At 63.8% G+C, this 55827-nt stretch carries 50 protein-coding genes, 4 tRNA genes and 1 pseudogene (2 of these 55 running past the window's edge); 31 read left to right on the forward strand and 24 right to left on the reverse strand.

The genetic code is table 11. The annotated features are described in order from the left end of the window. The 3 genes in view from E8F12_RS21580 to E8F12_RS21590 are tightly spaced (at most 16 nt apart) and all read left to right on the forward strand, a layout consistent with a single transcriptional unit that may run on beyond the window. A protein-coding gene (locus tag E8F12_RS21580; RefSeq protein WP_280327225.1) for a PilX N-terminal domain-containing pilus assembly protein crosses the window boundary here: on the forward strand, positions 1 to 237 show its 3' end. It extends 276 nt beyond the left edge of the window; only the last 237 of its 513 coding nucleotides appear in the window; its start codon lies off the left edge, out of view; its stop codon occupies positions 235 to 237. Between the two features lie 16 nt (positions 238 to 253). Next, positions 254 to 3709 carry a PilC/PilY family type IV pilus protein gene (locus tag E8F12_RS21585; protein WP_280327226.1) on the forward strand — a complete coding sequence of 1152 codons (3456 nt, stop codon included), beginning with the start codon at positions 254 to 256 and terminating at the stop codon, positions 3707 to 3709. Further along, positions 3706 to 4122: a type IV pilin protein gene (locus E8F12_RS21590; protein ID WP_280327227.1), complete on the forward strand. Its 417-nt coding sequence runs from the start codon at positions 3706 to 3708 to the stop codon at positions 4120 to 4122. The genes E8F12_RS21585 and E8F12_RS21590 overlap by 4 nt, the downstream gene beginning before the upstream one ends. Before the next feature lie 168 nt (positions 4123 to 4290). On the opposite strand, the gene E8F12_RS21595 is transcribed toward E8F12_RS21590, so the two are convergent. Genes E8F12_RS21595 through E8F12_RS21605 form a run of 3 tightly spaced genes read right to left on the reverse strand, consistent with a single transcriptional unit; the run spans position 4291 to position 7458 of the window. Continuing rightward, entirely contained in the window at positions 4291 to 5628 is a 1338-nt protein-coding gene (locus E8F12_RS21595; RefSeq protein WP_280327229.1) for a sigma-54 dependent transcriptional regulator, read from the reverse strand. Between the two features lie 2 nt (positions 5629 to 5630). After that, on the reverse strand, positions 5631 to 7232 hold the full coding sequence (locus tag E8F12_RS21600; RefSeq protein ID WP_280327230.1) for an ATP-binding protein: 1602 nt from the start codon (positions 7230 to 7232) through the stop codon (positions 5631 to 5633). Next, on the reverse strand, positions 7222 to 7458 hold the full coding sequence (locus E8F12_RS21605) for a PP0621 family protein (RefSeq protein WP_280327231.1): 237 nt from the start codon (positions 7456 to 7458) through the stop codon (positions 7222 to 7224). Before E8F12_RS21605 ends, E8F12_RS21600 begins: the two co-directional genes overlap by 11 nt. Before the next feature lie 172 nt (positions 7459 to 7630). Here E8F12_RS21605 and E8F12_RS21610 point away from each other — a divergent pair, with 172 nt between their 5' ends. Further along, entirely contained in the window at positions 7631 to 9262 is a 1632-nt protein-coding gene (locus tag E8F12_RS21610; RefSeq protein WP_280327232.1) for an NAD+ synthase, read from the forward strand. Between the two features lie 121 nt (positions 9263 to 9383). Here E8F12_RS21610 and E8F12_RS21615 read toward each other — a convergent pair whose 3' ends face one another. Together E8F12_RS21615 and E8F12_RS21620 are read right to left on the reverse strand one after the other, a co-directional pair. Then, a complete protein-coding gene (locus E8F12_RS21615) occupies positions 9384 to 10202 on the reverse strand; it encodes an inositol monophosphatase family protein (RefSeq protein ID WP_280327233.1) in 819 nt (272 codons plus the stop codon). Further along, on the reverse strand, positions 10199 to 10930 hold the full coding sequence (locus E8F12_RS21620) for a GntR family transcriptional regulator (protein WP_280327234.1): 732 nt from the start codon (positions 10928 to 10930) through the stop codon (positions 10199 to 10201). The genes E8F12_RS21615 and E8F12_RS21620 overlap by 4 nt, the downstream gene beginning before the upstream one ends. Before the next feature lie 147 nt (positions 10931 to 11077). On the opposite strand from E8F12_RS21620, the gene E8F12_RS21625 reads away from it, so the two are divergent. From E8F12_RS21625 to E8F12_RS21645, 5 genes are all read left to right on the forward strand, one after another. Then, on the forward strand, positions 11078 to 12625 hold the full coding sequence (locus E8F12_RS21625; protein WP_280327235.1) for an ABC transporter substrate-binding protein: 1548 nt from the start codon (positions 11078 to 11080) through the stop codon (positions 12623 to 12625). A 63-nt stretch (positions 12626 to 12688) separates the two neighbouring features. Beyond that, complete coding sequence (locus E8F12_RS21630; protein WP_280327236.1) at positions 12689 to 13684, forward strand: ABC transporter ATP-binding protein; 996 nt, start codon at positions 12689 to 12691, stop codon at positions 13682 to 13684. Between the two features lie 77 nt (positions 13685 to 13761). Continuing rightward, on the forward strand, positions 13762 to 14688 hold the full coding sequence (locus E8F12_RS21635) for an oligopeptide/dipeptide ABC transporter ATP-binding protein (RefSeq protein WP_280327237.1): 927 nt from the start codon (positions 13762 to 13764) through the stop codon (positions 14686 to 14688). After that, positions 14688 to 15620 (forward strand): ABC transporter permease, encoded by a 933-nt coding sequence (locus tag E8F12_RS21640; protein ID WP_280327238.1) that lies wholly within the window; start codon positions 14688 to 14690, stop codon positions 15618 to 15620. Before E8F12_RS21635 ends, E8F12_RS21640 begins: the two co-directional genes overlap by 1 nt. 10 nt (positions 15621 to 15630) lie before the next feature. Then, the gene (locus E8F12_RS21645; RefSeq protein WP_280327239.1) at positions 15631 to 16512 is read left to right on the forward strand and encodes an ABC transporter permease; all 882 of its coding nucleotides are present in this window, start codon (positions 15631 to 15633) and stop codon (positions 16510 to 16512) included. An 81-nt stretch (positions 16513 to 16593) separates the two neighbouring features. On the opposite strand, the gene E8F12_RS21650 is transcribed toward E8F12_RS21645, so the two are convergent. Beyond that, positions 16594 to 17613 carry an outer membrane protein assembly factor BamD gene (locus E8F12_RS21650; RefSeq protein WP_280327240.1) on the reverse strand — a complete coding sequence of 340 codons (1020 nt, stop codon included), beginning with the start codon at positions 17611 to 17613 and terminating at the stop codon, positions 16594 to 16596. Positions 17614 to 17760: 147 nt separating this feature from the next. On the opposite strand from E8F12_RS21650, the gene rluD reads away from it, so the two are divergent. From rluD to clpB, 3 genes are all read left to right on the forward strand, one after another. Then, entirely contained in the window at positions 17761 to 18735 is a 975-nt protein-coding gene (gene rluD / locus E8F12_RS21655; protein ID WP_280327241.1) for a 23S rRNA pseudouridine(1911/1915/1917) synthase RluD, read from the forward strand. Then, positions 18732 to 19457: a peptidoglycan editing factor PgeF gene (gene pgeF / locus E8F12_RS21660; protein ID WP_280327242.1), complete on the forward strand. Its 726-nt coding sequence runs from the start codon at positions 18732 to 18734 to the stop codon at positions 19455 to 19457. Before rluD ends, pgeF begins: the two co-directional genes overlap by 4 nt. A 202-nt stretch (positions 19458 to 19659) precedes the next feature. After that, positions 19660 to 22224 carry an ATP-dependent chaperone ClpB gene (gene clpB / locus E8F12_RS21665; RefSeq protein WP_280327243.1) on the forward strand — a complete coding sequence of 855 codons (2565 nt, stop codon included), beginning with the start codon at positions 19660 to 19662 and terminating at the stop codon, positions 22222 to 22224. Positions 22225 to 22445: 221 nt separating this feature from the next. Here the strand turns inward: clpB and E8F12_RS21670 are convergent, their stop codons facing one another. Continuing rightward, entirely contained in the window at positions 22446 to 22787 is a 342-nt protein-coding gene (locus E8F12_RS21670) for a PilZ domain-containing protein (RefSeq protein ID WP_280327244.1), read from the reverse strand. A gap of 18 nt (positions 22788 to 22805) precedes the next feature. Further along, positions 22806 to 25115 (reverse strand): DUF1631 domain-containing protein, encoded by a 2310-nt coding sequence (locus tag E8F12_RS21675; protein WP_280327245.1) that lies wholly within the window; start codon positions 25113 to 25115, stop codon positions 22806 to 22808. A 205-nt stretch (positions 25116 to 25320) separates the two neighbouring features. Here E8F12_RS21675 and E8F12_RS21680 point away from each other — a divergent pair. From E8F12_RS21680 to E8F12_RS21690, 3 genes are all read left to right on the forward strand, one after another. Beyond that, a tRNA-Asn gene (locus E8F12_RS21680) sits at positions 25321 to 25396 on the forward strand. A gap of 9 nt (positions 25397 to 25405) precedes the next feature. Continuing rightward, positions 25406 to 25482 (forward strand) — tRNA-Pro (locus E8F12_RS21685). Positions 25483 to 25492: 10 nt separating this feature from the next. Further along, positions 25493 to 25568: transfer RNA gene (locus E8F12_RS21690), tRNA-Lys, on the forward strand. Positions 25569 to 25756: 188 nt separating this feature from the next. On the opposite strand, the gene E8F12_RS21695 is transcribed toward E8F12_RS21690, so the two are convergent. The 3 genes from E8F12_RS21695 to E8F12_RS21705 form a co-directional block, all read right to left on the reverse strand. Next, the gene (locus E8F12_RS21695) at positions 25757 to 27055 is read right to left on the reverse strand and encodes an NAD(P)/FAD-dependent oxidoreductase (protein ID WP_280327246.1); all 1299 of its coding nucleotides are present in this window, start codon (positions 27053 to 27055) and stop codon (positions 25757 to 25759) included. Positions 27056 to 27115: 60 nt separating this feature from the next. After that, entirely contained in the window at positions 27116 to 27289 is a 174-nt protein-coding gene (locus E8F12_RS21700) for a DUF3094 family protein (RefSeq protein ID WP_280289711.1), read from the reverse strand. A gap of 95 nt (positions 27290 to 27384) precedes the next feature. Further along, on the reverse strand, positions 27385 to 28011 hold the full coding sequence (locus E8F12_RS21705; RefSeq protein ID WP_280327247.1) for a DUF1780 domain-containing protein: 627 nt from the start codon (positions 28009 to 28011) through the stop codon (positions 27385 to 27387). A gap of 136 nt (positions 28012 to 28147) precedes the next feature. Here E8F12_RS21705 and E8F12_RS21710 point away from each other — a divergent pair, with 136 nt between their 5' ends. The 4 genes from E8F12_RS21710 (at position 28148) to E8F12_RS21725 (ending at position 30192) form a co-directional block, all read left to right on the forward strand. Then, the gene (locus E8F12_RS21710; RefSeq protein WP_280289713.1) at positions 28148 to 28570 is read left to right on the forward strand and encodes a GNAT family N-acetyltransferase; all 423 of its coding nucleotides are present in this window, start codon (positions 28148 to 28150) and stop codon (positions 28568 to 28570) included. A 4-nt stretch (positions 28571 to 28574) separates the two neighbouring features. After that, positions 28575 to 29042, forward strand: a complete 468-nt coding sequence (locus E8F12_RS21715) for an FAD/FMN-containing dehydrogenase (protein ID WP_280327248.1) — start codon at positions 28575 to 28577, stop codon at positions 29040 to 29042. Then, positions 29039 to 29725 carry an energy-coupling factor ABC transporter permease gene (locus E8F12_RS21720; RefSeq protein WP_280327249.1) on the forward strand — a complete coding sequence of 229 codons (687 nt, stop codon included), beginning with the start codon at positions 29039 to 29041 and terminating at the stop codon, positions 29723 to 29725. Before E8F12_RS21715 ends, E8F12_RS21720 begins: the two co-directional genes overlap by 4 nt. A gap of 251 nt (positions 29726 to 29976) precedes the next feature. Then, on the forward strand, positions 29977 to 30192 hold the full coding sequence (locus E8F12_RS21725; RefSeq protein WP_280327250.1) for a hypothetical protein: 216 nt from the start codon (positions 29977 to 29979) through the stop codon (positions 30190 to 30192). Positions 30193 to 30201: 9 nt separating this feature from the next. Here E8F12_RS21725 and yacG read toward each other — a convergent pair whose 3' ends face one another. From yacG to pilB, 5 genes are read right to left on the reverse strand one after another with little or no spacing between them, the layout of a single operon-like run. Further along, on the reverse strand, positions 30202 to 30402 hold the full coding sequence (gene yacG / locus E8F12_RS21730) for a DNA gyrase inhibitor YacG (protein WP_280327251.1): 201 nt from the start codon (positions 30400 to 30402) through the stop codon (positions 30202 to 30204). Further along, complete coding sequence (gene coaE, locus E8F12_RS21735) at positions 30399 to 31010, reverse strand: dephospho-CoA kinase (protein ID WP_280327252.1); 612 nt, start codon at positions 31008 to 31010, stop codon at positions 30399 to 30401. The genes yacG and coaE overlap by 4 nt, the downstream gene beginning before the upstream one ends. Beyond that, positions 31007 to 31879, reverse strand: a complete 873-nt coding sequence (locus E8F12_RS21740) for an A24 family peptidase (protein WP_280327253.1) — start codon at positions 31877 to 31879, stop codon at positions 31007 to 31009. Before E8F12_RS21740 ends, coaE begins: the two co-directional genes overlap by 4 nt. A gap of 3 nt (positions 31880 to 31882) precedes the next feature. Further along, a complete protein-coding gene (locus tag E8F12_RS21745; RefSeq protein ID WP_280327254.1) occupies positions 31883 to 33100 on the reverse strand; it encodes a type II secretion system F family protein in 1218 nt (405 codons plus the stop codon). Between the two features lie 2 nt (positions 33101 to 33102). After that, on the reverse strand, positions 33103 to 34809 hold the full coding sequence (gene pilB / locus E8F12_RS21750) for a type IV-A pilus assembly ATPase PilB (RefSeq protein WP_280327255.1): 1707 nt from the start codon (positions 34807 to 34809) through the stop codon (positions 33103 to 33105). Between the two features lie 266 nt (positions 34810 to 35075). Between pilB and E8F12_RS21755 the strand changes: the two genes are divergently transcribed. Both E8F12_RS21755 and E8F12_RS21760 read left to right on the forward strand, forming a co-directional pair. Next, positions 35076 to 35513, forward strand: a complete 438-nt coding sequence (locus E8F12_RS21755) for a prepilin-type N-terminal cleavage/methylation domain-containing protein (protein ID WP_280327256.1) — start codon at positions 35076 to 35078, stop codon at positions 35511 to 35513. Positions 35514 to 35698: 185 nt separating this feature from the next. Then, positions 35699 to 35774, forward strand: a tRNA-Thr gene (locus E8F12_RS21760). Positions 35775 to 35862: 88 nt separating this feature from the next. Here the strand turns inward: E8F12_RS21760 and E8F12_RS21765 are convergent. The 5 genes and pseudogenes from E8F12_RS21765 to E8F12_RS21785 all read right to left on the reverse strand — a co-directional run bounded on the left by E8F12_RS21765 (position 35863) and on the right by E8F12_RS21785 (position 40864). Next, positions 35863 to 36090, reverse strand: a complete 228-nt coding sequence (locus E8F12_RS21765; RefSeq protein ID WP_280327257.1) for a hypothetical protein — start codon at positions 36088 to 36090, stop codon at positions 35863 to 35865. A 377-nt stretch (positions 36091 to 36467) separates the two neighbouring features. Continuing rightward, positions 36468 to 36628 (reverse strand): annotated as a pseudogene (locus tag E8F12_RS21770) (nicotinate-nucleotide diphosphorylase (carboxylating)); the annotation flags it as partial. 22 nt (positions 36629 to 36650) lie between these two features. Continuing rightward, the gene (locus E8F12_RS21775) at positions 36651 to 37268 is read right to left on the reverse strand and encodes an SCO family protein (RefSeq protein ID WP_280327258.1); all 618 of its coding nucleotides are present in this window, start codon (positions 37266 to 37268) and stop codon (positions 36651 to 36653) included. Positions 37269 to 37307: 39 nt separating this feature from the next. Continuing rightward, entirely contained in the window at positions 37308 to 39104 is a 1797-nt protein-coding gene (locus E8F12_RS21780) for a multicopper oxidase domain-containing protein (protein WP_280327259.1), read from the reverse strand. A gap of 833 nt (positions 39105 to 39937) precedes the next feature. Then, a complete protein-coding gene (locus tag E8F12_RS21785) occupies positions 39938 to 40864 on the reverse strand; it encodes a universal stress protein (protein WP_280327260.1) in 927 nt (308 codons plus the stop codon). A 185-nt stretch (positions 40865 to 41049) separates the two neighbouring features. Between E8F12_RS21785 and E8F12_RS21790 the strand changes: the two genes are divergently transcribed. Further along, entirely contained in the window at positions 41050 to 41295 is a 246-nt protein-coding gene (locus E8F12_RS21790) for a hypothetical protein (protein ID WP_280327261.1), read from the forward strand. Between the two features lie 439 nt (positions 41296 to 41734). Here E8F12_RS21790 and nadC read toward each other — a convergent pair whose 3' ends face one another. Further along, positions 41735 to 42583 (reverse strand): carboxylating nicotinate-nucleotide diphosphorylase, encoded by an 849-nt coding sequence (gene nadC, locus E8F12_RS21795; protein WP_280327262.1) that lies wholly within the window; start codon positions 42581 to 42583, stop codon positions 41735 to 41737. Between the two features lie 320 nt (positions 42584 to 42903). Here nadC and E8F12_RS21800 point away from each other — a divergent pair, with 320 nt between their 5' ends. The 4 genes from E8F12_RS21800 to E8F12_RS21815 all read left to right on the forward strand — a co-directional run bounded on the left by E8F12_RS21800 (position 42904) and on the right by E8F12_RS21815 (position 49122). After that, complete coding sequence (locus E8F12_RS21800; RefSeq protein WP_280327263.1) at positions 42904 to 45186, forward strand: DUF1631 domain-containing protein; 2283 nt, start codon at positions 42904 to 42906, stop codon at positions 45184 to 45186. 254 nt (positions 45187 to 45440) lie between these two features. Next, positions 45441 to 45989 (forward strand): 1,6-anhydro-N-acetylmuramyl-L-alanine amidase AmpD, encoded by a 549-nt coding sequence (gene ampD / locus E8F12_RS21805; RefSeq protein ID WP_280327264.1) that lies wholly within the window; start codon positions 45441 to 45443, stop codon positions 45987 to 45989. Positions 45990 to 46004: 15 nt separating this feature from the next. Next, positions 46005 to 46841, forward strand: coding sequence for a regulatory signaling modulator protein AmpE (gene ampE / locus E8F12_RS21810; protein ID WP_280327265.1), 837 nt, complete (start codon positions 46005 to 46007; stop codon positions 46839 to 46841). A 250-nt stretch (positions 46842 to 47091) separates the two neighbouring features. Further along, positions 47092 to 49122 (forward strand): methyl-accepting chemotaxis protein, encoded by a 2031-nt coding sequence (locus tag E8F12_RS21815; protein ID WP_280327266.1) that lies wholly within the window; start codon positions 47092 to 47094, stop codon positions 49120 to 49122. A 198-nt stretch (positions 49123 to 49320) separates the two neighbouring features. Here E8F12_RS21815 and E8F12_RS21820 read toward each other — a convergent pair whose 3' ends face one another. Continuing rightward, entirely contained in the window at positions 49321 to 50094 is a 774-nt protein-coding gene (locus E8F12_RS21820) for a TatD family hydrolase (RefSeq protein WP_280327267.1), read from the reverse strand. Between the two features lie 228 nt (positions 50095 to 50322). Between E8F12_RS21820 and E8F12_RS21825 the strand changes: the two genes are divergently transcribed. The 4 genes from E8F12_RS21825 to E8F12_RS21840 all read left to right on the forward strand — a co-directional run bounded on the left by E8F12_RS21825 (position 50323) and on the right by E8F12_RS21840 (position 54663). Then, positions 50323 to 52326, forward strand: coding sequence for an aminotransferase class I/II-fold pyridoxal phosphate-dependent enzyme (locus E8F12_RS21825; RefSeq protein WP_280327268.1), 2004 nt, complete (start codon positions 50323 to 50325; stop codon positions 52324 to 52326). Positions 52327 to 52397: 71 nt separating this feature from the next. Beyond that, complete coding sequence (locus E8F12_RS21830) at positions 52398 to 53183, forward strand: transporter substrate-binding domain-containing protein (RefSeq protein ID WP_280327269.1); 786 nt, start codon at positions 52398 to 52400, stop codon at positions 53181 to 53183. A 60-nt stretch (positions 53184 to 53243) separates the two neighbouring features. After that, on the forward strand, positions 53244 to 53954 hold the full coding sequence (locus E8F12_RS21835; RefSeq protein ID WP_280327270.1) for an ABC transporter permease subunit: 711 nt from the start codon (positions 53244 to 53246) through the stop codon (positions 53952 to 53954). Positions 53955 to 53967: 13 nt separating this feature from the next. Next, positions 53968 to 54663: an ABC transporter permease subunit gene (locus E8F12_RS21840; RefSeq protein ID WP_280327271.1), complete on the forward strand. Its 696-nt coding sequence runs from the start codon at positions 53968 to 53970 to the stop codon at positions 54661 to 54663. Between the two features lie 149 nt (positions 54664 to 54812). On the opposite strand, the gene E8F12_RS21845 is transcribed toward E8F12_RS21840, so the two are convergent. Next, entirely contained in the window at positions 54813 to 55436 is a 624-nt protein-coding gene (locus E8F12_RS21845; RefSeq protein ID WP_280327272.1) for a TetR family transcriptional regulator C-terminal domain-containing protein, read from the reverse strand. Between the two features lie 98 nt (positions 55437 to 55534). Here E8F12_RS21845 and E8F12_RS21850 point away from each other — a divergent pair, with 98 nt between their 5' ends. Beyond that, positions 55535 to 55827, forward strand: the start of a protein-coding gene (locus E8F12_RS21850) for a succinylglutamate desuccinylase/aspartoacylase family protein (RefSeq protein ID WP_280327273.1). The gene runs 721 nt beyond the window's last position; the window shows 293 of its 1014 coding nt (coding positions 1–293); it begins with the start codon at positions 55535 to 55537; its stop codon lies beyond the right edge, outside the window.

Raw genomic sequence — 55827 nt, forward strand, 5'->3', positions numbered from 1 at the left:
GCCGAACTCAACAGCAATCCGCGTAAGCCGGTCTGCAAGGTGCGCAATTTCTACGGTGCGTCGGGCGGCGCGACCACCTTCGTGTGCGAAACCGACGGCTCGATCGCCGAGAACCGCGCGTTCGACTGCCTGAGCCGGACCTATCTGTTCAACGTCGAAGCCACCGGTTACGCCGGCGGGGATGCCGAAGTGCACCTGCGCTCCACCGTGGCCATTGCCATCCGCAGCCAGAACTGATCGAAGGGAGACACGGATGATCGGCTCGAAATACTTCTTTGCGGTACGGGCATTGCTGGCCGGCCTGCTGACCGCCGCAGTCAGCCACAGCGCCCTGGCGGCATTCGTGCCCGGGCAGGTGCCGTTGAACCTGGGGGGGCAGGTCGAGCCGAACCTCGCCTTCATCCTGGACGACTCGGGTTCCATGCGCTGGGGCTTCCTGCCTGACGATCTGAAACCCTCCTATCTGGAGCGGACGGGCGATTGGTACGAGCGCAAAGAGTGTGCCGACAGGGGCAGCTATGCGGGCAGCAACCTGCATTTTTGCCCAAAGTCCGGTCATCGCTACCTGGCCTCCAGTCACTTGAACAAGTCCTACTACAACCCGACCGTGCAGTACCTGCCGCCCATCAAGAGCGACGGGCAACGCTACGCCAATGCCAGCTTCACGGCCGCCTACCTTAATGGCTATACCGGAGGGCAGACGGTCAACCTCGCCAGTAGCTATATGGCAATCATGGATGACTTCTTCTCGCCCAACAGCTACGAGTGCTTGAACAAGCGTTGCAGCGACGTCGCGTATTACAACGGCTTTGCCATAGGCTCGGCGAACGGGGGCGGCGCGGCCTTCTACTACGAGTTCACCGGAGGGGGCAGCTGTGTCAGCAATCCCCGCCAGGATGCCTGCTATGCCGAACGTAGCGTGGGCGCCGCTGAGCAACAGAACTTCGCCAACTGGTTCTCCTACTATCGGACCCGCATGATGTCGGCCAAGGCCGGGGTCAGTCAGGCATTTTCCGCGCTGCCCGGAGACATCCGGGTTGGCTACGGTGCGATCAACCTGACCGAGAACACCGTCGATTCGCGCAAGACCGATACGCTGGTGCGCGGCGTGCGTCGATTCGAGGGGACCGGGCGCTCCGAGTTCTATGACTGGCTGTTCGCGGCCAACGCCTCGGGAGGCACCCCCCTGCGCAAGGCGCTGGGTGATGCGGGTGAGTATTACGCCCGCCAGGACGCGGTGGGGCCCTGGAGTTCGACGCCAGGTCAGGCCGGAGGGAAGGACTACGCCTGTCGGCAGAGCTATACCATCCTCACCACCGATGGTTACTGGAACGGTGATGCAGCGTCCAAGGAAGCCGCCCGCGCCAACGTGGATAACAGCAACGGCCCGGTGATCAGCGGGCCGGATGGGCAGACCTATCGTTATGTGCCCAAGGCGCCATTCAGCGACAGCGAGAAAAGTACCCTGGCGGACGTCGCCATGTACTACTGGAGCCGCGACCTGCATGACACCCTGGCCAACCGCGTGCCGACCGATCCGGCGGACCCCGCATTCTGGCAGCACATGGTGACCTTCGGCGTCGGTCTGGGCATGAGCGGCACCATTGACCCGCAGACTGCGTTCGCCGCAGTCAAGAATGGCGCCGCGGTGACCTGGCCCAGCCCGACCAGCAGCGCCCCGGCCAAGCTGGATGACCTGCTGCACGCGGCGGTCAATGGTCGTGGTGGTTTCTTCAGCGCCCAGGACCCACAGCAGTTCGCCACCGCCCTAGGCGAGACCCTGGCGTCGATCAGCGATCGTACCGGCTCGAACACCTCGGCCGTGCCCAATGCACGCCGCCTGGACAGCAACACTCAGGTCTACGAGGCCTTCTATACCAGCTCGGACTGGTCCGGAAAATTGCTGGCGAAAAAGCCCAAGCAAACCAGCGCCGGCATCGTTTTCGAGGAAGTCTGGGAGGCGGGACAGAAACTGGGGCGCACCTCGCGCAGCCTGCTCACCCACGACGGCGTCGCGGGCGCCAATCATGGCCAGGCGTTGAACTGGAGCGGCCTCAGCGCGGAACTCAAGGCGCACTTCAATGACGATGAGGCGCTGTTCAACTACCTGATGGGCGATCGCACGAACGAGGCGCCGGCCGGCAGGAAATTCCGCAAGCGCTCCACCCTGCTCGGCGATATCGTCAACTCCACCCTGGTGTTGGCCAACAAGCAGGATTGGGGCTTCCATGGCCGGGTGCCCGTCGCCAGTGGCGGCCAGACCTATGCCGAGTTCGTCGCCGCCAAGTCGAGCAAGTCGCCGGTGCTGTTCGTCGGCGCCAACGATGGCTTCTTGCACGCCTTCAACGCCAACAATGGCAACGAACTCTTCGCCTACATGCCCAACGGCGTGCTGGGTAACGTCAAGCTCCTGGCCAACAGCGACTACAAGCACCGCTACTTTGTGGACGGCAAACTGCACATCCGCGATGCCCGCCTGAACGGTGCCTGGCGTACCGTGCTGCTCGGCAGCCTCGGGGCTGGTGGGAAAAGCGTCTTCGCCCTGGATGTCACGGACGCCTCCGGCAGCACCGGATTCAGTGCCAGCAAGGTGCTGTGGGAGATCAAGGACGACGCCGACCTGGGCTACAACTTCGGCGAGCCATTGGTCGGGCGCATGAAGGACGGCAGCTGGGCGGCGATCTTCGGCAACGGCCACGGCAGCACCAACGATGACTCGGTGCTGTTCATCGTCGACCTGGCCACCGGCGCCGTGAACAAGGTGCGCGCGGGCAAGGCCACGGGCGGCCTGTCCAGCCCGTCCTTCGTGTATGCCACCGACAGCTCGGGCAACATCTACGTGAAGGATGTGTACGCCGGTGATCTCGGCGGCAACCTGTGGAAGTTCAACCTCAAGGGCAATGGTTCCGGCGTCGGCGATTTCGAGGTCAGCCTGACCTCCGGCAACAAGCCGCAGCCGCTCTACGTCGCGACCGATACCGCGGGGACGCGCCAGCCGATCACCGTCAAACCGGAAATCGCCTACCACCCGGACGGCTATGCGCAGGGGGCCATCGTCTATTTCGGCACCGGCCGGCTCTATACCTCGGGGGATGTGGTCGACACGACCAAGCAGACCTTCTATGGCATCTGGGACAAGCTGACGAGCAACGGCTCCTCCACCGCCTTCAGCGGTCGTTCGGACCTTGAGCAGCGTTCGATACTGTTCGAGGGCGAGGCCTTCGATCGCGATGTGCGGGTGCTCGACGCACCGGCCACGGCCATTGACTGGAGCAAGAAACGCGGCTGGTACCTTGATCTGACCTCTCCGGTCAAGGGCGCCCAGGGCGAGCGGGTAATCTTCGCGCCGCGCATCCTGCTCAATCGCCTGGTCATCGAAACCGCCATCCCCTCTGCCGACCCCTGTCTGGCCGGCGGTTCCGGCTGGACCATGGTGCTCGACCTGGCAACCGGCGGGCGGCTCAACTATGTCCTGCTGGACCTGAACAAGGACGGCAAATTCACCGATGCAGATATGGTCACGGTCGGCGACCAGAAGCTTCCGCCGTCCGGCATCGGCTCTTCCGGCAGCATACCCACCGGATCATTCGACCTGATCGATCCGCAGAAGTACTGGCTGTGCCGAGGCACCGGGGTGGATGACTGCATTCCGGCCGCCAATACCCTCAATGTTCTCGAAGGCCGTCAGTCCTGGAACCAGATTCGATGAGAAGCAGCAAGGCATTCACCCTGATTGAACTGATGATCGTGGTGGCGGTGATCGGCATCCTCGCCGCGATCGCCTATCCCAACTACGCGGAGCATGTGAGGCGGGGCAAGCGCGCCGAGGTGAAGGCGGCCTTGATGGAAGGCGCGCAGGCGCTGGAGCGTTACTACTCCACCCACGGCTCCTACCTCGATTCCGAAGGCAACTTTGCGGATACCTTTGCCACGCAGGCGCCGGCTTCAGGGGCGGCCAACTACACCATCGCCGCCCAGGGCGCCCCAACCGCAACCACCTACCAGCTGCGTGCCACCCGCACCGGCAGCATGGCGGATGACCCTTGCGGCGACCTCCAGATCAGCCACACCGGCGAGCGCACGCTGGCCAATGCCACGCGTACGGTGGCCCAGTGCTGGTAGACGGCAGAGGGTTTGCGATTCGATGCCCCGGGTAGGGTGCGCTGTGCGCACCAGGACGGGTCCCAGGGAACGCGCCGGGATAAATTCTTCTGCAGGGCTTCGCCAGTCGGTGCGCATGGCGCACCCTACGAACCTACCCGGAGTGGGCTTGTTCCGAGGGGCCGGGCATCAGTCGATGCCCAGCTTCTTCAGGCGATAACGCATCGAGCGGAACGTCAGGCCCAGACGCTGGGCGGCGGCGGTGCGGTTCCAGCGGGTTTCCTCGAGCGCCTGCATGATCAGCTTGCGCTCGATGTCTTCCAGATAGTCTTCCAGGTTGTCGATCTGCGCCAGGTTGGCTTCGCCGGCCTCGGCCGCGCCCGTGGCTTCGGAGAGACGCAGGTCGCGGGCCTGGATCTGGTCGTCCTCGCAGAGGGTATAGGCCCGCTCGAGCATGTTCTCCAGCTCGCGCACATTGCCGGGGAAGCGGTAGCACTTGAGCTTGTCCAGGGCTTCCGGCGCCAGGCTGGCGGCCGGCAGGCCGCTTTGCTGGGCCAGGCGCTTGAGCATGCTTTCCGCCAGCAGGGGGATGTCCTCACGGCGCTCGCGCAGCGGCGGCACGCTGAGTTCAATGACGTTGAGGCGGTAGTAGAGGTCCTGGCGGAAGCGGCCGGCGGCCACCTCGGCGGCCAGATCCTTGTGGGTGGCGCTGAGGATGCGTACGTCCACCACCACTTCCTGCTGGCCGCCGACCGCGCGCACGGCCTTTTCCTGGATGGCGCGCAACAGCTTGACCTGCATCGCCAGCGGCAGGTCGGCCACTTCGTCGAGGAACAGGGTGCCGCCGTTGGCCGCCTGGAAGAGGCCCTGCTTGTCTTCCACCGCGCCAGTGAAGCTGCCTTTCTTGTGGCCGAAGAACTCGCTTTCCATCAGTTCGGACGGAATGGCGCCGCAGTTGACCGGCACGAAGGGGCGGTCGGCGCGCGGGCCCTGTTCATGGATCAGCCGCGCCACCAGTTCCTTGCCGCTGCCGGATTCGCCGCTGATGTAGACGGGGGCTTGGCTGCGGGCGAGTTTCTGGATCTGCTTGCGCAGGGCATTCATCGGCGGCGAGGCGCCCAGCAGGCGGCCGTCCACTGGCGCTTCGCCATCTTCTGGTGAGCGCAGGCGCAGGGCGGTATTGACCAGTTCGCGCAGGCGGCCGAGGTCCACCGGCTTGGTGACGAAATCGAAAGCGCCGGCCTTGAGGGCGTTCACCGCGGTGTCGAGGTTGCCATAGGCCGTGATCATCGCCACTGGGACCAACGGGTGGCGCTGCTGGATGTGCTGAACCAGTTCCAGTCCGGTGCCGTCGGGCAGGCGCATGTCGGTCAGGCACAGGTCGAAGGGCTCGCGAGCCAGCCATTCGCGCGCTTCCTTGAGGTTGCGCGCGCTGCGGGTGTCGAGCTTCATCCGCCCGAGGGTGATCTCCAGCAGTTCGCGGATATCGGGCTCGTCGTCGACGATCAGGGCTCTCTGTCGGGTCATGGTCAGCTCAGTTTGCGCGGGTGGGCAAAGGTGATGCGGAAGCAGCTGCCGCCTTGCTCGCGCGGTTTGTAGTCGAGGCGGGCCTGGTTGCTCTCGCAGAGTTCGCGGGAGATGTAGAGGCCCAGGCCCGTGCCCTTGCTTTCGGTGGTGAAAAAGGGTTCGAAGATATTGTGCACCTGCTCGGGTGGTATGCCTTCGCCGTCATCCTCGACTTCCAGCACCGGGAGGTCGTTTTCCGGATCACGGAAGAGCTTCAGCCAGACCTGGCCCTGGGTGTTCTGCTTGGCGCTGTAGCGCAGGCCGTTCTGCACCAGGTTGGTCAGCACCTGGGTCAGCTGGTGCGGGTCCATGCGGGTCTGCAGGGTGCTGCCGAGGGTGGCCAGGTGCAGGGTCTGGCCGGGGCCGGCGGAGGTGCGGAACTCGCTGGCGAAGCGGGTCAGCCAATATTTGAGGTCAAGCAGCTGCGGCTCCGATTGCCGGCGGCGGGAGAGCTGCAGGACGTTCTCGATCACCAGGTTCATGCGCCGCGAGTGGTCCTGGATGATCTGCGCCAGGCGCCGGTCCGGGCCCTGCAGTTCTTCCGATTCCTGAAGGAGTTGGGCGGCATGGCTGATGGCGCCCAGGGGATTGCGGATCTCGTGGGCGATGCCGGCGGTCAGGCGCCCGAGGGCGACCAGTTTGAGCTGCTGGGCTTGCTGGGCGATCTGCGAGATGTCCTCGAGGAACACCAGGGTGTTCTGCTGGCTGCCACGCTGCAGGTGGACGAAGCTTGGTTGCAGCGTCGGACCGTCGACGAAGGCCTGGATGCCCTGCGGTCGGAGGGTAGGGTTGGCCAGCCAGTGCTGGAGGCTCTTCAGCAACTCCGGGCACTGCGAGTCGAGCACCTGCCCGGCGAGTTCGTCCTTGCCCAGCAGGTTCTGGGCGCCGTTGTTGGCGAGCAGTATGTGGTTCTGCGGGTCCAGTACCAGGATGCCGGTGCGCATGCGCTCGAGTATCTGGGCGTTCAGTGCTTCCAGGTTGGCGACGTCCTCGGCACGCTGTTCGGCCAGGGTTTCGCTGGTTTGCAGACGGCGGCTCAAAGCCTGGATGAACAGGGCCGCGGCGAAGCAGAGGGCGCCAAAGCCGCCGGCCTGGACGAACTGGCTGGAAGCTTGCGGGTGGCTGAGGCTGAGGTAGAAGGTCAGGTAGATCAGCCCTATGGTCGCCACCGCTGCCACCAGCAGGCCGATGCGCCCGCGCAGCAGGATATTGGAGATGGCCACCGAGACCACCACCAGGTTGGCGATGCCGCTGGGGGTGCCGCCCGCCGCGAAGAACAGGCAGGACAGAAGCAGCACGTCCACCAGGGCCAGACTGAACACCTGCACCATGCTCCGCGGGCGCTGCACCAGCGCGGCGATCAGGGTATTGAGGATCAGGTAGAACCAACTGGCCTTGCGGAACAGGTCCGGTTGGGCCAGGTCGAGCAGGCTGTCGTCCAGGTCGCTGGAGATCAGCAGCACCAGCGCCAGGCCGATCAGCAGCCGGTAGAGGCTGTAGAGACGGAAGATGCGCCGCCCCTGGGCGCTCAGGGAGCTGGGGGCGGGCCGGGTATCAGCGCTCACCAGGGCTCTGGTCCTGTTCGAGATGGGCCCGGCTGCAGTACCAGCGGTCGTCCCGGGACAGGGCGAGGGTGCGGGGAACGTGCACGCCGCATTGGGCGCAACGCACCATGGGCTGGGTTTCTTCGTCCTGGCGCGGGGCCGGGCGGGGCTTCGAAGGGGTCTTGAAGCGGCGCCACAGCCAGATGGCGGCAAAGATCACGGCAATCCAGAACAGCAGGCGAAACATGCCGAAGGTGCTCTCATTTCGATGGGAAGCTGGCAGTTTAGCCAAGCCGGCTGTCCGCGCACAGAGACCAGCCGCACGCTGTCGCACCTTGCCTGGTTTTCGCTGGGTGCGAGGCGGAGTATGGTGGCGATGAGACGCGTTCGATGCCTTGGACAACGCTGAGGAGGCGGCCATGCGCCAGAGCCTGCGAATCGTGATGGCCCAGCTCAATCTCCGTGTTGGCGATGTTCACGGGAATGTCGAGCGGATCATCGAAGCGGCAAATTCCGCGCGCGAGGCCTGGGAAGCGGATGTCATCGTCTTCCCCGAGCTTTCCCTGTGCGGCTATCCGCCGGAAGACCTGCTGCTGCGCTCCAGCATGCAGCGGCGCGTCGAGCGGGGCCTGCAGCGCCTGCGCGACGAAGTGCGCGGCATCTACCTGGTGGTGGGCTATCCCTGGCTGGAGGACGAGCTGCGCTACAACGCCTGCGCAGTGATAGCCGACGGCCAGTTGCTGGCCACCTATTACAAGCAGCGGCTGCCCAACTACCGGGTGTTCGACGAGAAGCGCTACTTCGAGCCGGGCCTGCAGCCCTGTGTGGTGGATATCAAGGGCGTGCCGGTGGCGTTGTCCATCTGCGAAGACATCTGGTTTCCCGAGCCCATGGAACAGGCCCGGGCGGCAGGCGCGCAGCTGATGCTGAGCCTGAACGCCTCGCCCTTCCATCTGGACAAGCAGCTCGAGCGTGAGGAACTGCTGGCCGAGCGGGTGGCGGAGGGCGAGATACCGGTGATCTACGTCAACCAGGTCGGCGGCCAGGACGAGCTGGTATTCGACGGCGGGAGTTGCGTGATGGACGCCGGTGGCATGATCTGCCAACGCGCGCCGGCCTTCGTCGAAGGCCTCTACCCGGTCGACCTGCAGTTGCAGGAAGGCTGCTGGATGCCACGCCGGACCCACTGCGCCGAGTTGCCGGAGCTGGAGGCGAGCGCCTACCAGGCATTGGTGGTGGGCGTGCGTGATTACGTGCAGAAGAATGGCTTCAAGGGCGTGGTGCTGGGGCTGTCCGGCGGCATCGATTCCGCCCTGACCCTGGCGGTGGCGGTCGATGCCCTGGGACCGGAGCGGGTCGAGGCGGTGATGATGCCCTATCACTACACCGCGCAGATCAGCCTGGAGGATGCCGAGACCGAAGCGCGTCTGCTAGGCGTCGCCTACCGGGTGCTGCCGATCGCCCCCATTGTGGATGCCTTCCACCAGGCCCTGGTGCCTGTGTTCGACGGCCATGCCCGCGACGCCAGCGAAGAGAACCTGCAGGCGCGCTGCCGTGGCGCCCTGTTGATGGCGATTTCCAACAAGAAGGGCAGCCTGGTCCTGACTACCGGGAACAAGAGCGAGCTGGCGGTGGGCTATGCGACCCTGTACGGCGACATGGCCGGCGGCTTCGACGTGCTCAAGGACGTGCCCAAGACCCTGGTGTTTCGCCTGGCCGAGTACCGCAACAGTCTGGGGCCGGTGATTCCGCCACGGGTGATCGAGCGGCCACCTTCGGCCGAACTCGCACCGGGGCAGCAGGATGAGGATTCATTGCCGCCCTATCCGCTGCTGGACGAGATCCTCAAGCTCTATATCGAGCACGACCTGTCGGCCAACGCCATCATTGCCGAGGGGTTCGACGAGGATACGGTGAACCGCGTGCTGCGCATGGTCGACCGCAACGAATACAAGCGGCGACAGGCGGCGGTCGGGGTGCGGGTGACCCAGCGCGGCTTCGGCCGGGACCGGCGCTATCCCATCACTTCCGGTTGGCGGCTGGGGGACTGAGTTCCATGCGAAATCCGCCTGCGCGTATCGACCTGTCGTTGAGCGCAGGCTCCTCATCGCCCGATGAAGTTTCGCATTGAACCCTGGTCCTGATGTCCTGCGGTTGCTTGGCAGGGGCCTTCTATCCTGTGGTAGCTGGCCCCCCGACGCTGTCAGCGAGTATCGCCAGCGCCTTGGCATGTAGCTCGGCATTGGCGCTCGCCAGTACGTTGACCCGTCCCTCCAGCCGTAGCGGATTGCCTTGCCAGTCGGTCACGACCCCACCCGCACCCTCGATCACCGGTATCTGCGCGGCGATATCGTAGGGATAGACATTGGCCTCCACCAGCAGGTCTACCTGACCCAGCGCCAGGAGGCCGGCGGCGTAGCAGTCGTGGGAATAGCGGGTCAGGCTGACCGCTTGTTGCAAGCAAATGAAGGATGCGAGCTGGGACTGTTCGAAGCAGGCAAGGTCCGAGGTGTAGAGCACCGCTGTGGCCAGATCGGTACAGGCGGACGTACGGATTGGCTGGTCGTTCAGCACGCTTGCACGCAACGCACTGGCCTGCCAGCGCTCGCCGGTGATCGGCTGGTCGATCATTCCGAGCACGGGGGCGCCTCGATAGCTGAGGGCGATCTGCGTACCGAAGCACAGCGAACCTGACAGGAACGACTTGGTGCCGTCGATCGGGTCGAGATGCCAGCACCACTCCGCATCCGGGTTGCGATGGGCGAACTCCTCGCCTTTGATGCCGTGATCCGGGAAGGTCGCTTCGATACGCTGGCGCATCATCCGTTCCACTTCGCGGTCGGCAATGGTCACAGGACTGGCATCCCCCTTCGCGTCCACGGCCAGCCGGGTGCGGAAATAACGCTTGATGATCGTTCTCGCCTCATCGGCCATCGCGTGGGCGAGTGGCATGGCCGCAGCGGGCAGGGGCTGTCGGGAAGTGGGCTTCATTGGGGGCATCTGTCCGGCTCCGGTGCAAAGTGCAGTTCCAGTGCCTCGAAGCGCCAGAACTCTCTATCCAGTTGAATGACCCGGCCTTGCTCATCGGTCTTGATACGCCGGATATAGAGGCCGGGTGCGCCATTGCTGCAGCCGAGCAACTGCTGTGGCTGCCCCTCCAGCCGCACTGGCCGGATCTTGAGATCGGCCAGTTTCGGCCTGATGGCGAACTCCTGCTCCCAGACTTCGGTGAAGGAGCGCCCCGCCAGTTTCGTGGGGTAGTTCGGCGCATGCTGACAATTGATCAGCACGTCGTGGACGAAGATCCGGTGACCATTGAAGGCTCCCCAACCCTGGACGCGCAGGAGCGTGGCACCCGGCTGGATGCCGAAATCGGCGGCCAGGTCGGAATCGGCCTCGATCGTCTCCTGCGAGAGATCCTGCCAGGTTGCTTCCCCCTGCTCGGAGGCAGCGCGCTGGAAGCTGACATAGCTCAGCGGGTCATAGATGAAGCGGGGTTGCGCAACAAACCAGCCCTTCCTATCGAGGCGGAAAATCGCACCCTCATTTTCCAGCGCCAGCAGCGCCTGGCGCAGTGACATCCGCTTCACACCCAGGGATTCCCCCAGCTCTCGTTCTGGCGGCAGCTTTTCCCCCGCGCGCCAGCGCTGCTGACGTAATGCGTCCTTCAACGCCTGTCGGGCAATACCGGCGGACGTCATGGTGGACTCGTTTTCCATCTTCCTGAATTCCTCGAGGCTTAACGAAATCGTAACAAGCTTGGTTTAAACCAATGTCTGTGCTCTGGTTTAAACCAATCTAACGGAATGGTTGGTCAATGACAGTGACCGTTTGATGACACCGACAACAGCTTGAGGAACAAGAAGATGAATCGCTTCTCCCGTAGGTTCTGCACCCTGCTGGGCACCGCTGTGCTCAGTGCAAGCACCGGTCAGGCCATGGCCGTCAGCCAGACGAACCTGACCGTGGCGGTCACCAAGAACCCGTCCCGCCTCGACCCGATGGCCGAGAACAGCAACGTCAACGCCCGGGTGATGAAGAATGTGCTGGAAACCCTGATCTACACCGACAGCCAGGCCGGCGGCGAGTTGAAGCCGGGGCTGGCGCAGAGCTGGCGGCGGCTCGATGACCGGACCCTCGAGTTCAGCCTGCGCCAGGGTGTTCAGTGCCATAACGGCGAGGCCTTCGATGCCGATGATGTGGCCTTCAGCCTGGGATCGCAGCGTTTTCTGGGTGAGCAGGCGCCCGGCTGGGGCATCGCTCGCGAATACCTGGGTGGCCTGGAACAGGTCGATGTGCGCGACAGCCATACCGTGCGTATCCGGTTCTCCCAGCCGGACCCCTTGCTGGAACTGCGCTTCGCCAACTGGATGAGCGAGATGGTCTGCAAGGACGCCTTCCAGGCGGCCGGCAGCTGGGAAAACTGGCTCAAGCAGCCGATCGGCACCGGCCCCTATCGCCTGGCAGAAGTGCGGCATGGCGATTACATCAAGCTGCAAGCGTTCGACCGCTACTGGGGCGAAAAGGCGCCGGTCAACAGCGTGACCTTCAAGGAAGTCCCGGAAACCGCAGCCCGGATCGCCGGCCTGAAATCCGGTGATTACCAGATCGCTACCGAACTGACGCCTGACCAGTTCGAGCTGCTCAAGTCCAATGGCGCTACCCGGATCGAAGGCGGCCCGATTCGCAACATCCGCGTCATTGTCTTCGACGAGAACCACCCCCAGTTGAAAGATCCGAAGATGCGTCAGGCACTCAGCCTTGCCATTGACCGCCAGTTGATCGTCGACACCCTGTATGGCGGGCACACCTCCGTGCCCAACGGGCTGCAGATGGAGGTCTTCGGTGACCTCTACATCGGCGACTTCAAGGGCACTTCGTACGACCCCGAAAAAGCGCGCCAGCTGCTGAAGGAGGCCGGCTACAAGGGCGAGCCGATCGCTTACCGCTATCTCCAGGACTACTACGCCGGTGAGGTCAGTACGGCGCAGATCCTGGTGGAGATGTGGCGCCAGGTGGGGCTCAACGTCACGCTGGAGCCGAAGGAAAACTGGGCCCAGATCGAGGACGACCCGAAAGGCCGAGGCATCTTCAACTGGTCCAACAGTGCCGAATACCCCGATCCCCTGGGGCAGATCTACCGCCTGTATGGTCCCGAAGGGTGGTTCCAGCGCAATCACACCTACCAGAGCGAGGCCTTCAATCACTGGGGCGATCAGCTCAAGGGGACCGACAAGGCGAAGCGTGTCGAGGCCATGCGCCAGCTGCTGGAAGTCTACGAGCGCCAGGATCCGCCGGGTACCTACCTGCACACCTTGCCGATGTACTACGGCGTGCGCAGTGAGCTGGCCTGGGCTCCCTCTGACAATCCCTTCATGGACCTGAGCAGCCGAGCTTTGCGGGTCAAGGACTGATCGCGGTCTTTCCCTTCGTGTGGGGCGGGTCACTCCGCCCTGCCTGTCTGGTCAGGAGTTTCCATGCAACCTTTGTTAGATATCCGCAACTTGCAGGTTGCCTTCGTCGCCGGCGGCTCCAGTGTCCCGGTGGTTCGTGGTGTCGATCTGCAGGTGGAGCGGGGCGAGATAGTCGGCCTGGTCGGTGAAAGTGGCAGCGGCAAGAGCGTTACCTGCATGGCCGCCATGGGGCTGCTGGATGGCAATGCCCGGCTCAGTGGCGAGATTTGCTGGGATGGCCAGCCGATCCCCAGCCAGGACGACCGCGCCATGAGCCGGCTGCGTGGCAACGAGCTGGCGATGATTTTCCAGGATCCGATGAGCGCGCTGAACCCGGTGCAGACCATTGGACGTCAGTTGTTCGAGGCCATCCGTCTCAATGACCCCGACCGACGCGGCCGTCAGGCCTTGAAGGAGCGGGCTCTGCAGTTGCTCGGTCATGTCGGTGTCCCGGACCCCGAGCAGCGCTTGCAGGCCTATCCGCACCAACTGTCGGGTGGCCTGAACCAGCGGGTGGTGATCGCCATGATGCTGGCCGGCAATCCGCGCCTGCTGATCGCCGATGAGCCTACTACCGCGCTGGATGTCACCGTCCAGGCGCAGATCATCGAGCTGCTGCGTCAACTGCGCGACCAGCGCGGCATGTCGATCATTCTGGTGACCCACGATCTTGGCGTGGTGGTCCAGGCCTGCGACCGCGTCGTGGTGATGTATTGCGGCCAGATCGTCGAGAGCGGACCCGTGGAGGTCGTCTTCCGCTCGCCGTGCCATCCCTACACGCGGGGACTCCTGGCCTCATTGCCACGGTTCGACAGCGACGACGACACCCTGATGGCGATCCCCGGCATGGTGCCGCCACCCCAGGAACTGGGAGTGGGATGTGCCTTCGCTCCGCGTTGTCCGGATGCCTCGGCCATCTGCCGGAGCAGCATGCCGACCAACCAGTTCGCCGAGGCTGGCCATTCATTCGCCTGCTTCTTCCCCACTACCGTGCCATCGAATCGAGTGCCGTCACGATGATCCCCGCAATTCCAGACCGGCCCCTGCTGCAGGTCGCCGATCTGCGCTGTGCTTATCCAACCAGCAGGCGCAATCACTTGTTCGCCCCGCGCCAGTGGGTGCATGCCGTCAACGGGGTCAGCTTCGCTATTCAATCGGGCGAAGCCTTTGGCCTGGTGGGCGAAAGCGGCTGCGGCAAATCGACGACGGCCAAGCTGATCCTGAACATGGCCCGCGCCAGCGCAGGGTCCGTGCGTTACCGCGGGCAGGAGTTGATCGGCCGCTCCGAATCCGAATGGATTGCCTTGCGCCAACGCCTCCAGTACGTGTTCCAGGACCCGCTCGGCGCACTGGACCCACGTATGACCGCGCTCGATCAGGTGATCGAGCCCTTGACCATCCATCGCCTTGGCGACCGGGCCAGGCGGCGCGATTTGGCACAGGCGCTGATGCAGGGCGTCGGGTTGCTGCCGGGCCAGATGACCAAGTACCCCCATGAACTGAGTGGCGGCCAGCGTCAGCGTGTGGTGTTGGCCCGGGCGCTGGTGCTGGAACCAGAGCTGCTGGTCTGCGACGAGCCGATCTCGGCGCTGGACGTGTCGATCCAGGCCCAGATCGTCAACCTGCTGCAGCAATTGCGCCGCGAGCGGGGGCTGACGCTGTTGTTCATCAGTCATGATCTTTCTGTCGTGCGGCACCTGTGCGATCGGGTCGCGGTAATGTACCTGGGGCGGATAGTGGAGATGGGCCGTGCCAACGAACTGTTCCGTGCACCGCGTCATCCCTACACCCGGGCGCTGGTCTCGGCGATTCCCACCCTGGCTCCCGGAGCTCCCCAGCAGCGGATCCAGCTCCGAGGTGAGCCACCGAGTCCGGCCAGCCCGCCGACCGGCTGCCCATTCCACCCGCGCTGCAGCCAGGCCACCGACCGTTGCCGACAGCAGCAGCCCGAACTCGAAGGCGACAGCCGGCACCACGCGGTCGCGTGCTTCCATGCCGAGCGGCTGGCCAGGGAGGTGGCCTGATGAATGTCCTCTACTGCCTCCAGAAACTCGCACGCGCCTTGCTGACCGTGCTGCTGATCGTCAGCACGGTATTCATCGTTCTGCGCCTGTCCGGCGACCCGGCGATCTATGTGCTGGGCCTGGATGCCGATCCCCGCGCGCTGGATGCCTTTCGCCAGCAATGGGGGCTGGATCAGCCGTTGTGGCAGCAGTATCTGCAGTTTCTCGGCAACTGCCTGCAGGGAGACTTCGGCTACTCCTACTTCGAGGAGCGCGATGCGATGGTGGCGGTGCTGGAGCGCCTGCCAGCGACCCTGCTGCTGATGGGGGTGACAGGTGTCTGCACCCTGCTGATCGGCATTCCGGTCGGCATCTGTGCCGCATTGCATCGCGACAGCTGGATCGATCGATTGACGATGCTGGTGTCGGTGGCCGGTTTCAGCCTGCCCAACTTCGTCTTCGGCATTCTGCTGATCCTGCTGTTCTCGGTTACCTGGCAGCTCCTGCCGACCGGCGGTAGCGGTAGCTGGCAGCACCTGGTGATGCCGGTGGTGACCATGACCCTGGCCGAAGCCGCGGTGCTCGCGCGTTTTACCCGCTCGGCGATGTTGGAGGCGCTGAACCAGCCCTACATGCGGACCGCGCGGGCCAAGGGGCTGCGCTGGCATCGGGCGGTTTTGCGGCACGCGCTGCCCAATGCCGCGATACCTCTGATTACGGTCATAGGTTTCTTCGTCGGCACCCTGGTTGCGGGTGGCGTGGTGACCGAAAGCGTATTCGCCTGGCCGGGGCTGGGCAGGCTGTTCGTCAGCTCGGTGGCCAATCGCGACCTGGCAGTGGTGCAGATCATCGTGATGCTGATCGCCAGCTCGATGGTGTTGACCAACCTGCTGGTCGACCTTTTGTACGGCTGGCTCGACCCACGCGTGGGTGATTTGAGAAACAGAGGCTGAAATGACGACGATGCGTGAGACGAATGCGAACGGGGGCGGCGATGCCAAGGTGCCGGCGGGTCGATTCCTGTGCCTGCCCCTGCTGATCTGGTTGTCCATGGGCTGGCTGGCGCTGCTGGTGCTGGTCGCCCTGACGGGCGATCTTTGGCTGCCCTATGACTACCAGCACATCGACCTGCGGGCACGCCTGCAACCACCGATCTGGCTGGAGGCAGGGAGCTGGAACCATCTGCTCGGCACCGATCACCTCGGTCGGGACGTCCTGAGCCGCCTGGTCACGTCGGTGCAGGTAAGCCTGCTGGTGGCGCTGGTCGGCACCTTGATCAGCGCGCTGCTCGGCACCCTGGTCGGCCTGCTGGCGACCCACTTCCGGGGATGGGTGGACGACCTGGCGATGATCGCCATCGATTACCAGGCCTCCATCCCGTTCATGATTCTGGCCTTGGCCGTGGTGGCGTTCTTCAGCAACAGCCTGATGCTGTTCATCCTGCTGATGGGGCTGTTCGGTTGGGAGCGGTACGCCCGTATCGCGCGTGGCCTGGCACTGTCGTCGGTGCAGCACGGCTACGCGGTGGCGGTGCGCACCCTCGGAGCTTCGCCGTGGCGGGTCTACGGCCGGCATATCCTGCCGAACATCGCCAACGCGCTGATCGTCAATATGACGTTGAACTTCCCGCAGACCATCATGCTGGAAACCTCCTTGAGCTTTCTCGGCCTTGGCATCCAGCCGCCGATGAGCAGCCTCGGCAACATGGTCGGCTTCGGTCGCGACTATCTGCTGACGGCCTGGTGGTTGGCGACTTTGCCGGCGCTGGTGATCTTTTTCACCACCCTGGCGTTTTCACTGCTGGGTGACTGGGTGCGGGACAAGCTGAATCCTACCAGCCGGTAATACGGAGACTGTTCGGCGGCTTTTATCGGCAGCATGAAAAAGGGAGGCTCGAGGGCCTCCCTTTTTCGTACGGGCGCTGCTTCAGTCGAACAGTCCGAAGGTCATGTAGCTGAACCAGGAGCGGTCGCTGTCGTTGGCTTCCGACTCGTGCTCTTCTTCCTGCACGTCGTCCTGGTTTTCCGGCAGCAGTTCCTGCGGAATTTGATCCTTGGCGTCTTCGTACTGCTTGATCACGTCCTGGGCGCCGCGGGTTTCGCCCGGGGGCAGCGGCGCGTCGCTTTCGATCAGGCCCAGGGTGGCCTTGGCCAGCCAGGAGCGGTTGTCGGCTTCTTCTTCGCGGGGGACGAACTGGCCGTTCACCAGGGTCGGGTGGTCCGGGTAGTTCAGCTTCAGGGTTTCCAGGCTGGAGGCGGCCAGGTCGTTCAGGCCCAAGCGCTGGTAGGACTCGACCATCACGGCCAGGCCATCGCCCACGGCCGGGGTTTCCTGGAAGTTTTCCACCACGTAGCGGCCGCGGTTGGCGGCGGCGACATAGGCCTGGCGGGTCAGGTAGTAGTGGGCGACGTGGATCTCGTAGGCGGCCAGCAGGTTGCGCAGGTAGATCATGCGCTGCTTGGCGTCCGGGGCGTAGCGGCTGTTCGGATAGCGGCTGGTGAGCTGGGCGAACTCGTTGTAGGAGTCGCGGGCGGCGCCCGGGTCACGCTTGGTCATGTCCAGCGGCAGGAAGCGCGCCAGCAGGCCACGGTCCTGTTCGAAGGAGGCCAGGCCCTTCAGGTAGTAGGCGTAGTCGACGTTGGGATGCTGCGGGTGCAGGCGGATGAAGCGCTCGGCAGCGGACTTGGCGGCTTCCGGCTCGACGTTCTTGTAGTAGGCGTAGATCAGTTCCAGCTGCGCCTGCTCGGCGTAACGGCCGAAGGGGTAACGGGATTCCAGGGCCTTCAGCTTGGCGACAGCAGGGGTGTAGCTGCTGTTGTCCAGGTCTGCCTGGGCCTGCTGATACAGCTCGGCTTCGCTCAGGTTCTCGTCCACCACTTCCTTGTTGGAGGAACAGGCGGCGGTGAGGGCGAGAGTGGCGATCAGCAGCAGGTGTTTCACTTGCATGGCGGCTTGCGTCCCTGTGACGGCTGGCTGTCTTGGCTGGAGCCGTCCTGTTATGATGGGCGCCCCGGAACCCCCGGGACAAAGACGCGGTATTTAACCACAAGCGCGCAACCGAAACCAAAGGCTGCGCCCCCTCCGTTCCCGAGCATGTCTTCCATCAACAAACAGGTCATCCAACTCAGCGCCGAGGTACCGTCCGAATTGGGCGGGCAACGTCTCGACCAGATCGCTGCGCAACTTTTCGCCGAGCACTCCCGTTCCCGCCTGGCCGGCTGGATCAAGGACGGCCTTCTCACAGTCGACGGCAGCGTGCTGCGCCCGCGCGACATCGTGCACGGCGGTGCGTTGCTGGAGCTGAATGCCGAGCAGGAGTCCCAGGGAGAGTGGGTAGCCCAGGACATCGAGCTTGATATCGTCTACGAAGACGAGCACCTGCTGGTGCTGGACAAGCCCGCCGGCCTGGTGGTGCATCCGGCTGCCGGGCATGCCGACGGCACCCTGCTGAATGCCCTGCTGCACCACGTGCCGGGTCTGACCAATGTGCCGCGGGCCGGTATCGTCCACCGCCTGGACAAGGACACCACCGGTCTGATGGTGGTGGCCAAGACCCTCGAAGCCCACACCAGCCTGGTGGCGCAGCTGCAGGCCCGCAGCGTGAGCCGTATCTATGAGGCCGTGGTGGTCGGTGTGATCACCGCTGGCGGCAAGGTCGATGCCCCCATCGGCCGGCATGGCCAGCAACGCCAGCGCATGGCCGTGGTCGCGGGCGGCAAGCCGGCGGTCAGCCACTACCGGGTGCTGGAGCGTTTCCGTTCCCATACCCATGCCCGCGTCAAGCTGGAAACCGGCCGCACCCACCAGATCCGTGTGCACATGGCCTATGTGAACTACCCGCTGGTTGGCGACCCGGTCTACGGCGGGCGCTTCCGCATTCCGCCGGCGGCCAGCCCGACCCTGGTGCAGACCCTCAAGGAGTTCCCACGCCAGGCGCTGCATGCGCGTTTCCTCGAGCTGGACCATCCGGTGACCGGCGCGCGCATGAAGTGGGAATCGCCCCTGCCCGACGATTTCGTCTGGCTGCTCAGCCTGCTGCGCCAGGACCGCGAGTCCTTCGAGCAATGAACGCCTGGCTGACGCCCGACTGGCCCGCTCCGGCAAGGGTGCGGGCCTGCGTCACCACCCGCGAGGGGGGCGTCAGCCTGCCGCCATATGAAGGCCTGAACCTCGGCAGCCACGTCGAGGACGACCCGCTGGCCGTCGAGCAGAACCGCAAGCTCCTGACCTCAGCCCTCGGCTGCCGGCCCGCCTGGCTGAGCCAGGTCCATGGCGTGCGTGTGGTCGAGGCCAATCCGAGCCGGGTCGATGAAGCCGACGCCAGCTGGATCGCTGAGCCGGGCATCGCCGCCGCCGTGCTCACCGCCGATTGCCTGCCGGCGCTTTTCTGCGACCGTGCCGGGACCCGCGTCGCGGCTGCCCACGCCGGTTGGCGCGGACTGGCGGGCGGTGTGCTGGAGGCGACTCTGGACGCCCTGGCGCTGAAGCCGGAAGAGGTACTGGTCTGGCTCGGCCCGGCTATCGGTCCAGCCGCCTTCGAAGTCGGCCCGGAAGTGCGCGAAGCGTTCCTTGCCAGTCATCCGGAAGCGGACCAGGCCTTCCAACCCAGCGCCAATGCCGGGAAGTTCATGGCCGACATCTACCAGTTGGCGCGAATCCGCCTGGCCGCGCGTGGTGTACAGGCCGTGTACGGCGGCGGCTTCTGCACCGTCAGCGATCCACGCTTCTATTCCTACCGCCGCGCTTCGCGCACCGGCCGTTTCGCCAGCCTGGTCTGGCTGGCGGACTGATCGATCAGTCACGCTGTGGCGCGATTTCATTCGCGAATGAAATCGCTCCCACTGATATTTGCCTGCAAGCCTTCCTGACCCAAGTCAACCGCGCAAAGGTTGAATCCCCCAGAATCGTCCCTATCTAAGCTTCATCCCGGCGGGCTTTTCTTGTCTGGCGCCGTCATCGTGCCAGCCCGCTATCTAAAGGAAGGACGAACCCATGCGAATCGACCGTTTGACCAGCAAGCTGCAACTGGCGCTTTCCGACGCCCAGTCCCTGGCGGTTGGCCACGACCACCCGGCCATCGAGCCCGTACACCTGGTGTTGGCCCTGCTTGACCAGCAGGGTGGCTCCATCAAGCCCCTGCTCATGCAGGTGGGCTTCGACGTGGTGGCCCTGCGCCAGGGCCTCACCCGCGAACTCGACCACCTGCCGAAGATCCAGAACCCCACCGGCGACGTGAACCTGTCCCAGGACCTGGCGCGCCTGCTCAACCAGGCCGACCGCCTGTCCCAGCAGAAGGGCGACCAATTCATCTCCAGCGAGCTGGTGCTGCTCGCCGCAATGGACGAGAACACCCGCCTCGGCAAGCTGCTGCTCGGCCAGGGCGTGACCCGCAAGGCCCTGGAAAATGCCGTCGCCAACCTGCGTGGCGGCCAGGCGGTGAACGACCCCAATGCCGAGGAATCCCGCCAGGCTCTGGACAAGTACAGCGTCGACCTGACCAAGCGTGCCGAGGAGGGCAAGCTGGACCCGGTGATCGGCCGTGACGACGAGATCCGTCGCACCATCCAGGTCCTGCAGCGGCGGACCAAGAACAACCCGGTGCTGATCGGCGAGCCCGGCGTCGGCAAGACCGCCATTGCCGAAGGCCTGGCCCAGCGTATCGTCAACGGCGAAGTGCCCGACGGCCTCAAGGACAAGCGTTTGCTGGCCCTGGACATGGGGGCGCTGATCGCCGGCGCCAAGTTCCGCGGCGAGTTCGAGGAGCGCCTGAAGGCCGTGCTCAACGAGCTGGCCAAGCAGGAAGGCCGGGTCATCCTCTTCATCGACGAACTGCACACCATGGTCGGTGCCGGCAAGGCCGAGGGCGCCATGGACGCCGGCAATATGCTCAAGCCGGCCCTGGCCCGCGGTGAGCTGCACTGCGTCGGCGCTACCACGCTGGACGAGTACCGCCAGTACATCGAAAAGGACGCCGCGCTGGAACGCCGTTTCCAGAAGGTGCTGGTGGACGAGCCGAACGAGGAGGACACCATCGCCATCCTGCGCGGCCTGAAGGAACGCTATGAGGTGCACCACGGCGTGACCATCACCGACGGCGCCATCATCGCCGCGGCCAAGCTGTCGCACCGCTACATCACCGACCGCCAGTTGCCAGACAAGGCCATCGACCTGATCGACGAAGCCGCCAGCCGCATCCGCATGGAGATCGACTCCAAGCCCGAGGCCCTGGACCGCTTGGATCGCCGCCTGATCCAGCTGAAGATCGAGCGCGAGGCGCTGAAGAAGGAAGAGGACGAAGCCGCCAGGAAGCGCCTGGCCAAGCTGGAGGAAGACATCCTCAAGCTGGAGCGCGAATATGCCGACCTGGAAGAAATCTGGAAGTCCGAGAAGGCCGAGGTGCAAGGTTCGGCGCAGATCCAGCAGAAGATCGAACAGGCCCGGCAGGACATGGAGGCCGCGCGGCGCAAGGGCGACCTGCAGCGCATGGCGGAACTGCAGTACGGCGTGATTCCAGACCTGGAACGCAGCCTGCAGATGGTCGACCAGCATGGCAAGACCGAGAACCAGCTGCTGCGCAACAAGGTCACCGACGAAGAGATCGCCGAAGTGGTCTCCAAGTGGACCGGCATTCCGGTGGCGAAAATGCTCGAAGGCGAGCGCGAGAAGCTGCTGCGCATGGAAGATGACCTGCACAAACGGGTGATCGGCCAGCACGAGGCCGTGGTCGCCGTCGCCAACGCCGTGCGTCGCTCCCGCGCCGGCCTGGCCGACCCGAACCGGCCCAGTGGTTCCTTCCTCTTCCTCGGCCCGACCGGGGTGGGCAAGACCGAGCTGTGCAAGGCGCTGGCCGAGTTCCTCTTCGATACCGAGGAGGCGCTGGTGCGCATCGACATGTCCGAATTCATGGAGAAGCACTCGGTGGCACGCCTGATCGGCGCGCCGCCGGGCTACGTCGGCTATGAGGAGGGTGGCTACCTGACTGAGGCGGTGCGCCGCAAACCTTACTCCGTGGTGCTGATGGACGAAGTGGAAAAGGCCCACCCGGATGTCTTCAACGTGCTGCTGCAGGTGCTGGAGGACGGTCGCCTGACCGACAGCCACGGTCGCACCGTGGACTTCCGCAATACGGTGGTGGTGATGACCTCCAACCTGGGCTCATCGCAGATCCAGGAACTGGTCGGCGACCTCGAGGCGCAGCGCGCGGCGGTGATGGACGCGGTGAGCGCGCACTTCCGCCCCGAGTTCATCAACCGGATCGACGAAGTGGTGGTGTTCGAACCGCTGGGCCGCGAACAGATAGGCGGCATCGCCGAGATCCAGCTGCAACGCCTGCGCAAGCGGCTGGCTGAGCGCGAGCTGAGCCTGGAGTTGAGCCCGGAGGCCCTGGACAAGCTGATCGCCGTGGGTTACGACCCGGTCTATGGCGCTCGTCCGCTGAAGCGGGCGATCCAGCGCTGGATCGAGAACCCGCTGGCCCAGCAGATACTCGCCGGCCGCTTCGGCCCTGGCGCCACCATCGCCGCCAGGGTGGAGGGCGAGGAGATCGTCTTCAGCTGATCTCCGGCACAAGACAAAGCCCCGCGTTGCGGGGCTTTTCTTTGCGCATCTGTCAGGTGCCACACCCTGTGGGGGCGAATTCATTCGCCAAGGGCAGCGAAGCTGCCCCCGAAAGCATCGAGGGGCAGCCCTTCGGCCTGCTCAGCGATTGAAATCGCCCCCACATTGGCCGGTGTCGCGCAACAAGCCCTCGATGGTGGATCGGTGAAGCGTGATCCACCCTACGGCGCGCGGATGAACTCCAGCAGGGATTCCAGCAGGGCTGCCTGGTCGTCGGCCAGGTCGATGATATGGAAGCCCGCCCAGCAGTTTCGCTCGTCTTCGCCAGCTCGAGTCCAGAGGCAATCGGCGCCCAGCCGGACCTCTTCTATGCCTTCGACCCAGGTCAGCGGCACCAGCCGGCATTCCCACACCGAATCGGCGACCAGTGGCATTTCGCTGAGCAGCATGAAACCGTCCATCGACAAGTCGACGATGCGGCCCAGGCGCTGTTCCGAATGCAGATCGAATACTTCCAGCTGCAGCCCTGTGGCGTGGCGATTCTGCTGGCGACGTTCATCCATGGCGGCTCCTCGGCGGGCTCAGGCGGTGCGTCCGGTAAAGCGCTGCAGGACCCGGTAGATGGCGCCAAGGGCGCGATCGACCAGGGGGGCACTGCGTTCCGGCGGGACCAGTCGTGCCAGTCCTTGTTCCATGTCCAGGGCCAGCTGGGTGATGGGCATGATCGCCACGCGCTGGCCGCTGTGGTCGACGAACATGTAGTTACGAGTGGTCGGGCTGTACCAGGACAGCTTGAGGGCCCGGGTGTCCGGGCCGTCGATGAACTCGAACCAGGTGCCGAATTCCAGCTGGGCGAGTTCCTTGAGCAGTGCCTGGGCGCCACTGGAAAGGCTGGCCGGCCGTGGGGTGCTGGCCAGTTCGGCATCGTCGCCGAGCATCTCGCCGAGTTTGCTCCCCGGCAGCGGGCTGTCGATGCGCGCGGCGAGCTGGGGCTGCTGCGACTGTACGGCGTGCTGGCAGGCCACCAGGTCCTGGAGCAGGCGACGGATGCCGTCCTCGTGATAGCCGCCCAGCAGCTCCAGACCCTTGCGCAGGTCTTCCAGCATGGGGATGCGCAATTGTTGCAGGCGCGCACGACCCTGGCCGTCCTGGGGGGTGCCGCTCCAGGCCAGCTGTTCGGCTACTTCCACCGAGCGCTGCCATTCACTGCTGCGGTCGCCATGGCGCAGCAGGACGAAGACCAGCACGTCGGTCCAGGTGAGTTCGAGGAAGTGCTGGATGATCCCCGGCAGATCGCGGTCCACCAGGACCCGGGCGATTGCGTCCACGGCTTGCTGGCGGGCGCCGAGCAGCTTGTCGCGGCCTTTGGCGGCCTCCACGGCGCGTTGTTCGCGCAGCTCCACCTTGTGCCGCAGGGTGCCGATGTATTCGTTGAACTCGTCCAGCAGGCTGTCGAACAGCAGCAGGTCGCCGCTGAATCCATGGACGATGCGCTCCACCACCCAGTGCATCTTCGCCAACAGGCCGCGCTCCTCGCCTTCGCCGGCATAGAGGACGCCGGCCTGGGCCATGCTGTTGAGCAGGCGGCGGGCCGGGTGGTGGTGCTGGGTGAACAGCGCCTTGTCCTGCAGGGCGACCTTCAGGTAGGGCGTGTGCAGGTGGGAGAGGGCGGTCTTGTAGACGTCGGCGAGGTTGTCGTCGTCGAGGATGAAGTCGAAGAGCATGCCCACCAGGTCGATCACGTCGGCTTCGTAGTCGGACAGCTTCTGCTGGCCGGGCAATCTACTATGGCTCTCAAGCTGTTGTTGCAGGTCCGCCTTCAGGCCTTCGACCCGCTGCGGCTGGCGCAGCTTGCTGGCGAGGTCCTGGGCGGACTGCTGCTGCAGCCGGTTCAGGGCTTCAAGCAGTTCGGCGGCGCTGTAGGTACGGGTGGCACCGCGCGGGGCGAAGCTGGAAATACTCGGCGTACCGCCCGGCAGCGGAGCGTCACCGTGGTGCTGGCGGCGCTCGCCGAGCAGGGCGGCAAGGCCGCTGAACAGTTGTCCGGGATCGCTGGGCGGCGCACTGGAAAGGTTCGGCGGCGCAATGGGTGGAACGCCAGTCGCCGGCTGTGGCTGCTGTAGCCGCTGTGGCGTGCTGGCTTGCCCCGGCGCGTTGGACTGCGGATGCGGCACGCTGGTGGAACGCTGCACGCTGTATTTCAGGTTGGGCAGGACACCGGCCTCGATCAGCCGCTGGTTGAGCGCGTCATAGACATTGTCCAGTCCATGCATCACATGCTGGTCGAAGAGCATGTAGAGAATGGTCTTGATCCGCAGCGGGAAAGGGCAGGGCTGCAGCGCGTCGCGGAAGGCCAGGGCCACCGCCTGGGGGCCGACGGGGTTGTCGTCGTCGCCCAGCTTGCGCCCGCCGTTGAGTACCGCCAGGCGTTGGTCGAGGGCGAACAGGGGCTGTGCGCAGCGTGCCTTGACCCGGCTGACCATATTGGTGACCAGCAGGTTTTCCTCGTATTCCTCGTTCTCGATCAATTGGAGATGGTCGGCGTCCAGCTCGCTGGCCTTGAGTTCAGGCTTCAGCTTGCCGCTGAGGAAATCTTCGAAGCACTTGGCGATGTGCTGGTGATAAGTGCGCTCTATCTGCGGGCGCTGCTTGCGGATGTCCCGCATGCTATCGAAGAAGAGGGTTTGTACCTGGTTGTTCTCGGCTTTCTCGGCGCATTCGAAGAGGGTGTCGTCGACCTGGGCGAAGACGCCGGTGAGATGCTCGGCCAGCCGGTTCATCACCAGCTTGCGACAGCTCTGTACCAATTCACCGAAGCGCGGTTGTATGCCGCGGTTGGCCAGGGTCGTCACGGGGCCGGGAGGGGGTGGGGGTCGATCCTGATTGCTCATAGCCGTCCTGTAGGGAGACAGGCCGCGACCACGACCTGTAACGATCTCGCCACGGCTCAGGTATAGCACTCGGACGGCTATGTGCAAATCATTGGCAGAATTCGTTTTTTTAGGGGTTGACAGGCGGTTCTGGAACCGTAAAATGGCGCGCCTCTGAAGCGCTAAAGCAAATGAGCAAGGCGCTGAAGGGTTGGAAGATCGAAGTTCCGCGATAGCTCAGTCGGTAGAGCAAATGACTGTTAATCATTGGGTCCCTGGTTCGAGTCCAGGTCGCGGAGCCAACTTCCAGACGGGGTATAGCGCAGTCCGGTAGCGCGCCTGCTTTGGGAGCAGGATGTCGGGAGTTCGAATCTCTCTACCCCGACCACCTCACATTTGGGTCGTTAGCTCAGTCGGTAGAGCAGTTGGCTTTTAACCAATTGGTCGTAGGTTCGAATCCTACACGACCCACCATAAAAGACCTCTCGGGAGGTCCGAAGAAGCGGTAAGGCGAAAGCCTTACCGCTTTTTTGTTTGTCCCGGAAAAATACAAAGAGGCCGATGTAGGGGCGAGCTTGCTCGCGAACAGCACCGCTTGGGGCCATTCGCGAGCAAGAACTCGGCGTCCCCCTCGCTCCTACAGGGTAGGGTTCGGGCTCGCCTCAGTGCAGCTTCAGGCGGGGGTCCGTGCTGCGGCCGATGCGGTCGCTGAGCATCAGCAGGAAGGTGCGGAAACTGCCGTAGAGCGCCATCTGGTGCATGCGGTAGAGCGAGATGTAGAACATCCGCGCCAGCCAGCCCTCCAGTTTCACGCTGCCCATCAGGTTCCCCATCAAGTTGCCCACCGCGCTGAAGCTCGACAGCGAGATCAGCGAGCCGTAGTCCTTGTACTGGTAGTCGGGCAGGGGCTGGCCCTGCAGGCGCAGCTTGAACGATTTGACCAGCAGCGACGCCTGCTGGTGGGCGGCCTGTGCTCGCGGCGGCACGTTGCGCTCGCTGCCATCTCCGAGCGGGCAGGCGGCGCAGTCGCCGAAGGCGAAGATGTCGTCGTCGCGGGTGGTCTGCAGGGTCGGGCGCACCACCAATTGATTGATGCGGTTGCTTTCCAGGCCATCCAGGTCCTTGAGGAAGGCCGGAGCGCGAATACCGGCGGCCCAGACCTTGAGGCTGGCGGAAATATTCTCGCCCTGGGCGGTTTTCAGGCCATCCGTGGTGACTTCCTGCACGGCGGCGCCAGTCATTACGGTGACACCGAGCTGCTCCAGGGTGCGGTGTACCGGGGTGCTGATGCGCTCCGGCAGGGCGGGCAGCACGCGGGGGCCGGCCTCGATCAGGGTGATGCGCATGTTCTCCGGGCGGATGCTGTCCAGTCCGTAGGCGGCCAGTTCATGGGCAGCGTGGTGCAGCTCGGCTGCCAGTTCGACGCCGGTGGCGCCGGCGCCGACTATGGCGACGCTGATCTGGTCGTTGGCCTCCTGCTGGGCGTGGGCGCGCAGGTAGTGGCTGAGCAACTGGCGGTGGAAGCGCTCGGCCTGCTCGCGGGTGTCGAGGAAGATGCAGTGCTGGGCCGCGCCTTCGGTACCGAAGTCGTTGGTGGTGCTGCCGACCGCCAGGACCAGGCTGTCGTAGGCCAGCTCGCGTGCGGGCACAAGCTCGCGCCCATCCTCGTCATGGGTGGCGGCCAGCTGGATGACTTTGCGCTTGCGGTCCAGCCCGCTCATGCGGCCGAGCTGGAACTCGAAGTGGTTCCACTTCGCCTGGGCGACGTAGTTCAGCTCGTTCTCCGTGGAGTTCAACGAGCCGGCCGCCACTTCATGCAGCAAGGGTTTCCAGATATGGGTGAGGTTGGCGTCGGCCAGGACGATCTTGGCCTGGCCTTTCTTGCCGAGAGTTCTACCCAGACGGGTAGCGAGCTCCAGGCCGCCGGCGCCGCCGCCGACGATCACAATGCGATGGGACATGGGAGGTTCTCACAAGGCTATAGGAATTCGTTGTCGCTGAGGGCGAGCGCAGGAGGCAGCTCATAGCACCAGTCGGCTCAGGAGGCGGCTGAGTATGCCCAGGGCGATGACCACGGCCAGCGTCATCCACAGCAGGCGCCAGGGGCGGAACGGCTGGCGTTCGACCTGGTGCTGCGGGAGGTTCAGGTACTGGTCGACCTTCTGCTGGTCTTCGGGAGTCAGGCGGCTGGGCATGGGAGCCTCGACTGTGGATTGACGGGCATTCTAGCTGGCGAATTCACAAGGGCTCAACGCGCAGCCGGTGTTATTTGCGCGGCGCGTGGCTGCCGTCAGAGACCCATCCCCACATCGAACATGATGGTGCGGCCCAGGTTGCTGCGCAGGAAGTCGGGTGCATCCGCGTGGGCGAACAGCACGCGGGCGAAGTTCGGCCCTACCAACGACAGCGAGCGCCAGCCCTGGCGCAGGTATTCGGTGGGCGGTGGAAAAGGGCTGTTGAAGTCCGGGGTGGCGCGCTTGAGGTTGACGAAGGCGATCAGATCGAGTTCGCCCAGGTCGATACCGCGTTCCCCGTAGTTGCGTGCCTTCTTGCGCAGGGTAGGTGCCAGGCGCGCCTGGAGTTCAGCGGTGGGAATGCGTTTTGGGCGGCTTTCGCGACGCACCAGTTGCGCAAGGGAGAAGGCGCGGCGGCGCCGCTCCAGCTCGGCGCGCCATTCCTCGTTGAGGCGGCGGCCTTCGTCGAGGACGAAGAACACCTCGAAATTGGCTTCGCGGAACAGCACATCCGGCGGCTCCTGGCCGGTGCTGAAATCCTCCAGTCGATAGGGCAGGTTGAGCGCCTGCAGCAGTCGCTGGCAAACCCAGCGCTCGCGTTCCCACCGGCGCGCATTCGACAGGAAGTCGTTGGCTTGCTCGGCCTGCCGCGTCAGCAGGCGCAGGTAGTCGGACTCGTTCATGTTCCGCAGCTTAGCCTTATGGCCCGGGCTCTGGGTACCCCCTGGAACGCCAGCGGAGAGCCCGTCGCGACAAATGCGCGCAGGTTGACGCGCTGTTTGGCGGTGTAAACTTCAAGTGCCCTGCCCGGAGCCCACCATGCGCATTCGACCCATCACTCCAGCCGATCACGCCCCCCTGTTCGATCTCTGGCGTCGCACGCCGGGCATCCGTCTGCGTGCGGAAGACGAACTGGAACCCTTCTGCGCTTACCTGCAGCGCAATCCCGATCTCTGCCTGTTGCTCGAGGACGACGCCGGGCGTGTGGCCGGCTGCCTGCTGGTGGGGCATGACGGACGCCGCGGCTATCTGCAGCATCTGATCGTCGCCCAGCCCTTCCGTGGCAAGGGCTGGGCCCGCGCACTGCTGCAGGAGGCGCTGCGCCGCCTGGCCCAGCTGGGCATACGCAAGTCCCACGTCTTCGTCCTCGAAGATGCGCCGGAGGCCCTGGCTTTCTGGCAGATGCAGCGGGGCTGGTCGGAGCGTGAGGATATTCGGGTCTACTCGACCACTGGAGACTGAATCGATGCGGATCTTCCTTGGGCTGATATTGAGCCTGCTGGCCACCCTGGGCCAGGCGCTGGAAACCGGTGAGCGCCTGGCGCCCTGGACGCTGCTGGACCAGTACGAGCAGCCCTACAGCCTGGATGATGGGGTGCAGGTATTGCTGGTGGCCCGCAGCATGGAGGGCGGCAAGCTGGTGAACGCGGCGCTGGAAGGCCAGCCCAAGGGCTACCTGGAGGCCCGCCATGCGGTGTTCGTGGCCGATATCAGTCGCATGCCGGCGCTGGTGTCCTCGCTCTTCGCCGTTCCCGCCATGCGTGACTACAACTATCGCGTTTTGCTGGACCGGGAATCCCACGTCGTCAGCCGCTATCCGGGCGATGAGTCGCGCGTGCTGTGGTTGCGCCTGGAGCAGGGCAGGCTCCTCGAGCAGCGGGAGTTCGGCGATGCCGCGGCATTGCGCGCCGCCCTGGAGTCCCTTGCGCCGTGATCGCCGCTGAACTCCTTTCCGCAGAATCCCTGGGCCTGGGTTGGGCGCTCTATCTGCCCGTCTTGGCCTGGGCCGCCTGGCGCGCGCCCTGGGTCGAGCTGTTCAGCGATTTCCGCCGCCAGCACCTGTTGTTCGGCACCGTGCTGGCGCTCTTCCTGCTCTGGTTGATGCGGCGCGACTTCGAATCGGGGCTGTCCTACCACTTCATCGGCATGACGGCCGTGACCTTGCTGCTGGACTGGCCCCTGGCGGTGCTGAGCGGCCTGGTCGCGCAACTCGGCCTGCTCGCCCTGGGCAAGCAGGACCTGCTGGCCCTCGGCATCAACGGCGCCTTGCTGGTGCTGCTGCCGGTGCTGGTTACCGAGCTTTGCGCCAAGTGGGTGGAGCATTACCAGCCGCGCAACCTGTTCGTGTACATCTTCTGCTGCGGCTTCTTTCCGGCGGCGTTGACCGCGCTGCTGTGCGTCCTCATCGGTCTGGGGCTGCTGTGGGTCGATGGCCTGTTCCCCATGCCGCCCTGGCTGGATGATTTCATTGGCTACCTGTGGCTGGTGATGTTCCCCGAGGCCTTCATCAACGGCACCGCAGTGACCGCCCTGGTGGTGTTCTGCCCGGAATGGCTGGAGACCTTCAACCGCACCCGTTACCTCCAGGCGCCCTGGAAGGACGACGACGCCCGCTGATGGCGCCTTATTCATCAGCTCCATGCCGTGTTTACCCGTGATCTGGGTCAATGGTCGGCAAGCTTCGGTCGCTAAGGTGCAGCAGGTCTGCAGGGAAGCCAGGCCGACCGTGACGGTGGAAATCCGTCACGCGGATTTTCACCCTACGCAGGACGGCACCCTTGGAGGGTGGATCACGTTTCACCGATCCACCATGGGCGTCGGATCGGGGCGCCGGATATCCGCCGCGCACGCAACCAAAGGACAAGGCAATGGGCATTCATGATTGGGCAAGGTCGATTCTGGCGCAGAACCTGATCGACGCGAAACAGAACGGGTTGGCCGAAGAACTGGCGCTGCGCGCCCTGCTGAGCGCGGTGGTCGAGCGCAGTACGAGACTGCGCTCAGCGGAGGATCTGGCCCAGGAGCTGATCTACCTGGCGGATAATCTCGATCCGGATCAGGACTACGGTTTCATGCGTCCCTGAGCTCGGGGATCAATGCTCGCGAGGCGGCAGGCTGCCGGAGAAGATCTCGTCTTCCATATTGTCGCCGGGGATGGCATGTTCCTCGGCGGCCCAGGCGCCCAGGTCGATCAGCTTGCAACGTTCGGAACAGAAGGGGCGGGAGGGGCTTTGCGGGCCCCACTCCACCGGAGCGCCGCAGGTGGGGCACTCCACAGTGACGGGTTGACTCATGGCTGGCCTCCTCGCAGGGTCAGGTAGAAGTTGTGCAGGCGCTCCACTTCGCTCCGCAACCAGGCAAGGTCGCGGTCGTTGAGCAGCACGTCGTGGGCATGCTTGAGGCGATGCTCACGGCTGGCCTGTACCTTCAATATGGCTTGGACCTGCTCCTCGGGCACATTGTCCCGCTGCATGGTGCGCTGGATCTGCACGGCCTCGGGCGCATCCACCAGCAGCACGCGCTGGGTCAGGCGGTACTGGCCGGATTCTATCAGCAGGGGCGACACCAGGATGGCGTACGGGGATTCGGCCCGTGCCAGATACTGGCTGATCTCCTGGCCGATCAGGGGATGCAGCAGGCTTTCCAGCCAGCGCCGCTCCTCGGCATCCTCGAAAATGCGTTGGCGCAGTGCCGCGCGGTCCAGCTGGCCGTCAGCCTGCAGGACTTCACCGCCAAAATGCTCGGCGATCTTCGCCAGGGCAGGGCGGCCTGGCTCCACCACCCAGCGCGCGGCCTGGTCGGCATCCACCAGGTGCACGCCAAGCTCACTGAAATGGGCGGCGACGGCGCTTTTGCCGCTGCCGATGCCGCCCGTAAGGCCAAGAATCCAGGGTTTGTTCATTTGAAACCGGCGAACTGCAGATAGGTCGCGGTTATTTGATCACCCCAGAGCAGCGCAATCCAGCCGGCAATCGCCAGATAGGGACCGAAGGGGATGGGCGTGGCGGTATCCTGGTTGCGCATGCGCAGCATGATCAGGCCCAGCACGGCGCCGACCAGAGACGACAGCAGGATGGTCAGCGGCAGCACCTGCCAGCCACCCCAGGCCCCGATCATGGCCAGCAGCTTGAAGTCGCCATGGCCCATGCCTTCCTTGCCGGTCACCAGCTTGAACAGCCAATACACCGACCACAGGCTCAAGTAGCCGGCCACCGCGCCCCAGAACGCATCTTCCAGACTGGCGAACAGGCCCTGGCTATTGAGGATCAGGCCGAGCCATAGCAGCGGCAGCACCAGCGCATCGGGCAGCAACTGGTGATCGACATCGATCATGCTCATCGCCAGCAGACCCCAGGTCAGCAGCAGGAATGCACCGGCCTGCCAGCTGAAGCCGAAATGCCAGGCCACATAGGCCGAGAGCAGACCGCAGGCCAGTTCCACCAGCGGGTAGCGCTTGCTGATGGGGGCCTTGCAGGCCGAACACTTACCGCCCAGAGCCAGGTAGCTGACCACCGGGATATTTTCCCAGGCGCGGATCTCATGGCTGCAGTGCGGGCAGCGCGAGTTCGGCAGCACCAGGTTGAACACCGCGCCCTTGGGCTCGGCCGGCAGGCTCAACGCTTCCCGCGCCTGCTCCTGCCAGTCGCGGAACATCATCTTCGGTAGGCGGTGGATTACCACATTGAGGAAACTGCCCAGCAACAGGCCGAGCAGCAGGGCGAAGAAAACAAAGGCCAGCGCGTGGCTGGCCAGGAAGTCGATCAACTGCATGGTTTAGACGACGTTGCCGAGTTGGAAAATGGGGAGGTACATGGCGATGATCAGGCCGCCGACCAGGACGCCGAGCACGGACATGATCACGGGCTCCATCAAGGACGTGAGGCCGTCCACCGCGTTATCCACTTCTTGTTCATAGAAGCTGGCGACCTTGTCGAGCATATCGTCGAGAGCGCCGGACTCTTCACCGATGGCGGTCATCTGTACGGCCATGGCTGGGAACACACCGGTGGAACGCATGGAGAAGTTCAGCTGAATGCCTGTAGAAACATCCTGCTTTATCTTCATCACCGCATTCTTGAACACAACGTTGCCGCTGGCACCGGCAACTGAGTCCAGGGCGTCGACAAGCGGGACACCTGCAGCAAAAGTCGTGGCTAATGTCCTGGCAAAGCGGGCAATCGCTGATTTGTAGAGAATGTCGCCGATAATGGGGAGTTTGAGGGTTGTACGGTCGACTCCGTCGCGGAATTTTTGTGAGGATTTGTGTGCTTTTTGAAAGGCAAAACCCAACACAAAAAAGCCAGCTAGAATAATAAACCACCATTTCTGAAGGGCTTCTGAAATTCCAATCACCATCAAGGTGAAGGCTGGAAGTTCGGCGCCGAAGTTGGCAAAGACCATCTGGAATTGCGGAACAACCTTAATCAGAAGAATTGCTGTAACGATTATGGCCACTACAACTACCGCGATGGGGTAGTTCATCGCCTTCTTGATCTTGGCCTTTAATGCTTCAGTCTTTTCTTTGTAAGTTGCGATGCGGTCGAGCAGAGTTTCCAAGGCGCCGGCCTGCTCGCCGGAGTCAACTAGGTTGCAGTAAAGCTCATCAAAATAGTCTGGCTTCTTGCGCAGAGAGTTCGCGAGGCTGTTGCCTGCCGATACTTCTTGTTTCACCTCGTTCACCAGCGTACGCATGGCTGGTTTTTCGAAGCCTTCGGCGATTATGTCGAAGGATTGAATCAACGGCACCCCGGCCTTCATCATGGTCGCCATCTGGCGGGTAAAGAGGGCGATGTCCAGGGGTTTGATCTTCTGCCCTGCGCTGAGCAGGGGAGTGGATTTCTTGCGGACACGTATTGGATTGATACCTTGCTTGCGTAGCTGCGCCTTGACCAGCGCCGGGTTTTGCCCGCTGAGTTCGCCCTTGATCTTGGAGCCCTTCTTATCAGTGCCCTCCCAGATGAAAGTGCTGGTTTTTAGCGCTTTGTCCGCCATGGTTAATCCTTGGTCACTCGGTTGACTTCCTCCAGGCTGGTAATGCCGTTCATCGCTTTCACCAGGCCCGAGGTTCGCAGGTCATTGAAGCCATCGCGGCGCGCCTGCTGGGCGATCTGGATGGAGTTGCCTTCCTCCATAATAAGCTGCTGCATGGCCGGCGTGATTTTAACCACTTCATAAATACCCACTCGGCCCTTGTAACCTTGGTTGCAATTATCGCAGCCACCCGGGCCGTAGAGCTTGAATGTGCCGATGCGAGCCTCGGGAAAGCCTTCCTCGATCAGGGCTTCACGTGGAATGTTCAGTTCCTTCTTGCAATGCGGACACAATTTGCGTGCCAAGCGCTGGGCGATGATCAGGTTGACCGAGGTGGCAATATTGAAGGCAGGCACGCCCATATTGCGTAGGCGGGTCAGGGTTTCCGCCGCGCTGTTGGTGTGCAGGGTGGACAGTACCATATGGCCGGTTTGGGCGGCCTTGATGGCAATCTCGGCAGTTTCCAGGTCGCGAATCTCGCCCACCATGATCACATCCGGGTCCTGGCGCAGGAATGAGCGGAGAGCCTGGGCGAAATCCAGACCCTGCTTGGGGTTGACGTTGACCTGGTTGATACCTTCCAGGTTGATCTCCACCGGGTCCTCGGCTGTGGAAATATTGATATCCACGGTGTTGAGGATATTGATGCCGGTATAGAGGGAAACGGTCTTGCCCGAGCCGGTGGGGCCGGTAACCAGGATCATGCCCTGGGGTTGCTTCAAGGCGCTGAGATAAAGCTCCTTCTGCTCTTCCTCGTAGCCCAGGGCATCGATGCCCATCTGCGCGCTGGTGGGGTCGAGAATCCGCATCACGATTTTCTCGCCCCATAGCGTGGGCAGGGTATTGACGCGGAAGTCGATGGATTTCGTTTTGGAAATCTTCATCTTTATCCGGCCATCCTGGGGCTTGCGTCGCTCCGAGATATCCAGGGCGGCCATCACCTTAAGACGCGCGGCGATACGGCTGGCCAGTTGAATGGGCGGCTTGGCCACTTCATGCAACATGCCATCGGTCCGGAAACGTACCCGGTAGGTGCGCTCATAGGGTTCGAAGTGCAAGTCCGACGAGCCGCCACGGATGGCATCCAGCAGCATCTTGTTGACGAAACGCACCACCGGGGCATCGTCGGCATCCACGCCGCCAGGGCTGTCCTTCTTGTCGTCATCGACCGCCTCGACATCTACGCCATCCAGGTCGACATCGCCCAGGTCCTCCATACCGCTGCTGGCGGAATCGAAGAACTTCTCGATGGCATCGCCCAGCTTGTCGTCCTCGACCAGGATGGCCTCGGTGTTTAGGCCGGTGCTGAACTGGATATCGGTCACCGCCTGGTGGTTGGTGGGGTCGGAAATGCCCACGAACAGCTTGTTGCCACGACGCCAGAGGGGCAGGGCGCGGTGTTGGCGCACTAACTTCTCGCTCACCAGTTCCCTGGGCTGGGACTCCTTGTCGACACTGGACAGGTCGAGAAAGGCCACGCCGAACTGCTCCGCTGCCATCTCCGCCAGATCCCGGCTTTTCAGCAGCTTGTTCTGCACCAAGTAGGTGATAAGCGGAATCTTGTTGCGTTGTGCCTGGGTATGCGCTTGCAGTGCACTTCGCTCATCCAGCAGATTGGTCAGCACGAGCTGTTTGGCCAAGCCTGAAAGGGTGGGGGCAGTTTCTGTCATGGGCATCGGTCACTGAGGTCTAGCCTGCCTTATAGCCTAGAAGGGCCTTGCCGCCAAATTCGGCTGGGAGCGGTGACAAAAAGTGTCAGTTAGTAGCTGGAAAAGGCTGTTGTGATGATGCTCTTTTGCTTGTGCGAGGGGCGGCTGTTTACCGACTCGTTCGATTTTTCGGGGATGTCTCCATCCAAGCAGAAGGGGGCAATATTGGCACGATCTGTGCTCGCTCAGTTTTAGGCAATTAGCCTATTACTTTCGGGGTAGATCAGATGAAAGCTCAAAAAGGTTTTACGTTGATTGAATTGATGATCGTTGTGGCGATCATCGGCATTCTTGCTGCAATTGCGATTCCGCAATATAGCGATTACACCTCTCGCTCTAGGGCCGCTGGCGCCGCTGCAGAAATTAGTTCTGTGAAGACTGCAATTGGCTTGTGCTACGCAGATCTCGGAACGCTCACTGGTTGCAGTTCTGGTTCGAATGGTGTGCCGACCCTTACTACCTCGAAAAATATCACCACTGTTACCTCTGTTACCAACGGCATTATCACCGTGACTACGGGGGCGACTACTACCGCTGGTGTAGCCCTTACACTTGTTGATACTCCGTCAGTTGTCGCCGGTAACGCCAATATGACTTGGGCGAATAGTGGCACTAGCTGCGATGCCTCCCGTGGCTTCAAGTCGGGTCAGGGCGACTGCCCGTAAGTGCCCGCGGACAGGATGGGTTGAGCGTTGCGATACCTGTCGCTAACAAGTTGTCACGAAAGCCCTGCCTGTCGCGGCGGGGCTTTTGCTTTAAGCGGTCATGCATTGCCGTATCTTCAGAATATGGTTTTTTCTTCAAGGGGGCGCTTTTCAACTGTGCGCCCAGCGTTTATCTTGAGCGCCGCGCCGGTGTAGCTCAGTCGGTAGAGCAGCTCATTCGTAATGAGAAGGTCGGGGGTTCGATTCCTCTTACCGGCACCATGATCCAGACAAAAAGCCCCGCAGGTTCTGCGGGGCTTTTTGTTTTTCGTGCTCGGGGACGGCGTGGTGGCTTGGCCACTCGTCTCTCTCAGTCCTTTCTGCCAATTTTGTCGGCAACGCCATACAGGTCCATCGCCGAGCACTGCATCAGGTCCGAGATGGTCTTGATGGCGTGGTGCAGGCCGTTCAGGTCCCGGTCGCTCAAGTGGTGTTCGAGGCCATCGCAGCCCAGCAGATCGGCGATGGTGCCGAGGGCGTAGCTGGCGGTCAGGATGCGGTCGCCTTGGCGGTCGGCAATGCAGGCGAAGGTGCTCATAGCCCACCCCCGACAATTCTCTGATCCAGGGCGATAGTGGCTGGCCAGATGTGTGAATTGCTTGCTGGTGTGCGGGTGTACATGGTCAAAGCTCCTTTTGCTTGGGAGCTGCCACGAATCGTCGCCAAACGATTAGGGTGGCAGCTGTGCGCAGGTTGGCGAACCGGGGCAAAAGGAACCCGGCAGACCTTTCGGTCTCCCGCGCACAGCCGCCATGACTCGATGCCGGCACGGTGAGTACCTGCATTGCGTGGTGGGCATCTATGCACCTTTTGCGAATCGGGTCGCCAAACCCGGTCCTGAAATTTGCCAGGACGGCCGCACCATAGCCTTGCTCGGGGCGCATGGCAACGCCCCGAGGCTCGGCAACGCGAGAATCAGAGACTGAGGCGCATGGACAGGTCGATGGCCTGACGTCCTTGGTCAGGACGCCGACGGAGATGTAGTCGACGCCCGTTGCGCCGATGGTGCGCAGGCGGACGTCGGCGCCGCCGGAGGCTTCCAGCGTGGCGCCCCCGGCGGTCGAGGGCGCGGGTCTTCCTTGCGGTTTCTCCTTCCCTTTAGGCCGTATGCACGGCGCGGCTGTCCACGTGATTGATCGTCGACAGGATCTGTTCCGGTTCCGCCAGCGCCGGGGCCATGGTCCAGCGCTGGTAGACGTCATTGCCGATGCGGACCATGCCCGAGTGGTTCGCCAGGTTGGCGTCGACCTCCGGGTTCACATCGTAGAAGCCGAGGCTGAAGCGCAACTGCTCGATGTCCTCCGGCGCGCCGGTCAGGAACAGCCAGCCGGGCCCGACGTGGTGCCTGTCGACGAATGCCTTCAGCTGCTGCGGCGTATCCAGCTCGGGCTGCAGGGTGATCGAGTACATGAACACGTCGCGGCCTGCGCGTTCGCCGAGCATCTTCTGTACGCGCAACAGGTTCGCCGTTGCGATCGGACAGCGCCCGGCGCAGGACACGTACATCATGTTGATCGCGACCACCTTGCCGCGGATGAGGTCATCGTAGAACCGGACCGCCCGGCCCTCGTGGGTGAAGAGCTGCGTGTTCGGGAAATAACCGTCGCCGGCAGGGATGCTGCGAGAACGCGCCGGTCCGGCGGTAAGGCCGGGGATGGCGATCAATCCGAGCGCGGCGACGCCCATGCCGGTTACCAGATTTCTGCGCGTGTTCATGTGCAACCCTCCGCCCTATAGGTCTAGTTGCCGCGCCAGTCAGACGATGTCCCACCTCAGCATCATCGAGTGGTCCTCGTGGATCAGGTTGTGGCAGTGCATGACGTACTTCCCTTTGAAGTCACGGAAGCGCAGGAACACTCGCAAGGTGGTGAATGCTTCGATCACGTAGACGTCTTTGCGGCCTCTCTGTTGCGCGGGCACTGGCACGCTCACGCCGTTGACGATCTTGCCGATGATCTGCCCCTCTTCGAAGTGGATGTGAATCGGGTGGGTCCAGCCGTCTTCGGCATTCACCAGCTCCCAGATCTCGGCGCGGCCTTGGGGGATCAACGCTCGCGGAACTTGGACGTTGACGAGCTGGCCATTGATCGTCCACATGCCGCTGTTGCGCGCGAAAAGCCAGCGACGCACCGGTGCGGCAGCGATTTCCGCTGCGGTGATCGGTGGCAGCGGACGCAGAACGGCAGGCACCTGACTCAGGTCCTGCTCAGGTGGGGAGCGATCGACGATGATCTTGAGCACGCGGGTGCCCGGATCCTTGATGTCCTTGCCTTCACGGGTGTCTTCCTGGCGCATCTTGTTGACCAGGTACAGCACGGTGCCTATCGGGTATTTGGAGAAGTCGACGACTATGTCCATGCGTTCGGCAACGCCCATCTGGAAACTGGTCTGGTTCAGCAGCGGCGCCGGCAGCAGGTTGCCGTCGTTGGCGATGAAGGTGAACCTCTGCATCACGCCGCCGGCGGTCACCAGATAGATGGCGTAGAAGCGGCTCGGCCCGGTATTGAGGAACCGCAGGCGATATTTCCGCGCCGCTACCTTCAGTACCGGCTCGATGAGGCCATTCACCACGACCTTGTCGCCCAGCACTCCCTCGGGGTTGACCTGGTCGTAGAACAGAATGCCGTTCGCGTCGAAGCGCCGGTCCGAAAAGTCCAGCTGGTAGTCGTACGGAAAGCTTGGCAGCCTCAGCGCAGCCGGGCTCGGATCGCGCTCGTTGCCCGAGTCGATGTCGTCGAATAAGAGGTAGAAACCGAATAGCCCGCGCACCAGGTTCGGGGCAGTGAAGTCCAGGGTGTGGTCATGGTAGAACAGCGTGCCCAGGCCCTCGCGCGGATCACCGATGTGATTCTGCAGCTGGTCGTAGCCCGCATAGATGTTGGGATAGAAGTGGTCCTTGAAGGCCCCGGGTGACGCCAGGGTGGGCCCTGCTTTGTTCGCACTGTAGTAATCACCTGGGAAACCATCGCTTTCCGACCCGGTGTGCGCGTTGTGCAGGTGGGTGGAAATCTCCGGCGTACCAAAACCGACGTGATTTTGTGGCAGTTGGTTGCGGAAGCGCACGATGACCGGCTTGCCATAACGGGCATAGATGACCGGGCCGGGGGTAACCGCGCCGGGTGTGTTGCCTTCGTAACCCCAGATGCGTTGTGGCGGATAGGCCGGATGGAACACCCAGTCGGGACGCTCCTTGGCCTTCAGCTCATATAGCAGTGGCGCACCGAGTACACCGGTGAGTTCGGCGTAGCGCTGGTGGGGCGCGCGTCCGGCTTCGCCACCCGCGGTATTCGCGGCAACCGTGGGGCTCGGGGTCAGTGCCGGGACTGCCTGGAGCGGTGTGATCGCATTGGGCAGCGTGACCAGCCACGGCGTGGTTGGCGGGCTGGGGGGAAACACCGGCGTGGCGCCACGGCTCTCGCTCGATCTCAGCAATACCGGCGCCAGCATGGCGGCGGCGCCGAGCTTGAGGAACGTGCGTCGATCGTCGACAGCATCGGCGTCTTCGGCAGGCGGTAAGCGACCTTTCCTGTGTCCCAAGTCTGTGGTTTTCATTGCGGTCCCTCCCTCAAGTAAGCGGATTGCTTTTAGCCGACTGCAACGCCGTACTTGGCTGCGCGGTGAAGCGCCAGCTTTGTGATCGAACCAGGAAATTGGCTGCCAGCTATTGCGCCTATAGCCGAACGCCCCTGAGTCGCTTTCGCTTGTCAGCGCTCAGTCGCATGGGGGGCTGAGCGTGGACGACAGTGGATAGCGGGACGGAAGGGAGCGGCAGGGAGAAGCCACGCAGAGGGAGCGCGATAGCATCGCTTGGATGCACTGCCATACGCGCGAGTGGTGCTGTGCTCATAGTCCGCTCCCTCGTTGTTCAGGCCCTGGTGGCACTCTTGCTTCGTGCCTTCCAGTGCATCGAACCCATCTCGGGAACTGGGATGTTTTACAAAAAGTGTCAAAAATCAGTCTAGGTTAATAATCGTTCCCGCGAGGCTTGTAACAAGCTGTTTCGGCAGGATTTTTATAGACCGATATAACGCATTGGCATTGGCTGTTAGGCCGGTGGGGTATGGCGGGTATCGTGAGTCGACGCTTGTCTCATACGCGAGGCTTTCGCTGGAACCAGGGAAACCCTTCCCTAACCGATCTGCATATTGAAGGCGAAGCTTCCTGATCCGTGCCTCCTGAACGCCTCATTTGGATAGGGGACTTGATTCCATGCCTGCCAATCGAACACGTTTGGGATATCGAATCGCCCGCGACCAAGGAGAGGCTTTGACTCGACGCTTGGTCGTGGGCTGTATCCGCGACTTGCTGCAAATGAAGGACTGCCCGCCGTCGGGCGATGACACTCCCCAGCAGCGGCACGACCAACGAGCCGCAGGCAAGTGAACCTACAGTCGGTGGTTATGGTGGTTGTAGGGCCAGGACGTTAGCGTGACCTGCTCCTGGGCACCTTGCGCCGGGGCTGCCAGTTCCTCCAGGTGGGTAATGATGTCGTCGGGTTTGAGCACCAGGACATCGCTCTCCAGTGCGTCCAGAACCATCTCGGCGGTGTTGCCGATCAAGGCGCCAGTCAACCCGGTGCGGGCCACGTTGCCGATTACCGTGAGCGCGGCATTGAGTTTGTGGGCCATTTGCGGAATGAGGATATCGGCCGCCCCCTCCTCGATATGCAGGCGGTCGTCGTCAATGCCGAACTCCTTTTGCAGTGTCCTGCATTGCTCGCGGTAGAAATCCTGGATGCTCTCCTTGCGCTGGAATACAGGGTCCCGCGCCGAGAGCATGGGGTAGGGGTGGGCACTCATCATGTGCAGCGCGCTGCCGGCCAGTTTGGCGATGTCGTGCCCGTGGCTGACGATGCCGGCATGCAGGACGCGGTGTTCGATATCACTGTTGCCCACGTCGACGGCGGCGAGAATGGCGCCGCTGCTCCATGGTGCAGCGGTTTTCACGATCAGAACCGGGCTTGGGCAATAGCGCAGCAGTTTCCAGTCCTCGGGGGTGAGAATCGACTTCATGATGGGGTTATCGGGCCGGTGTTGCTTGATTACCAGTCCACAGCCCTGCGCCTGCTGCACCGCGATGATGGTCTGGTGTGCGCTGTGGTGCCAGGCCTGCTCGGCGCTGACACTGAACCCCTCCTTTTCCAGCATCCCTCCCAGGTCCTCGAGGTGAGGCGAATGGTTGGGGTGCTTGTCGCAAACCAGCAGGTGCAGGTGCGACTGGGTGGCGTTGGCGATCATTCTGGCCCGGTTCAGGACCAGGGTTTCAGGTTGCTGCGGATCCACTACCACCAAGGTGTTACGGATGGTATGCATGGCTGTCTTCCCGAGCGGGAGTTCGGTTTTCAGGTGGACGGAGGCACAGTTCTTCTCAGGTGTGTCCCTGTGAGCGCAACGGGGGCAGCGGTTGCCCGCCCTTGCCGCTCTGTCCGTCGGTCGGAAGCCTATCCACCGATACCTTGCACGCGACAGCCGAAATCAGGATTCGTCGAGTCACTCCGATGTCAATTGCCTGCATCGATCCGGCGTTGATGATCACGGAACTTCTTCTGGTCATTCATGCAACTGCGGAAGCAGCTTCCACAGCGCAAGCGCTGTTGTTCCACTACATCTACATCGAGGAACCGGTGCCATGCCCTGCACATCCGGCCTGGCACCGACGAAGCGACTACTCCCTCGAATTGCGTCCGCGCGAATATCTGGCGGCTCGGCGGGCACGCCAAGACGCCTCGATCATCAATGGGTGATGGGGACTTCGCGGGAAGCAATTAAGGACGAGTGAGTAGGCCCTGCTCGCTCAGCGCGAAGTATGGTGGCTGATCGGAATCACAGCGAGGCAACTGGTCGCCTGGGTTAGGTGATTTCGGTTGAAGCAAGGGCAGGTTTATTTCGATCTTTCATGAGTTATGAGCGGGCGGCACCTGGTGCGCATGGCACACCCTACCGATGTTGTGGGGGCATTCGCCAAGGGCGACGAAGTTGCTCCGGGAGGGGTCGTGGGGCAGACCTGCGGTCTGCTTGGCGATTGAAATCGTCCCTACAAGGGGGCGGCTCTCAGCCGCTATGTATCCCCCGACGGGCCTCGGCGCTGTATCCAGGTCGCTTGAGGCGCAGCAGGCGGGGCCGGTTACTCAGTTCAATTGATGAGCCCCGCATGTGCGGGGCACTTCGTTGGCTGCGGATCGCTCAGAGACTGAGGCGCATGGACAGGTCGATGGCCTTGACGTCTTTGGTCAGGGTGCCGATGGAGATGTAGTCGACGCCGGTTTCGGCGATGGTGCGCAGGGTGGTTTCGTTGACGCCGCCGGAGGCTTCGAGTTTGGCGCGGCCATTGGTACGAGTGACGGCGGTGCGCATGTCGTCGAGGCTGAGTTCGTCGAGCATGATGATGTCGGCGCCGGCGTCCAGGGCCTGCTGCAGTTCTTCCAGGTTTTCCACTTCCACTTCGACGGGCTTGCCGGGGGCGATGCGGTGGGCGGCTTCGATGGCCTGGGCGATACCGCCGGAGGCCGCGATATGGTTTTCCTTGATCAGGAAGGCATCGTACAGGCCGATTCGGTGGTTGTGGCCGCCGCCGCAGGTCACCGCGTACTTCTGCGCCAGGCGCAGGCCGGGCAGGGTCTTGCGGGTGTCGAGCAGTTTCACCTGGGTGCCTTTGACCAGCTCGACATAGTGGCCGACGCGGGTGGCGACGCCGGACAGGCACTGGAGGAAGTTCAGCGCGCTGCGCTCGCCGCTGAGCAGGGCGCGGGCCGGGCCTTCGAGGTGGAAGAGTGCCTGGTTCGGCTCGGCGCGCTGGCCGTCCTGCACCTGCCACTCCACCTTTACCCGTGGGTCGATCTGACGGAATACCTCGTCCACCCAGGCGGTGCCGCTGATAATGGCCGCTTCGCGGGTGATCACGGTGGCGCGGGCCTGGCGGTCCTCGGGGATGAGTTGGGCAGTGATGTCGCCGCTGCCGATGTCTTCCCTGAGGGTGGCGCGTACATTGGCCTCGATTTCGGCGTTTAGGTCGGCGAGGAGGAGGTTGGGCATGGTGGGCTCCGCAGGCAGAATGGCGGCGATTATAAAGGCTGCCGACGACCGGCGCAGTGTCGATGACCGCCGGCTGGCGCTTTCTGCTAGACCTCAGAAGTGCGTCTCGCATGTCGTGCACTTGTCGGCCGGTTCCCTGCATCTGTGACTTGATTCATGTCTGTAGGAAAACTTCGCTTGGTTGTCACGGCATCATCCATATAATGACATCGGAATTTTCTATTTTTGACGCCAGATAGTTGACGTTATGGATGACTTCCCATGATCGACGTGTGGCCCAATGTACCCTTCGGAAGGGCGAGGCCTGCGGGAGGCTCGTGATGCAGAACGACGCGAAGGTGGTGCCGCTCAACAAGGGAGCCGCCCAGCAATCGCCAACCTCACCGGTAGGAAGGCTGCCCGTGGCCTTGATCCAGGTGCGCGACAAAATGGCAGTGCAGCTGAAGCAGACGCTTCAGGTGCTGTTCGACAATGCCGACGACACCCTCTTCGAGATGGCGGATCGCGCCACTAGCAATGCCGAGCAGAATGCTTTCTTCGAGGCGATGCGCGATTTGCGGCTCAAGCGCAAGAGCATCGAGCGGACCTTCCTGCAGTACGTCGTCGAGTCATTCTCTTCCCTTAATCAGTACGAGATAGGCAAGGCGCCGCAATTGGACGCGGTGTCCTTCGACAGCCTGTCCCTGGTGCAGAACGACGAACTCGAGGAAACCGTGGCCCTGGATGCCATGGTCGCCAAGGTGATGAGCCGCGACGCGGTTCCCCTGAGCCACCTCACCATCCGCCTCAACACCCTCATCAGCAAGAAGATCGAAGACAAGACCAACCCCCTGGGCCCGCGCATGCTCTGCGAGGCCTTCCTCGACGCCTGCCGCAGCCTGGGCGTGGAGATCAAGGTCAAGCTGATCATCCTCAAATTGTTCGAGAAATACGTCCTCACGGAGCTGGATCAGTTCTACGCCGAGGCCAACCAGTCGTTGATCGTCGCCGGGGTGCTGCCCGATCTGCGCTCGGCGGCGCCGCGCCGCCAGCAGGAACGCGCCAGCGGCGCGGAGCGCTCCGCTCAGCCCGGCTCGGGTGCTGCTGCTGGCGGCAGCCAGACGGCCGAGGAGGGCATGCAGGAAGTCTTCGGTGTGCTTCAGGAGCTGCTTTCCCAGGTTCGCGGCACCGCGCTGCCGCGCCGCGAGCATCCTGCCGATGCCGTGCCGGTCAGCAGCATCGACCTGCTACGCCTGCTCTCGCACCTGCAACAGCACCTGCCGCAGCAGCACAACGACGACTACGACCTGCGCATCGGCCTCGACCAGTTGCTGACCCGCGCCAGCGCCCGCAGCGGCCGGGTGCGGGTGGTGGGCCAGGTGGACGATGACGTCATCAACCTGGTGTCCATGCTTTTCGAGTTCATCCTCGACGACCGCACCCTGCCGGATTCGCTCAAGGCCCTGATCGGCCGCATGCAGATTCCCATGCTGAAGGTCGCGCTGCTGGACAAGACCTTCTTCAGCCGCGGCAGCCACCCGGCGCGCCGCCTGCTGAACGAGATCGCCTCCGCCGCCCTGGGCTGGGTGGAGCAGGACGACGCCCAGCGCGACAGCCTCTACCACCGCATCGAGCAGGTGGTGCAGCGCCTGCTGAACGATTTCGTCGATGACCCGGCGATCTTCTCCGAGTTGCTGGCGGAATTTCTTGCCTACACCGGCGACGAGCGGCGCCGCAGCGAATTGCTGGAACAGCGCACCCGCGACGCCGAGGAAGGCCGCGCCAAGGCCGAACTGGCGCGTAAACAGGTCGAGGAAGCGCTCAATCAGCGCCTGCTCGGCCGCACCCTGCCAGAAGTGGTGGTGCGCCTGCTGCAGGAGGCCTGGAGCAAGGTTCTGCTGCTCAGCTGCCTGAAGCACGGCGTGGAGTCGGCCGAATGGCAGGCCGCCCTGCAGACCATGGACGACCTGGTCTGGAGCGTGGAGTCCCACGAGGCTCCCGAAGCCCGCGCCCGGTTGCTTGAGCTGGTGCCGGGGCTGCTCAAGTCCCTGCGCGAAGGGCTGGCCAGCGCCGCGTTCGATCCCTTCTCCACCAGCGAATTCTTCAGTCAGCTGGAGACTCTGCACGTCCAGGCCTTCCAGCGGTTCCGCAAACCGGAGCCGGTGGAAGCGCTCGCCGACGACAATCTGGAATCGGCGCCCCCGCTGCTCGACCTGCCGGATGAAGCCGCAACCGAAGTGGACGAGTCCGCCCCGGCCATGGTGGCCGTGCTGGAGGAAATAGTCCTGGCTGTGCCGGGTGAGTCCCAGGTCCAGGAACCCGAGGTCAGCCTGGCCGATGATGACGAGGCCCTCGGCTTCGTCGACAGCCTGCGGGTCGGCAGCTGGGTCGAGTTCCAGGAAGACGAGGAACACAAGCTGCGCTGCAAGCTGGCGGCGCTGATCAGGCCCACCGGCAAGTACATCTTCGTCAACCGCACCGGCATGAAGGTGCTGGAGAAGACCCGCATGGGCCTGGCCGTGGAATTCCGCCGCAAGGCGATCCGCCTGCTGGATGATGCCCTGCTGTTCGACCGTGCCCTGGAGTCGGTCATCGGTAACCTGCGGCGGCTGAAGGGGGCTTGAGTCGGGCTACTGCCTGATGCTGGATGCTGTTGCCATCCCTTGTGGGGGCGAATTCATTCGCCAAGGGCGGCGCAGCTGCCGCCTCTCGAAGTTGAAAGGCAAACCTGCGGTTCGCTCAGCGATTGAAATCGCCCCCACAGGAATTTGGCAGCGAGTTCCGCCCGGTGCGCATGGCTTCCCTGACGTTCCGCACGTCGCCACTCGCTAAAATGGCTCCACTGCGCCTAAAGTGGGCGGCAGACCAAGGAGCCGACATGCAGCTGGACCCCGCATCCGGTTGGTGCCAGGGCATCAGCCACTGCCCTTCGCCCAACTTCAACTGTCGCCCGCAGGGGGAAATTTCCCTGCTGGTGATTCACAACATCAGTTTGCCGCCCGGGCAGTTCGGCACGGGGAAGGTGCAGGAGTTCTTTCAGAATCGCCTGAATCCCGACGAGCATCCCTACTTCGACGGTATCCGCGATCTCAAGGTGTCCGCGCATTTCCTGATCGAGCGCGACGGCGCCGTCACCCAGTTCGTTTCCTGCAGCGAGAGGGCCTGGCACGCCGGTGTCTCGCTGTTCGATGGGCGGGAGAACTGCAATGACTTCTCCTTGGGGATAGAACTTGAAGGCACCGATGACCAAGCTTTCACGGAACCCCAGTATGCTGCGCTGATCGCATTGGTGGAGCAGCTGCGGCTTGCCTACCCGGCCATAACGCCGGCGCGCATCTGCGGTCATAGCGATATCGCCCCGGGACGCAAGACCGATCCGGGGCCTGCATTCGATTGGGCGCGCCTGCGGGCCGCCCTCGCGCCATAGGAAGAGGAGGGACCCATGTATTTTCTGGTGCTGTTGCTGGTGCTCTGGATCGAGAAATTTTCAGCCTGGCGCCGGCATATCCAGCAGGACGGATTCTGGCTGCGCGAACTGGCCAAGGCCGAGGCCAACCCACAGCTGGCTGGCCGTCCGTGGATGATTCTGGTGCGGCTGGTGCTGCTGCCCCTGGTGGTGCTGGCGCTGCTCCTGCTGCTGGTCGAGCCGGTGGCCTATGGCTGGCTGGCGCTGCCGGTGCATCTGCTGGTGATCATCTACAGCCTCGGTCGCGGCGATGTGCTGGCCGACCTCGGCCCGTTCCGCGATGCCTGGCGGCGCGGCGATACCCAGGGCGCCTACCACGTCGCCGAGCGCGACCTCGGCCTGGAGGCGGATGAGGGTGCCGACCTGCTGCAACAGGTGCAGGGCTACCAGCTTTGGCAGGCCTACGAGGGCTTCTTCGCGGTGATCTTCTGGTACGCGCTGCTCGGCCCGGTGGCGGCCCTGGCCTACCGCCTGCTCGCCCTGGCCTCGGAAAATGCCGGCATCCCGGCGCTGCGTGAGCAGGCCGGGATGATTCGCCATGCCTTCGACTGGCTACCGGTCCGGGTGCTGGCCGCCAGCTTCTCCCTGGTGGGCAACTTCGTCGGCGTCAGCCGCGTGCTGTTGCACGAGCTGCTGAGCTGGGAAATCCCGGCTCGCCGCTATATCGAGCTGGCCGGCCGCGCAGCCGCCGAGCTGCCGGAACCAGTCAGCGGCGACGCCGGCGTGGCGACCCTGGACGCCCTCTGGCAGTTGCTGGTCCGCGCTGCTGTGCTCTGGTACGCCGGTTTCGCCGTCTGGGCCCTGCTGTTCTGATTCCTGTCCCTCGTCCGCCCGGCACTACCGCCGGGCGGCACCGGCCATGCTTAACCTTTAGTTACAGAATCTCCTGCCGATATCGGGTACACAGATGATCGCGCCCGAAATATCTGACTTGGATCGCAGGGATATCTGACAGAACCAAGTGGCCGCCGAGCAGTGTGGGGATACTGCAACGCACTGGCCAACCCGCCTGCCAAGGTGGGCAGAGCGCGTCCATAACAATAATGAGAACAGGAGACGTCTCGTGAAGACTCTGTTGTATCCTGCCATCGCGCTGATGAACCGCCTCAGTTTCGGCATGAAGTTCAGTCTGATCAGCGTTCTATTTTTCCTGCCGATGCTGATCACCAACTTCTACCTGGTGCGCGACTCCTATCGGCAGTACGTCAGCACCCGCTCCGAATTGCAGAGTCTTGACCTCCTGGGCGCCAGCCTCGGCTTGCGTCGTGGCCTGGAAAGCCTCAACGACCTGGTGCTGATCAACGCGATGATTGGCCAGTCAGGCCAGTCCGGCGACCTGGAAAAACGCATCGCCACGCTGGAGCAGGACCTGCTCGCCACCTTGCAGGGCCTGGCGCCGGTCGCGTCCGAGGCGGAGCAGGTCGAAGCCTTCAATGCCAAGCGCGATGAGCTGCTCTCGGCACTGCAGGCGGCCAAGGGCGAAACCTCGCTGCAGAGCAAGAGCGCGATGATCGAGAAGCTGCTGGGCAGTGCCCAGGTCTTCATCAAGTTCGTCGCCGCCCAGGCCGGCCTCAGCCAGGACGACCAGGCCGACGTCCGCCAGATCACCGAGCTCGTCACCACTGCCACGCCCCAGGTCACCATGGCCCTGGGCAAGGGGCGCGCCATCGGCGCCTACTCCCTGGCGCAGGGCTTCCTCAATTCCGCGGCCAGCACCAAGCTGGACGACCTGCTGCTGGACCTGGACAAGCTCAACGCCGAATACGGCCTGAAGATCGCCGACGCCCTGGACGGCAGCCCGCGCGCCCACCAGGCACTGGACGCCCTGACCGCGGCCAGCCGCGCGACCATCAAGCAGAGCGCCACGCTGTTCGAGGACCAGGTCATCATGGCCGACACCCTCGACGCGCCCTGGCAGCCGTTCTACGACCAGGTCAGCACCGCCCTCGACAAGACCTACCAGCTCAACGACGGCTCCCTGGCCTTCCTCAAGGTCGAACTGGAAGGCCGCCTGGCCGACAAGCGCGTGCAGACCGCGTTGCTGGTGGTGGCGCTGCTGGTGGTGTTCGTCGCCATCCTCTACCTCTACGCGGGTTTCTACGTGTCCACCCGCACCACCCTTAAGAGCCTGGGCAAGGTGATGGACCAGGTTGCCGCCGGCGACATGACCGTCAGCTTCCGCGCCGAAAGCCGCGACGAGCTGGGCGAGCTGGGCCAGACCTTCAACGGCACTGTGGTGAAGATCCACGACCTGATCGAGCTGGTCGGCCACACGGTGACCGAGGTGGAGCGCCAGGCCGGGCGGGTCGAGCAGGTCTCCGGCGAAAGCAATCAGGCGGTGGCCGGGCAGCGCAGCCAGATCGAGCAGGTGGCCACGGCCATGAACGAGATGTCCGCCACCGCCCAGGAAGTGGCGCGCAGTGCGGCAGCCGCAGTGGATAGCGCGCAGAGCGTGAACCAGGAAACCGTCAGCGGCCGGGCTCTGGTGGAGTCCCAGCTGGGCAGCATCGAGCGGCTGGCCGGCGAGATCGACCAGTCGGTGGCGGTGATCAATCAGCTGGCCGCGGACAGCGCTTCCATCAGCCGCGTGCTGGAGGTGATCAAGGGCATCGCCGAGCAGACCAACCTGCTCGCGCTCAATGCCGCCATCGAGGCGGCCCGTGCCGGCGAGCAGGGGCGTGGCTTTGCCGTGGTCGCGGACGAGGTGCGCACCCTGGCCAAACGCACCCAGCAGTCCACCGAGGAAATCGAGCAGATGATCGCCAGGCTGCAGGGTGGTGTCGGCGCCGCGGTGAAGGCGATGAGCACCAGCCACCAGATGGCCGACGGCACTGTCAGCCAGTCGGGCAAGGTGCAGGCGGCGCTGGAGAACATCCTCAGCGCGGTGGGCATGATCGTCGACCAGAACCAGCAGATTGCCGCCGCAGCCGAGCAGCAGACCGCCGTGGCCCAGGATATCGATCAGAACATCGTCGAGATCAACCACGCCGGCGAACGCACCGCCGAAGGCGCGAGCCAGACCGAGCGGGCCAGCCGCGAGCTGTCCGGGCAGGTGGCGCAGCTCAAGCAGTTGATCGGCGCGTTCCGCGTCTGATCCTGTCTTGCCAAGAAGAAGCCCGCCATCCGGCGGGCTTTTTTGTGGGAGCTTTCTGGGAGCTGCCTTTCTTTTCTTTGTGGGGGCGAATTCATTCGCTGAGGGCAGCGCAGCTGCCCCCGGGCTCCCGGGCAGACCTGCGGTCTGCTTAGCGAATGAATTCGCCCCCACAAGGAAGAAACCGCCTCATCGCCAGGATTACCAGCCAAACACCTCACAGGCATTGCGTGTGCTGGCTTCGGCCAGCTCCTTCGGTGTGACGCCCCTGATTTCCGCGAGGGCTGCGCAGATATCCGGCAGGAATTCCGGGCTGTTGCGCCCATAGGGATGCATGGCCGGCGCCATGTCCGGCGAGTCGGTTTCCAACACCAGGGATTCCAGCGGCAGTTGCGCCACCACCTTGCGCAGGCGATTGGCCTGGGGCCAGGTCGGCGCACCGCCAAGGCCAAGACGGAAGCCCAGTTTGCGGTATTCCTTGGCGTCCTCGACGCTGCCGGCGAAGGCGTGGACGATGCCGGCGCGCTTGAGGCGGAAGCGCTTCAGGGTGGCGATCACCGCCGCATGGCTGCGCCGGACGTGCAGCAGCGCCGGCAGTTCGAACTCCGCCGCCAGGGCCAACTGCGCCTCGAACAGGCGTTGCTGGCCGTCGCGGTCCAGTTCGGGGATGAAGTAGTCCAGGCCGATCTCGCCCACCGCACAGAGCTTGGGGTGGCCAGCATGGCGCTGCAACATTTCGCGCAACGCGTCCAGGTGCTCGGCGCGATGCTGCGCCAGGTAGACCGGGTGCAGGCCGAAGGCGGTGTAGAAACCGTCTTCGGCGTTGGCCAGGTCCCAGACCCGCTGCCAGTTGCCCTGGAACACGCCGAGCAGCACCTGGCGGTGTACGCCCAGGGCGCGGCAGCGCGCCAGCACCTCGCTGCGGTCGGCATCGAATTCCGGGAAGTCCAGGTGGTTGTGGGTATCGATCAGCATGCTCGCCAGCATATACCGGCAGTGGCCAAGGAGCATGCCTCTTGCCGGGGCGTCCGGGCTGTTTTTCAAGGTGCATCCGCTCTGCCTCGGGGCATAGCGCGGGCCTGTGGAAACAGGGCGAAAAACGCTATTGAACACTCGTTCATGCTGGGCTATGGTTGGCCCACTTGCCGCTTGGCCAATGCAGCCAGGCGGCCCGGATTCCACCATTTTCAATGGGGCTCGGACATGCGTTTCGCTTCGCTTGTGAAGAAGATGGCAGGGCCAGGCACAGCCGCCTGGGATATTCACTACGCGGCGATCGCCGCCCAGCGGGCGGGTGAAGACGTCATCGTCCTCAGCATCGGCGATCCGGATATAGCCACCCCCGAGCCCATCACCAGCGCCGCCATCGAGGCGTTGCAGGCCGGCGACACCCATTACTGCGACGTGGCCGGTCGCCCCGAACTGCGCCAGGCCATCGCCGACCTGCATGGCCGGTTGACCGGGCAGGCGGTGTCGGCAGACAGCACCATACTGGTGGCCGGCGCGCAGAATGGCCTCTATGCCGCCGCCATGTGCCTGCTGGAGGCGGGCGACGAAGTCATCGTCTTCGACCCGGTCTACGTCACCTACGAAGCCACCCTCAAGGCCTCTGGCGCCTCCCTGGTGCGAGTGCCTTGCCCCGCCGAAGGCGGCTTCCGACCCGACCTGGCGGCCCTGCGCGCGGCCATCACCGAACGCACCCGCGCCATCTTCTTCGCCAACCCGAACAACCCCACGGGTGTGGTGCTCGATGCCGAGGAGCTGCAGGCCATTGCCGAGCTGGCGCGGCAGCACGACCTCTGGGTGGTGGTGGACGAAGTCTACGAAAGTCTCGCCTTCGAACAGCCCCACCTCTACTTCGCGACCCTGCCGGGCATGCGCGACCGCACCGCGAGCATCGGCAGCCTGTCCAAGTCCCACGCCATGACCGGCTGGCGCACCGGCTGGGTGGTCGCTAGCCCGGAACTGGTGGCGCATATCGAGAACCTGGCGCTGAACATGCTCTACGGCCTGCCCGGTTTCGTGCAGGAGGCCGCGCTGGCCGCGGTGCTCGCCTACGACCAGGTGACCCATGACATGCGTGAGCTCTACCGGCGACGCCGTGACCTGGTGGTGGAGGCGTTGGAAGGCTGCGCCCCGCTCAAGGTGCTGAAGCCGCAAGCCGGCATGTTCGTGCTGCTGGATGTGCGTGGCAGCGGTCTTTGCTCGCTGGACTTCGCCTGGCAGCTGTTCCGCGCCACCGGTGTCGCGGTGCTCGATGCCGAAGCCTTCGGCCCGGCCGCCGCGGGGTTCGTGCGCCTGTCCTACACCTTGGGCGAGGAGCAGTTGACGGAGGCCTGCGCGCGCATCCGCCGCTTCGCTTCCAGCCTGAAGCCCGGCCCGGCCATCGAGGTGATCGCGACCCGCAAGGCCGATCCCGCTCCCGCCCCGGCTGAACGGCCGAAGATGGTGGAAGTGGATTCCATCCACAAGCGCTTCGGCCAGTTCGAAGTGCTGAAGGGCGTTTCGCTGACGGCCCACGAGGGGGGCGTCGTGTCCCTGATCGGCGCCAGCGGCTCCGGCAAGAGCACCCTGTTGCGCTGCATCAACATGCTGGAGATACCCAACCAGGGCACGGTCAAGGTCGACGGCGAGAGCATCCGGCTCACCACCAACCGCGTCGGCGAGCCGGTGGTGGCCGACCAGAAACAGCTGACCCGCATCCGCTCGCGCCTTGGCATGGTGTTCCAGAGTTTCAACCTCTGGCCCCATCGCACCGTGCTGGAAAACCTCATCGAAGCGCCGATCCAGGTGCTGCGCGAGAGCCGCGCCGAAGCCCTGGAACGGGCCGAGGCGCTGCTGGAGCGTGTCGGCCTGGCGGCCAAGCGCCACGAGTATCCGTCCTTCCTTTCCGGCGGCCAGCAGCAGCGGGTGGCCATCGCCCGCGCGCTGGCGGTGGAACCCAAGGTGATGCTGTTCGACGAACCGACCTCGGCGCTGGACCCGGAACTGGTGGGCGAAGTGCTGCGGGTGATCCGCTCGCTGGCCGAAGAGGGCCGCACCATGATCCTGGTGACCCACGAAATGGCCTTCGCCCGCGACGTCTCCAGCCACGTCGCTTTCCTTCACCAGGGCCGGATCGAAGAAGAAGGTCCAGCGCAGGAAGTCTTCCTGCGCCCGCGCAGCGAACGCTGCCGGCAGTTCGTCACCGCGCACCAGAATCGCTGACCCCGGCCGCCAGCGGCGGCCAGCGCGACAAGCTCTAACCACAACAACATCAAGCAGGGCAGGGGAACACCATGAAGAAGTCTCGACTGGCAAGTTGGATGGCAGGCGCGGTAATGCTCGTGGCCGGCGCGGCGGGCGCCCAGGCCGAAACCCTGAAGTTCGCGATGGCGGCCGAACCCTATCCGCCATTCTCCAGCAAGCAGCCGGACGGCCAGTGGGCCGGCTTCGAGCCCGACCTGATCCGCGCCCTCTGCGCGCAGATGCAGGCCCAGTGCGAAATAGACGAAGTGGCCTGGGACGGACTGATCCCCGCGCTGATGGCGAAGAAGGTGGACGTGATCTTCAACTCCATGTCCGTCACCGAGGAGCGTGAGAAGCAGATCGCCTTCAGCCGCGCCTACTACGACACGCCGGTGGCCGTGGCCGCGCCCCATGCGCTGGACTTCGCAATCAGCCCCGAGGGGCTGAAGGGCAAGGTAATCGGTGTGCAACTCTCCACCGTCAGCTCCAACTACCTGAAGAAGTACTACGAGGACATCGCCGACGTGCGCTACTACGACACCCAGGACTCGGTGAACGCCGATCTGGTGGCCGGGCGCATCGACCTGATGATGGCCGACGGCATCGCCGTCAGCGCCTTCGTCAAATCCCCCGACGCCCAGGCCGCCGGCATCGAGAACAAGGGCGAGGTGCCCTACGACCCGGTGTTCGGTCGCGGCGTCGGGGCCGGCCTGCGCAAGGACGACACGGCCCTCAAGGCCAAGCTCGACGAAGCCATCGCCAAGCTGCTGGCCAGCGAGGACTACACGACCATTTCCGCCAAGTACTTCGACGTCAGCGTCGCGCCGAAGCAGTGACCTCCGGAGCCATCCTGGCAGCCCCGGGATGGCGCATTTCCGCCTCGATGAGGGCCTGCAATGCAGTCTTACTTTGAACTGGTCGGCTTCGGCGCCCAGGGTTGGGGCCCGGCGCTGCTCAAGGGGTTGTGGGTAACCCTGCAGATTTCCGTCGGCGCCTTCCTGGTCGGCATGCTGATCGGCCTCGCGGTCGCCATGGGCAAGCTCAGCGGGCCGCGCCCCGTGGCGCAACTGATGCGCGGCTACACCACCCTGTGCCGCGCCGTGCCTGAGCTGCTGCTGATCCTGCTGCTCTACTACGTCGGCTCCATGGGCCTGAACCAGCTGTTCGCCTGGCTGGGTTACGGTGACCTCAAACTTAACGGCACAGTGGTGGCGATCGCCGTGCTTGGTCTGGTGCAGGGCGCCTATGCCTCGGAAATCTTCCGTGGCGCCATCCAGGCCATTCCCTCTGGCCAGATCGAAGCGGCGCGAGCCTTCGGCATGGGCGGCTTCAGCCTGTTCCGCCGGGTGACCTTGCCGATCATGGCGCCCAATGCCCTGGCCGGCATGGCCAACCTCTGGGTCAACCTGATCAAGGACAGCGCCCTGATCAGCGTGGTCGGCACCAACGAGCTGCTGTTCACCGCCAAGCAGGCGGCCGGCTCCACTCGCCACTACCTGACCTTCTACCTCACCGCGGCGGCCTTCTATTACGTGCTGACCGTGCTCTCCAACCTGTTTTCCGGCTGGCTCGAGCGGCGTTTCCGCCGCTGGACGCCGTCGGTGTGAGCGAGGGCTGACGATGACCGCTGCCTGGATAATCGACTACGGCAAACTGCTGCTCGGTGGCCTCGGCACCACCCTGCTGATGCTCGCCATCTCCGCCCTTCTGGGCTTTGTCCTGGCCCTGCTGGTGGCACTGGCGCGGATGTCGCGCAACCCGCTGCTGGCGGGCACTAGCCTGGCCTACACCAGCGTTATCCGCGGCACGCCGCTGCTGGTGCAGATCTACATCTTCTACTACGGCCTGGGCAGCCTCTTCGCCCACTTCCCGCTGATCCGCGGCAGCTTTCTCTGGCCTTACCTGCGCGATGGCTTCTGGTACATCGTCTTTGCCCTGGTGCTCTCGGTGGGCGCCTATGTCGGCGAGGTGATTCGCGGCGGCATGAGGTCGGTGCCCAAGGGCGAGCTGGAAGCTGCGGCGGCCTTCGGCATGCGTCACCGCCTGGTGCTGATCCGGGTCTGGCTGCCGAGGGCGATCCGCCTGCTGCTGCCGACGCTCGCCGGGGAAACGGTGATGCTGCTGAAATCCACCGCGCTGGCTTCGACCGTAGCCGTTGTCGACCTGCTGGGCGCCGCTAACGTGGTGCGCGCCCAGACCTTCCAGATCTACCAGCCGCTGTTGCTGGTGGCCGGCATCTACATCTGCCTGACCTTCATGATCGAGACGGGATTTGGCCTGGCGGAGCGACGAAGCATGTTTCGTCGGGCGAACTGACAGGGGGCTGACACATTACCTGTGGGGGCGAATTCATTCGCTAAGCAGACCGCAGGTCTGCCTGTGAGGTTAATTGGGGCAGCTTCGCCGCCCTTAGCGAATGAATTCGCCCCCACAACGTGTTTCGGTTCAACCTCGGCCGCAAGAAATCAGGCATAGGCCCCGCGCCGCAGGCTGTCGACCCAGCGGCGGCTGATGTCCAGGCCTTCCTCGGCACTGAAGTTGGCGGGGTTGAGGCACCATTCCAGCCACAGGCCGTCGAGCAATGCCGACAGGCCGATTGCCGCCAGGCGCGGCTTGGCAATGGCGAAGCCTTCCTCCCGGGCGAGTTCCGAGAGCAATTGTTCCAGCAATACCAGGGAGCCGCCGTAGGTGCGCTCGTGGGCTTGGTTCACTTGCGGGGAGTGGCGGATCAAACTCCAGAACACCACCCACGGGCTGAGCAGGTCGGGGTCCAGGGTTACCGGCGAGAAGTAACCAGTGAGGAAGGCGTCCACGCGTGCGGCAGGCGCCGGCCCGGCGGCGTCGATTTGTGCCAGCAGGGCCTGGTTGACCTCGCTGGCCAGGGTTTCATAGGCCTGGGCCACCAGCGCATCGATGCTGCCGAAATAGTGGTTGATCAGCCCGACAGCGACATTGGCCTCCTTGGCGATGCGGCGCACCGAGATGCCCGCATGGCCCTCGGCGACCAGGCAGCGCAGGGCCGCGCGCACCAGGTGTTCGCGGCGTTCGTCGGGGTTGGTCCGGGGCTGTCTTTCGCGGGGCGTATCCAAGGGCGACTTCCTTCGCTCGATCGGCCGGGATAGTACCGCCTGGCCAGGCGACAAACCAACCGTCCGGGCTCGCCCGGCGGCCATCAGGAGGGTAGGACATGATCGAAGACGTATCCCTGAGCGTGCCGGGTGATTCCGGCGCATTGCTGCGGGTGCCGGCCTGGCGCCTGGACAGCGGCAAGCCGGGACCCAGGGCCCACCTGCAGGCCGGCGTCCATGCCGACGAGATCGCCGGCATGCTGGTGCTGCACAAGCTGCTGCCGCGCCTGCAGGCTGCCGCCGAGAGCGGCCTTCTGCGGGGCTGCGTGACCCTGGTGCCCCAGGCCAATCCGCTGGGTATCGGCCAGTTTCGCCATGGACGCATCCTTGGCCGGGTGCATGAACCCAGTAG

The sequence above is a fragment of the Pseudomonas sp. BN102 genome (genome assembly GCF_029871245.1).
GTDB lineage: Bacteria > Pseudomonadota > Gammaproteobacteria > Pseudomonadales > Pseudomonadaceae > Metapseudomonas.

What these genes read in the sequence shown, in the direction of transcription:
- E8F12_RS21780 (WP_280327259.1), bottom strand. Translation starts at nt 39,104, where the DNA reads ATGAAAACCACAGACTTGGGACACAGGAAAGGTCGCTTACCGCCTGCC.
- E8F12_RS21675 (WP_280327245.1), bottom strand. Translation starts at nt 25,115, where the DNA reads ATGAGCAATCAGGATCGACCCCCACCCCCTCCCGGCCCCGTGACGACC.
- E8F12_RS21625 (WP_280327235.1), top strand. Translation starts at nt 11,078, where the DNA reads ATGAATCGCTTCTCCCGTAGGTTCTGCACCCTGCTGGGCACCGCTGTG.
- E8F12_RS21765 (WP_280327257.1), bottom strand. Translation starts at nt 36,090, where the DNA reads ATGAGCACCTTCGCCTGCATTGCCGACCGCCAAGGCGACCGCATCCTG.
- E8F12_RS21840 (WP_280327271.1), top strand. Translation starts at nt 53,968, where the DNA reads ATGACCGCTGCCTGGATAATCGACTACGGCAAACTGCTGCTCGGTGGC.
- E8F12_RS21695 (WP_280327246.1), bottom strand. Translation starts at nt 27,055, where the DNA reads ATGTCCCATCGCATTGTGATCGTCGGCGGCGGCGCCGGCGGCCTGGAG.
- E8F12_RS21615 (WP_280327233.1), bottom strand. Translation starts at nt 10,202, where the DNA reads ATGAAGCCCACTTCCCGACAGCCCCTGCCCGCTGCGGCCATGCCACTC.
- E8F12_RS21715 (WP_280327248.1), top strand. Translation starts at nt 28,575, where the DNA reads ATGCGGATCTTCCTTGGGCTGATATTGAGCCTGCTGGCCACCCTGGGC.
- E8F12_RS21645 (WP_280327239.1), top strand. Translation starts at nt 15,631, where the DNA reads ATGCGTGAGACGAATGCGAACGGGGGCGGCGATGCCAAGGTGCCGGCG.
- nadC (WP_280327262.1), bottom strand. Translation starts at nt 42,583, where the DNA reads ATGCCCAACCTCCTCCTCGCCGACCTAAACGCCGAAATCGAGGCCAAT.
- E8F12_RS21630 (WP_280327236.1), top strand. Translation starts at nt 12,689, where the DNA reads ATGCAACCTTTGTTAGATATCCGCAACTTGCAGGTTGCCTTCGTCGCC.
- E8F12_RS21820 (WP_280327267.1), bottom strand. Translation starts at nt 50,094, where the DNA reads ATGCTGATCGATACCCACAACCACCTGGACTTCCCGGAATTCGATGCC.
- ampD (WP_280327264.1), top strand. Translation starts at nt 45,441, where the DNA reads ATGCAGCTGGACCCCGCATCCGGTTGGTGCCAGGGCATCAGCCACTGC.
- ampE (WP_280327265.1), top strand. Translation starts at nt 46,005, where the DNA reads ATGTATTTTCTGGTGCTGTTGCTGGTGCTCTGGATCGAGAAATTTTCA.
- E8F12_RS21670 (WP_280327244.1), bottom strand. Translation starts at nt 22,787, where the DNA reads ATGGATGAACGTCGCCAGCAGAATCGCCACGCCACAGGGCTGCAGCTG.
- E8F12_RS21710 (WP_280289713.1), top strand. Translation starts at nt 28,148, where the DNA reads ATGCGCATTCGACCCATCACTCCAGCCGATCACGCCCCCCTGTTCGAT.
- E8F12_RS21800 (WP_280327263.1), top strand. Translation starts at nt 42,904, where the DNA reads ATGCAGAACGACGCGAAGGTGGTGCCGCTCAACAAGGGAGCCGCCCAG.
- E8F12_RS21790 (WP_280327261.1), top strand. Translation starts at nt 41,050, where the DNA reads ATGTCAATTGCCTGCATCGATCCGGCGTTGATGATCACGGAACTTCTT.
- E8F12_RS21620 (WP_280327234.1), bottom strand. Translation starts at nt 10,930, where the DNA reads ATGGAAAACGAGTCCACCATGACGTCCGCCGGTATTGCCCGACAGGCG.
- E8F12_RS21610 (WP_280327232.1), top strand. Translation starts at nt 7,631, where the DNA reads ATGCGCCAGAGCCTGCGAATCGTGATGGCCCAGCTCAATCTCCGTGTT.
- yacG (WP_280327251.1), bottom strand. Translation starts at nt 30,402, where the DNA reads ATGAGTCAACCCGTCACTGTGGAGTGCCCCACCTGCGGCGCTCCGGTG.
- pilB (WP_280327255.1), bottom strand. Translation starts at nt 34,809, where the DNA reads ATGACAGAAACTGCCCCCACCCTTTCAGGCTTGGCCAAACAGCTCGTG.
- E8F12_RS21755 (WP_280327256.1), top strand. Translation starts at nt 35,076, where the DNA reads ATGAAAGCTCAAAAAGGTTTTACGTTGATTGAATTGATGATCGTTGTG.
- E8F12_RS21650 (WP_280327240.1), bottom strand. Translation starts at nt 17,613, where the DNA reads ATGCAAGTGAAACACCTGCTGCTGATCGCCACTCTCGCCCTCACCGCC.
- E8F12_RS21745 (WP_280327254.1), bottom strand. Translation starts at nt 33,100, where the DNA reads ATGGCGGACAAAGCGCTAAAAACCAGCACTTTCATCTGGGAGGGCACT.
- E8F12_RS21595 (WP_280327229.1), bottom strand. Translation starts at nt 5,628, where the DNA reads ATGACCCGACAGAGAGCCCTGATCGTCGACGACGAGCCCGATATCCGC.
- E8F12_RS21605 (WP_280327231.1), bottom strand. Translation starts at nt 7,458, where the DNA reads ATGTTTCGCCTGCTGTTCTGGATTGCCGTGATCTTTGCCGCCATCTGG.
- coaE (WP_280327252.1), bottom strand. Translation starts at nt 31,010, where the DNA reads ATGAACAAACCCTGGATTCTTGGCCTTACGGGCGGCATCGGCAGCGGC.
- E8F12_RS21585 (WP_280327226.1), top strand. Translation starts at nt 254, where the DNA reads ATGATCGGCTCGAAATACTTCTTTGCGGTACGGGCATTGCTGGCCGGC.
- E8F12_RS21830 (WP_280327269.1), top strand. Translation starts at nt 52,398, where the DNA reads ATGAAGAAGTCTCGACTGGCAAGTTGGATGGCAGGCGCGGTAATGCTC.
- E8F12_RS21640 (WP_280327238.1), top strand. Translation starts at nt 14,688, where the DNA reads ATGAATGTCCTCTACTGCCTCCAGAAACTCGCACGCGCCTTGCTGACC.
- E8F12_RS21705 (WP_280327247.1), bottom strand. Translation starts at nt 28,011, where the DNA reads ATGAACGAGTCCGACTACCTGCGCCTGCTGACGCGGCAGGCCGAGCAA.
- E8F12_RS21825 (WP_280327268.1), top strand. Translation starts at nt 50,323, where the DNA reads ATGCGTTTCGCTTCGCTTGTGAAGAAGATGGCAGGGCCAGGCACAGCC.
- E8F12_RS21700 (WP_280289711.1), bottom strand. Translation starts at nt 27,289, where the DNA reads ATGCCCAGCCGCCTGACTCCCGAAGACCAGCAGAAGGTCGACCAGTAC.
- E8F12_RS21835 (WP_280327270.1), top strand. Translation starts at nt 53,244, where the DNA reads ATGCAGTCTTACTTTGAACTGGTCGGCTTCGGCGCCCAGGGTTGGGGC.
- E8F12_RS21740 (WP_280327253.1), bottom strand. Translation starts at nt 31,879, where the DNA reads ATGCAGTTGATCGACTTCCTGGCCAGCCACGCGCTGGCCTTTGTTTTC.
- clpB (WP_280327243.1), top strand. Translation starts at nt 19,660, where the DNA reads ATGCGAATCGACCGTTTGACCAGCAAGCTGCAACTGGCGCTTTCCGAC.
- E8F12_RS21775 (WP_280327258.1), bottom strand. Translation starts at nt 37,268, where the DNA reads ATGAACACGCGCAGAAATCTGGTAACCGGCATGGGCGTCGCCGCGCTC.
- pgeF (WP_280327242.1), top strand. Translation starts at nt 18,732, where the DNA reads ATGAACGCCTGGCTGACGCCCGACTGGCCCGCTCCGGCAAGGGTGCGG.
- E8F12_RS21590 (WP_280327227.1), top strand. Translation starts at nt 3,706, where the DNA reads ATGAGAAGCAGCAAGGCATTCACCCTGATTGAACTGATGATCGTGGTG.
- E8F12_RS21785 (WP_280327260.1), bottom strand. Translation starts at nt 40,864, where the DNA reads ATGCATACCATCCGTAACACCTTGGTGGTAGTGGATCCGCAGCAACCT.
- rluD (WP_280327241.1), top strand. Translation starts at nt 17,761, where the DNA reads ATGTCTTCCATCAACAAACAGGTCATCCAACTCAGCGCCGAGGTACCG.
- E8F12_RS21725 (WP_280327250.1), top strand. Translation starts at nt 29,977, where the DNA reads ATGGGCATTCATGATTGGGCAAGGTCGATTCTGGCGCAGAACCTGATC.